The organism is Marcopretia estuarina LEGE 06307 (assembly GCF_056633115.1).
In genome coordinates this window covers 667740-723189 of sequence record NZ_JBSJOY010000001.1, presented here as the reverse complement: position 1 = coordinate 723189, position 55450 = coordinate 667740, and the positions used below count along the sequence as shown (strand labels likewise).

General features: G+C 63.7%; 58 protein-coding genes, 1 other RNA gene and 2 pseudogenes (2 of these 61 only partly in view). 30 read left to right on the top strand and 31 right to left on the bottom strand.

The features are described from left to right. The 4 genes from ACWJI3_RS03700 to ACWJI3_RS03685 all read left to right on the top strand — a co-directional run. Positions 1 to 559 carry the final stretch of an ABC transporter permease gene (locus ACWJI3_RS03700; protein ID WP_094510504.1) on the top strand. Its footprint begins 671 nt before the window's first position, so the window shows 559 of its 1230 coding nt (coding positions 672-1230); its start codon lies off the left edge, out of view; it ends in the stop codon at positions 557 to 559. A gap of 121 nt (positions 560 to 680) precedes the next feature. Continuing rightward, positions 681 to 971 (top strand): DUF1830 domain-containing protein, encoded by a 291-nt coding sequence (locus ACWJI3_RS03695; RefSeq protein WP_255100914.1) that lies wholly within the window; start codon positions 681 to 683, stop codon positions 969 to 971. 76 nt (positions 972 to 1047) lie between these two features. Further along, a complete protein-coding gene (gene ftsH, locus ACWJI3_RS03690) occupies positions 1048 to 2976 on the top strand; it encodes an ATP-dependent zinc metalloprotease FtsH (protein ID WP_255139700.1) in 1929 nt (642 codons plus the stop codon). Positions 2977 to 3093: 117 nt separating this feature from the next. Beyond that, complete coding sequence (locus ACWJI3_RS03685; RefSeq protein WP_480202915.1) at positions 3094 to 3330, top strand: DUF7219 family protein; 237 nt, start codon at positions 3094 to 3096, stop codon at positions 3328 to 3330. 635 nt (positions 3331 to 3965) lie between these two features. Here the strand turns inward: ACWJI3_RS03685 and clpP are convergent. Then, complete coding sequence (gene clpP / locus ACWJI3_RS03680) at positions 3966 to 4559, bottom strand: ATP-dependent Clp endopeptidase proteolytic subunit ClpP (protein WP_255139699.1); 594 nt, start codon at positions 4557 to 4559, stop codon at positions 3966 to 3968. Between the two features lie 176 nt (positions 4560 to 4735). Between clpP and psb29 the strand changes: the two genes are divergently transcribed. Then, a complete protein-coding gene (psb29, locus tag ACWJI3_RS03675) occupies positions 4736 to 5509 on the top strand; it encodes a photosystem II biogenesis protein Psp29 (RefSeq protein WP_255139698.1) in 774 nt (257 codons plus the stop codon). Between the two features lie 25 nt (positions 5510 to 5534). Here psb29 and ACWJI3_RS03670 read toward each other — a convergent pair whose 3' ends face one another. From ACWJI3_RS03670 to petN, 4 genes are read right to left on the bottom strand one after another with little or no spacing between them, the layout of a single operon-like run. Continuing rightward, positions 5535 to 7028 (bottom strand): hypothetical protein, encoded by a 1494-nt coding sequence (locus ACWJI3_RS03670; protein WP_480202914.1) that lies wholly within the window; start codon positions 7026 to 7028, stop codon positions 5535 to 5537. Further along, complete coding sequence (locus ACWJI3_RS03665; RefSeq protein WP_480202913.1) at positions 7025 to 8272, bottom strand: CofH family radical SAM protein; 1248 nt, start codon at positions 8270 to 8272, stop codon at positions 7025 to 7027. Before ACWJI3_RS03665 ends, ACWJI3_RS03670 begins: the two co-directional genes overlap by 4 nt. Further along, positions 8269 to 8418: a hypothetical protein gene (locus ACWJI3_RS03660; RefSeq protein WP_198948206.1), complete on the bottom strand. Its 150-nt coding sequence runs from the start codon at positions 8416 to 8418 to the stop codon at positions 8269 to 8271. Before ACWJI3_RS03660 ends, ACWJI3_RS03665 begins: the two co-directional genes overlap by 4 nt. Before the next feature lie 24 nt (positions 8419 to 8442). Then, entirely contained in the window at positions 8443 to 8544 is a 102-nt protein-coding gene (gene petN / locus ACWJI3_RS03655) for a cytochrome b6-f complex subunit PetN (protein ID WP_094510511.1), read from the bottom strand. A gap of 75 nt (positions 8545 to 8619) precedes the next feature. Between petN and clpS the strand changes: the two genes are divergently transcribed. Further along, a complete protein-coding gene (gene clpS, locus ACWJI3_RS03650; RefSeq protein ID WP_094510757.1) occupies positions 8620 to 8985 on the top strand; it encodes an ATP-dependent Clp protease adapter ClpS in 366 nt (121 codons plus the stop codon). Between the two features lie 5 nt (positions 8986 to 8990). Here the strand turns inward: clpS and ACWJI3_RS03645 are convergent, their stop codons facing one another. Next, positions 8991 to 9206 carry a hypothetical protein gene (locus tag ACWJI3_RS03645; protein WP_094510512.1) on the bottom strand — a complete coding sequence of 72 codons (216 nt, stop codon included), beginning with the start codon at positions 9204 to 9206 and terminating at the stop codon, positions 8991 to 8993. 68 nt (positions 9207 to 9274) lie between these two features. Between ACWJI3_RS03645 and ACWJI3_RS03640 the strand changes: the two genes are divergently transcribed. Continuing rightward, positions 9275 to 9553: a DUF2103 domain-containing protein gene (locus ACWJI3_RS03640; RefSeq protein ID WP_094510513.1), complete on the top strand. Its 279-nt coding sequence runs from the start codon at positions 9275 to 9277 to the stop codon at positions 9551 to 9553. A gap of 122 nt (positions 9554 to 9675) precedes the next feature. Here ACWJI3_RS03640 and ssrS read toward each other — a convergent pair. The 3 genes from ssrS to ACWJI3_RS03625 all read right to left on the bottom strand — a co-directional run bounded on the left by ssrS (position 9676) and on the right by ACWJI3_RS03625 (position 12127). Then, positions 9676 to 9858, bottom strand: a non-coding RNA gene (gene ssrS, locus ACWJI3_RS03635) — 6S RNA. Between the two features lie 6 nt (positions 9859 to 9864). Continuing rightward, on the bottom strand, positions 9865 to 11136 hold the full coding sequence (locus ACWJI3_RS03630; protein ID WP_480202912.1) for a 5-(carboxyamino)imidazole ribonucleotide synthase: 1272 nt from the start codon (positions 11134 to 11136) through the stop codon (positions 9865 to 9867). A 76-nt stretch (positions 11137 to 11212) separates the two neighbouring features. Then, the gene (locus ACWJI3_RS03625; RefSeq protein ID WP_480202911.1) at positions 11213 to 12127 is read right to left on the bottom strand and encodes a carbohydrate ABC transporter permease; all 915 of its coding nucleotides are present in this window, start codon (positions 12125 to 12127) and stop codon (positions 11213 to 11215) included. 111 nt (positions 12128 to 12238) lie between these two features. Between ACWJI3_RS03625 and recQ the strand changes: the two genes are divergently transcribed. Together recQ and aroB are read left to right on the top strand one after the other, a co-directional pair. Continuing rightward, on the top strand, positions 12239 to 14119 hold the full coding sequence (recQ, locus tag ACWJI3_RS03620) for a DNA helicase RecQ (protein WP_480202910.1): 1881 nt from the start codon (positions 12239 to 12241) through the stop codon (positions 14117 to 14119). Positions 14120 to 14242: 123 nt separating this feature from the next. Continuing rightward, entirely contained in the window at positions 14243 to 15355 is a 1113-nt protein-coding gene (aroB, locus tag ACWJI3_RS03615; RefSeq protein WP_480202996.1) for a 3-dehydroquinate synthase, read from the top strand. Between the two features lie 31 nt (positions 15356 to 15386). Here aroB and ACWJI3_RS03610 read toward each other — a convergent pair whose 3' ends face one another. The 3 genes from ACWJI3_RS03610 to ACWJI3_RS03600 all read right to left on the bottom strand — a co-directional run bounded on the left by ACWJI3_RS03610 (position 15387) and on the right by ACWJI3_RS03600 (position 18242). Next, complete coding sequence (locus ACWJI3_RS03610; RefSeq protein ID WP_480202909.1) at positions 15387 to 15734, bottom strand: hypothetical protein; 348 nt, start codon at positions 15732 to 15734, stop codon at positions 15387 to 15389. Between the two features lie 50 nt (positions 15735 to 15784). After that, positions 15785 to 17359 carry a serine hydrolase gene (locus ACWJI3_RS03605; RefSeq protein ID WP_480202908.1) on the bottom strand — a complete coding sequence of 525 codons (1575 nt, stop codon included), beginning with the start codon at positions 17357 to 17359 and terminating at the stop codon, positions 15785 to 15787. Positions 17360 to 17828: 469 nt separating this feature from the next. After that, the gene (locus ACWJI3_RS03600) at positions 17829 to 18242 is read right to left on the bottom strand and encodes a hypothetical protein (protein WP_480202907.1); all 414 of its coding nucleotides are present in this window, start codon (positions 18240 to 18242) and stop codon (positions 17829 to 17831) included. Between the two features lie 288 nt (positions 18243 to 18530). Here ACWJI3_RS03600 and ACWJI3_RS03595 point away from each other — a divergent pair. Next, positions 18531 to 19442: pseudogene (locus ACWJI3_RS03595) on the top strand (IS5 family transposase). Between the two features lie 1006 nt (positions 19443 to 20448). Beyond that, positions 20449 to 21744: a beta strand repeat-containing protein gene (locus ACWJI3_RS03590; protein WP_480202906.1), complete on the top strand. Its 1296-nt coding sequence runs from the start codon at positions 20449 to 20451 to the stop codon at positions 21742 to 21744. Between the two features lie 678 nt (positions 21745 to 22422). Here the strand turns inward: ACWJI3_RS03590 and ACWJI3_RS03585 are convergent. Beyond that, complete coding sequence (locus ACWJI3_RS03585; protein WP_480202995.1) at positions 22423 to 22554, bottom strand: IS3 family transposase; 132 nt, start codon at positions 22552 to 22554, stop codon at positions 22423 to 22425. On the opposite strand from ACWJI3_RS03585, the gene ACWJI3_RS03580 reads away from it, so the two are divergent. Together ACWJI3_RS03580 and ACWJI3_RS03575 are read left to right on the top strand one after the other, a co-directional pair. Beyond that, on the top strand, positions 22501 to 22836 hold the full coding sequence (locus tag ACWJI3_RS03580; protein WP_480203000.1) for a hypothetical protein: 336 nt from the start codon (positions 22501 to 22503) through the stop codon (positions 22834 to 22836). The genes ACWJI3_RS03585 and ACWJI3_RS03580 overlap by 54 nt on opposite strands. A 17-nt stretch (positions 22837 to 22853) precedes the next feature. Further along, the gene (locus tag ACWJI3_RS03575; protein WP_094510761.1) at positions 22854 to 23042 is read left to right on the top strand and encodes a hypothetical protein; all 189 of its coding nucleotides are present in this window, start codon (positions 22854 to 22856) and stop codon (positions 23040 to 23042) included. On the opposite strand, the gene ACWJI3_RS03570 is transcribed toward ACWJI3_RS03575, so the two are convergent. Further along, positions 23024 to 23398 (bottom strand): hypothetical protein, encoded by a 375-nt coding sequence (locus ACWJI3_RS03570; RefSeq protein ID WP_480202905.1) that lies wholly within the window; start codon positions 23396 to 23398, stop codon positions 23024 to 23026. The genes ACWJI3_RS03575 and ACWJI3_RS03570 overlap by 19 nt on opposite strands. Then, a complete protein-coding gene (locus ACWJI3_RS03565) occupies positions 23361 to 23522 on the bottom strand; it encodes a transposase (RefSeq protein WP_480202904.1) in 162 nt (53 codons plus the stop codon). The genes ACWJI3_RS03570 and ACWJI3_RS03565 overlap by 38 nt, the downstream gene beginning before the upstream one ends. 620 nt (positions 23523 to 24142) lie before the next feature. On the opposite strand from ACWJI3_RS03565, the gene ACWJI3_RS03560 reads away from it, so the two are divergent. The 6 genes from ACWJI3_RS03560 (at position 24143) to ACWJI3_RS03535 (ending at position 29184) form a co-directional block, all read left to right on the top strand. Beyond that, positions 24143 to 24307 (top strand): CsbD family protein, encoded by a 165-nt coding sequence (locus ACWJI3_RS03560; RefSeq protein WP_233132746.1) that lies wholly within the window; start codon positions 24143 to 24145, stop codon positions 24305 to 24307. Positions 24308 to 24350: 43 nt separating this feature from the next. Further along, positions 24351 to 24515 carry a DUF1328 domain-containing protein gene (locus tag ACWJI3_RS03555; protein WP_255141722.1) on the top strand — a complete coding sequence of 55 codons (165 nt, stop codon included), beginning with the start codon at positions 24351 to 24353 and terminating at the stop codon, positions 24513 to 24515. 158 nt (positions 24516 to 24673) lie between these two features. Continuing rightward, entirely contained in the window at positions 24674 to 25000 is a 327-nt protein-coding gene (locus ACWJI3_RS03550) for a CsbD family protein (RefSeq protein WP_094510521.1), read from the top strand. A gap of 616 nt (positions 25001 to 25616) precedes the next feature. Beyond that, positions 25617 to 26756 carry a site-specific integrase gene (locus ACWJI3_RS03545; protein WP_255100928.1) on the top strand — a complete coding sequence of 380 codons (1140 nt, stop codon included), beginning with the start codon at positions 25617 to 25619 and terminating at the stop codon, positions 26754 to 26756. Between the two features lie 756 nt (positions 26757 to 27512). Continuing rightward, on the top strand, positions 27513 to 27962 hold the full coding sequence (locus ACWJI3_RS03540; RefSeq protein ID WP_255100929.1) for a hypothetical protein: 450 nt from the start codon (positions 27513 to 27515) through the stop codon (positions 27960 to 27962). Between the two features lie 673 nt (positions 27963 to 28635). After that, a complete protein-coding gene (locus ACWJI3_RS03535) occupies positions 28636 to 29184 on the top strand; it encodes a hypothetical protein (protein WP_255100931.1) in 549 nt (182 codons plus the stop codon). Positions 29185 to 29636: 452 nt separating this feature from the next. Here ACWJI3_RS03535 and ACWJI3_RS03530 read toward each other — a convergent pair. Then, positions 29637 to 30889: pseudogene (locus tag ACWJI3_RS03530) on the bottom strand (IS256 family transposase). 388 nt (positions 30890 to 31277) lie between these two features. Here ACWJI3_RS03530 and ACWJI3_RS03525 point away from each other — a divergent pair. Both ACWJI3_RS03525 and ACWJI3_RS03520 read left to right on the top strand, forming a co-directional pair. Beyond that, the gene (locus ACWJI3_RS03525) at positions 31278 to 31577 is read left to right on the top strand and encodes a galactose oxidase (protein ID WP_255100932.1); all 300 of its coding nucleotides are present in this window, start codon (positions 31278 to 31280) and stop codon (positions 31575 to 31577) included. Beyond that, positions 31574 to 32086, top strand: coding sequence for an SLOG cluster 4 domain-containing protein (locus ACWJI3_RS03520; RefSeq protein WP_255100933.1), 513 nt, complete (start codon positions 31574 to 31576; stop codon positions 32084 to 32086). Before ACWJI3_RS03525 ends, ACWJI3_RS03520 begins: the two co-directional genes overlap by 4 nt. A gap of 171 nt (positions 32087 to 32257) precedes the next feature. On the opposite strand, the gene ACWJI3_RS03515 is transcribed toward ACWJI3_RS03520, so the two are convergent. From ACWJI3_RS03515 to ACWJI3_RS03495, 5 genes are all read right to left on the bottom strand, one after another. Next, positions 32258 to 33346 carry a DMT family transporter gene (locus tag ACWJI3_RS03515; protein WP_255100934.1) on the bottom strand — a complete coding sequence of 363 codons (1089 nt, stop codon included), beginning with the start codon at positions 33344 to 33346 and terminating at the stop codon, positions 32258 to 32260. Between the two features lie 29 nt (positions 33347 to 33375). Continuing rightward, a complete protein-coding gene (locus ACWJI3_RS03510) occupies positions 33376 to 33801 on the bottom strand; it encodes a class I SAM-dependent methyltransferase (RefSeq protein ID WP_480202994.1) in 426 nt (141 codons plus the stop codon). 12 nt (positions 33802 to 33813) lie between these two features. Beyond that, positions 33814 to 34005: a hypothetical protein gene (locus ACWJI3_RS03505; protein WP_480202903.1), complete on the bottom strand. Its 192-nt coding sequence runs from the start codon at positions 34003 to 34005 to the stop codon at positions 33814 to 33816. A 29-nt stretch (positions 34006 to 34034) separates the two neighbouring features. Beyond that, positions 34035 to 35345, bottom strand: coding sequence for an Nramp family divalent metal transporter (locus ACWJI3_RS03500; RefSeq protein WP_480202902.1), 1311 nt, complete (start codon positions 35343 to 35345; stop codon positions 34035 to 34037). An 89-nt stretch (positions 35346 to 35434) separates the two neighbouring features. After that, a complete protein-coding gene (locus tag ACWJI3_RS03495; protein WP_261352745.1) occupies positions 35435 to 36277 on the bottom strand; it encodes a vitamin K epoxide reductase family protein in 843 nt (280 codons plus the stop codon). Between the two features lie 199 nt (positions 36278 to 36476). On the opposite strand from ACWJI3_RS03495, the gene cadR reads away from it, so the two are divergent. Beyond that, positions 36477 to 36893 carry a Cd(II)/Pb(II)-responsive transcriptional regulator gene (gene cadR, locus ACWJI3_RS03490; protein WP_480202901.1) on the top strand — a complete coding sequence of 139 codons (417 nt, stop codon included), beginning with the start codon at positions 36477 to 36479 and terminating at the stop codon, positions 36891 to 36893. Between the two features lie 16 nt (positions 36894 to 36909). On the opposite strand, the gene ACWJI3_RS03485 is transcribed toward cadR, so the two are convergent. From ACWJI3_RS03485 to ACWJI3_RS03470, 4 genes are all read right to left on the bottom strand, one after another. Continuing rightward, a complete protein-coding gene (locus ACWJI3_RS03485; RefSeq protein ID WP_480202900.1) occupies positions 36910 to 39012 on the bottom strand; it encodes a heavy metal translocating P-type ATPase in 2103 nt (700 codons plus the stop codon). Between the two features lie 199 nt (positions 39013 to 39211). Continuing rightward, the gene (locus ACWJI3_RS03480) at positions 39212 to 39622 is read right to left on the bottom strand and encodes a hypothetical protein (RefSeq protein WP_480202899.1); all 411 of its coding nucleotides are present in this window, start codon (positions 39620 to 39622) and stop codon (positions 39212 to 39214) included. A gap of 73 nt (positions 39623 to 39695) precedes the next feature. Next, positions 39696 to 41183, bottom strand: coding sequence for a multicopper oxidase family protein (locus ACWJI3_RS03475; RefSeq protein WP_480202898.1), 1488 nt, complete (start codon positions 41181 to 41183; stop codon positions 39696 to 39698). A gap of 10 nt (positions 41184 to 41193) precedes the next feature. Then, complete coding sequence (locus ACWJI3_RS03470; RefSeq protein ID WP_094510554.1) at positions 41194 to 41568, bottom strand: DUF411 domain-containing protein; 375 nt, start codon at positions 41566 to 41568, stop codon at positions 41194 to 41196. A gap of 283 nt (positions 41569 to 41851) precedes the next feature. On the opposite strand from ACWJI3_RS03470, the gene ACWJI3_RS03465 reads away from it, so the two are divergent. Both ACWJI3_RS03465 and ACWJI3_RS03460 read left to right on the top strand, forming a co-directional pair. Continuing rightward, positions 41852 to 42589, top strand: a complete 738-nt coding sequence (locus ACWJI3_RS03465) for a DUF305 domain-containing protein (protein WP_094510553.1) — start codon at positions 41852 to 41854, stop codon at positions 42587 to 42589. Positions 42590 to 42873: 284 nt separating this feature from the next. Beyond that, a complete protein-coding gene (locus ACWJI3_RS03460) occupies positions 42874 to 44844 on the top strand; it encodes a copper-translocating P-type ATPase (RefSeq protein WP_480202897.1) in 1971 nt (656 codons plus the stop codon). Between the two features lie 31 nt (positions 44845 to 44875). Here the strand turns inward: ACWJI3_RS03460 and ACWJI3_RS03455 are convergent, their stop codons facing one another. From ACWJI3_RS03455 to ACWJI3_RS03445, 3 genes are read right to left on the bottom strand one after another with little or no spacing between them, the layout of a single operon-like run. Next, positions 44876 to 45961, bottom strand: a complete 1086-nt coding sequence (locus ACWJI3_RS03455; protein WP_480202896.1) for a DMT family transporter — start codon at positions 45959 to 45961, stop codon at positions 44876 to 44878. A 5-nt stretch (positions 45962 to 45966) separates the two neighbouring features. Continuing rightward, positions 45967 to 49107, bottom strand: a complete 3141-nt coding sequence (locus ACWJI3_RS03450; RefSeq protein ID WP_480202895.1) for an efflux RND transporter permease subunit — start codon at positions 49105 to 49107, stop codon at positions 45967 to 45969. 43 nt (positions 49108 to 49150) lie between these two features. Continuing rightward, positions 49151 to 49726, bottom strand: coding sequence for a hypothetical protein (locus tag ACWJI3_RS03445; protein ID WP_480202894.1), 576 nt, complete (start codon positions 49724 to 49726; stop codon positions 49151 to 49153). Between the two features lie 123 nt (positions 49727 to 49849). On the opposite strand from ACWJI3_RS03445, the gene rppA reads away from it, so the two are divergent. Both rppA and rppB read left to right on the top strand, forming a co-directional pair. Next, positions 49850 to 50560, top strand: coding sequence for a two-component system response regulator RppA (rppA, locus tag ACWJI3_RS03440; protein ID WP_480202893.1), 711 nt, complete (start codon positions 49850 to 49852; stop codon positions 50558 to 50560). 29 nt (positions 50561 to 50589) lie between these two features. After that, positions 50590 to 51963, top strand: a complete 1374-nt coding sequence (gene rppB / locus ACWJI3_RS03435; protein WP_255100948.1) for a two-component system sensor histidine kinase RppB — start codon at positions 50590 to 50592, stop codon at positions 51961 to 51963. A 12-nt stretch (positions 51964 to 51975) separates the two neighbouring features. Here rppB and ACWJI3_RS03430 read toward each other — a convergent pair whose 3' ends face one another. Genes ACWJI3_RS03430 through ACWJI3_RS03420 form a run of 3 tightly spaced genes read right to left on the bottom strand, consistent with a single transcriptional unit; the run spans position 51976 to position 52773 of the window. Continuing rightward, positions 51976 to 52242 (bottom strand): hypothetical protein, encoded by a 267-nt coding sequence (locus ACWJI3_RS03430; RefSeq protein ID WP_261346487.1) that lies wholly within the window; start codon positions 52240 to 52242, stop codon positions 51976 to 51978. A gap of 14 nt (positions 52243 to 52256) precedes the next feature. Next, positions 52257 to 52511 (bottom strand): DUF3721 domain-containing protein, encoded by a 255-nt coding sequence (locus ACWJI3_RS03425; RefSeq protein ID WP_255100950.1) that lies wholly within the window; start codon positions 52509 to 52511, stop codon positions 52257 to 52259. Positions 52512 to 52557: 46 nt separating this feature from the next. Then, positions 52558 to 52773: a DUF3721 domain-containing protein gene (locus ACWJI3_RS03420; protein ID WP_094510545.1), complete on the bottom strand. Its 216-nt coding sequence runs from the start codon at positions 52771 to 52773 to the stop codon at positions 52558 to 52560. A 63-nt stretch (positions 52774 to 52836) separates the two neighbouring features. Here ACWJI3_RS03420 and ACWJI3_RS03415 point away from each other — a divergent pair, with 63 nt between their 5' ends. The 4 genes from ACWJI3_RS03415 to ACWJI3_RS03400 all read left to right on the top strand — a co-directional run. Beyond that, a complete protein-coding gene (locus ACWJI3_RS03415; RefSeq protein ID WP_255100951.1) occupies positions 52837 to 53253 on the top strand; it encodes a heavy metal-responsive transcriptional regulator in 417 nt (138 codons plus the stop codon). 218 nt (positions 53254 to 53471) lie between these two features. Next, positions 53472 to 54008, top strand: coding sequence for a DUF305 domain-containing protein (locus ACWJI3_RS03410; RefSeq protein ID WP_480202892.1), 537 nt, complete (start codon positions 53472 to 53474; stop codon positions 54006 to 54008). Between the two features lie 54 nt (positions 54009 to 54062). After that, positions 54063 to 54455, top strand: a complete 393-nt coding sequence (locus ACWJI3_RS03405) for a DUF302 domain-containing protein (protein ID WP_255100953.1) — start codon at positions 54063 to 54065, stop codon at positions 54453 to 54455. A 349-nt stretch (positions 54456 to 54804) separates the two neighbouring features. Continuing rightward, a protein-coding gene (locus tag ACWJI3_RS03400) for an ArdC family protein (protein WP_480202891.1) crosses the window boundary here: on the top strand, positions 54805 to 55450 show its 5' portion. It continues 359 nt past the right edge of the window; 646 of the gene's 1005 nt are visible here — the first part of the coding sequence; it begins with the start codon at positions 54805 to 54807; the stop codon falls past the right edge of the window.

Sequence of the window (55450 nt, the reverse complement as noted above, 5' to 3'; positions counted from 1 at the left end):
CGGCGTGGTACTGACGTTCATCAGCGTGGAGGCGCGCGATGAGGCCAGCACCGGCGCCGCCAAGTTCCAGATCACCAACCTGCTGCGCCAGCGGCACCGCATCCTGCGCGAGGACGACTTCGCGGTGCGCTCCCAGCAGGATGCGCTTTCGATCGTGGGCACCATCACCGGCGGACTCACCTTGATGCTCGGCGCGATCGGCGGCGTGTCCCTGCTGGTGGGCGGCATCGGCATCATGAACATCATGTTGGTGTCGGTGAGCGAGCGCACTCAGGAGATCGGGCTACGCAAAGCGGTGGGCGCCCGCAGCGGCGATGTGCTGGCCCAGTTCCTGGTGGAGTCGCTGGTGCTGGCCAGCCTCGGTGGCTTGATCGGCAGCGCGGTGGGGCTGGCCACGGTGGCAGGGGTCGCCCGCTTCACGCCCCTGCCGGCATCGATCGATGCCGGCAGCGTGCTGTTCACGGTGGGGCTATCCGGCTCGATCGGATTGTTCTTCGGGGTGGTGCCGGCGCGGCGTGCGGCGCGGCTGGATCCGATCGTGGCTTTGCGGAGCCTCTGAACCGATCAGGCCCCGCCACACAATCCCGAGAAAAGATTAAGAAAGCCTATTGGTGGTCACTGTGACCAAACGGGAGGTGCCGATGGTGCGTTTATGAGGGTTCTGAGATGAGGCACCAACCGTGGCACTACTCCCCTGCGGGTATCGCAACGCCAGCGACCGCATGGTGATCCTTCGTTGCTGCGGCCCTGAAACCTTCTATCTGGAACGGGTGGCGTTTCCCTTCGAGTTCCTCAGCTTCGAGGCACCCCCCAGCAGTGAAGTGGAGATCTGGACCCACACCCTGGGCGGCCCCGACCTGATCGAAACGCTGTCGGTGAACGACCTGCTGATGGAAAGCGAGCCAGGAGTGGTGCTGGCCGAGGGGCTGCAGCCGGATTCTCAGGAAACCCGCCCCACCATGGCAGGCTGAGGGAAGCGCGGATCTGGAGGGAGCAGTCTCCATCTTGGATCCCGAGCTTTACAGTTGTTAAAACAACCTCTCAGCCATGAACCAGCGCTGGCGTCTGATCGCACTTTGGCTTCTCCCTGTGGGAGTGGCTGTGTTCCTTGGCTGGCAGGTGCTCGGCAGTGGCGGCCCCGCCCGCTTCGCTGAGAGCACCGGTGCAGGCATCTCCAGCGCACGTAACACGGCTGTGGCCCGCATGAGCTACGGCCGCTTTCTCGACTACGTGGAGGCGGGACGCGTCACCGCGGTGGACATCTACGACGGCGGTCGCAGTGCCGTGATCGAGGCGGTGGACCCTGACCTCGACAACCGCGTGCAGCGCCTGCGTGTGGATCTGCCCGGCGTGGCCCCTGAGCTGATCAACAATCTCAAGCAGAAGGGCATCAGCTTCGACATCCACCCGCCGCGCAATTCGCCGCCGGCCCTGGGCCTGCTCGGCAACCTGCTGTTCCCGCTGCTGCTGATCGGTTCCCTGATTTTCCTGGCACGCCGCTCCTCGGGCATGCCCGGCGGTCCTGGCCAGGCCATGCAGTTCGGCAAAACCAAAGCCCGCTTCGCCATGGAAGCGGAAACCGGCGTGAAGTTCGCCGATGTGGCCGGCGTGGAAGAAGCGAAGGAAGACCTGCAGGAGGTTGTCACCTTTCTCAAGCAGCCCGAACGCTTCACTTCCGTGGGCGCCAAGATTCCCCGTGGACTTCTGCTGGTGGGCCCCCCTGGCACCGGCAAGACCCTTCTGGCCAAGGCGATCGCCGGTGAGGCCGGTGTGCCTTTCTTCTCCCTCTCCGGCTCCGAGTTCGTGGAGATGTTCGTGGGCGTCGGCGCCAGCCGCGTGCGCGACCTGTTCAAGCGGGCCAAGGAAAACAGCCCCTGCCTCATCTTCATCGATGAAATTGACGCGGTGGGACGCCAGCGCGGCGCCGGCATCGGCGGCGGCAACGATGAGCGCGAGCAGACCCTCAACCAGCTCCTGACGGAGATGGATGGCTTTGAAGGCAACAGCGGCATCATCATCATCGCGGCCACCAACCGCCCCGATGTGCTCGATTCAGCGCTGATGCGTCCGGGCCGCTTCGACCGTCAGGTAAGCGTCGACGCGCCTGACATCAAGGGCCGCCTCTCGATTCTGGAAGTGCACTCCCGCAACAAGAAACTCGCCGAGGATGTGTCGCTTGAGGCGATTGCGCGTCGCACCCCAGGCTTCACAGGGGCCGATCTCGCCAACCTGCTCAACGAGGCGGCCATCCTCACCGCGCGGCGCCGCAAGGAGGCCACCAGCCTGGCTGAGATCGACGACGCTGTGGATCGGGTGATCGCCGGCATGGAAGGCAAGCCGCTCACCGATGGACGCAGCAAGCGCCTGATTGCTTATCACGAAGTGGGCCATGCGCTGGTGGGCACCCTGGTGAAAAACCACGACCCCGTGCAGAAGGTCACGCTGATTCCTCGCGGCCAGGCCCAGGGCCTCACCTGGTTTGCCCCCGATGAAGAGCAGATGCTTGTGAGCCGCTCCCAGTTGCAGGCACGGATCATGGGTGCCCTGGGCGGGCGTGCCGCTGAAGCCGTGGTGTTCGGCCACGCCGAAGTCACCACCGGTGCTGGCGGTGACATCCAGATGGTGGCGGGCCTTGCCCGCCAGATGGTCACCCGCTTCGGCATGAGCGACCTCGGCCCCGTTTCGTTGGAGGCAGGCAACCAGGAGGTGTTCCTTGGCCGCGACCTGATGACCCGCAGCGACGTGTCGGAATCGATCGCGCGCCGCATCGATGAGCAGGTGCGCCTGATCGTGGACCGTTGCTACCAGGACACCCTTGAGCTGGTTGGCAATCACCGCGAATGCATGGATCGCCTGGTGGAACTGTTGATCGAAAAGGAAAGCCTCAACGGCGACGAGTTCCGCAGCATCGTGGCTGAATTCAGTGTGATTCCAGAAAAGGAACGCTTCTCCCCCCTGCTGCCAGCCACCACCTGAGCCAGGCCAAGGGCTGATGACCTTGCGACATCAGCCCCTTCCTTTATCTGCTATTAACCCTGATCAGTTCTTGCATCGCGCTTTGTCCGATAAAATTGGCCTCATTGCATCAGAGCGTTGAGCGATATCAAATCCCCGATGGAGTCGTTCAGTCGTTACCACGGTGACGACTGGACTCCTGAGGGCGCAGCCTTTCACCAAAACCTTGAGCAGTTCGCCGACCGTGTGGGACTGATCGTGGGATTGCAGGCCAATGGCAAGATCACCCAAGCCGATGCCTACGACCAGATCCGCTCTCTTTGGAAAGAGCTGAAATTCAGCAAGAGCTACTTGCTTAAGTCGGATAAGCCGTAAGATTGAGCCTTGGTTTCGACTCCTCGCTTTCAGGAAGCCGGCCTGCGCCATTTCTTGGAGTTCAGCTTCCAAAGCAGCAATTCCAGAAGGTCTGTAAAGTCTGAAGGATTCAACTTCAATAGGCTTCATTGGCCCAATTCTCGGAAGACTGCTTACAGAACGTTAAGTTAATAGATGGTTGATCATCAAGTCATTGATTTCGCGATCATCCAAGTTCTGAGTTATCCATTCTCGGAGAACCACTCCTGAGAATGTTTATCAATGCACGGCAAGTTCTTGCTTGTTGGCGCGGATCGTCATCGATTGAGGGTTGGCTCTATCGTTTGCCTCCTTCCACCCTCTCTCTCGGGGCGCTTTTGAGTCAGTTGGCAGGGTTAGATTGTAGAGTCAGTTTTCGAGTTATCCTTCGGGCCTATTTGTTGCAAGTGAGAAGCCTTTGAAGTTTGCTGAATCTTGGGTAGGCGTAAAGTCGGCGATGCGCGTCGGGGCGATGAACTGAGTGCTGATGGCGCTGCCATAGCGCGTGCTGAGACATACGCCTGGAAGCAACAGAAGCTGGTGAGGACCACCGCGCTTTGGCCCTTGGCTCCAGGCGTGAAGAGTTGCGGATGTGCCGGTAACCAGGACCTGATGTCTCAATCCACAGGGCGGATCGGGCGGCGTTCGATCACTTTGTCGATCAGGCCGTAGCTCACCGCTTCTGCCGGTGACATAAAGAAGTCACGGTCGGTGTCGACCTGGATGCGCTCGAGGGGTTGGCCGGTGCGATCAGCCAGTTCGCGGTTGAGCTTGTCTTTGAGGAAGAGGATTTCGTTGGCCTGAATGCGGATATCGCTGGCCTGGCCGCGGGCGCCACCGAGCGGCTGATGGATCATGATGCGCGAGTGGTGCAGGCTGCTGCGCTTGCCCTTGGCGCCGGCCGTGAGCAGAAAGGCCCCCATGCTGGCGGCCAGGCCCACGCAGACGGTCTGGACGTCGGGCTTGATGTGCTGCATCGTGTCGAAGATGCCAAGGCCGTCGTAGACGGAGCCACCAGGAGAGTTGATGTAAAGGAAGATGTCCTTTTCAGGGTCTTCTGCTTCCAGAAACAGCAACTGAGCCACCACCCGGTTGGCAGATTCCGCCGTGACCGTTTCACCAAGAAAAATGATGCGCTCGCGCAGCAGCCGGGAATAAATATCGAACGCGCGCTCGCCCCGGCCCGAATCCTCAATCACGATCGGGATCATGGACGAAAAATCAGCAACTCCCCCATCTTACCGAGGCCAGTGCACCCACGGTTCCCCCTCGCTGGGCCTGTGCCAGCTCGCCGGAGCAGGTCCAGCTCAGTGAGCGCTAGCGGTGGCGCCGGCCCATCGGGCGGGAGGGGGGCAGCGCTAAGGTCCAGATAACCAGGAGAATCAGTGTGGGCGCCTGCCTCACCGTCGCTGACAGCAAGCGTTCGTTCCATCGTGCGTTTCCCCATGTGATCGCGCCCCTCTACCGGCGCATGGTGGACGAACTGCTCGTGGAGCTGCATCTGCTAAGCCGCCAGAAGGGTTTTCAGATTGATCCGCTGTTCGCGGTCGGCCTGACCCAGGTGTTCGACAGCTTCGCCCGTGGCTATCGGCCTGAAGCGCAGCGGGAACCGCTGTTCCAGGCCCTGTGCGCTGCCTGTGGCTACGAGGCCGATCATTTCCGCCGCCTCCGCAATGAGGCAGTGGCGGCCGTGGGCCAGCACAGCGTCGAAGACGTGCGCCGGTGGATCACCGAGCAGGGCACCGGCGCTCCTGAGCCGATCGCTGGAGTTCTCCAGGCGGTGAAGCGCCCGGACTTCCACTATTCGCGTCTGCTTGCCGTCGGGCTGCTCAGCCTGCTGCAACAGGCCAAAGGGGCTGACGCTGTGGAGCCCCAAGCCCTGCGCCAGGCCGCCCACGACACCGGCGAAGCGATGGGTCTGCTCAAGGATCGTGTCGACAAGGACCTCAGCCTGTATGTGTCCAACCTCGAGAAGATGGCCCAGGCCGTTGAGCTGATGGAGGAAACGGTGGCGGCTGAGCGGCGGCGGCGTGAGCGCCAGAGCCTTGGCGCTACCTCTGAAGCCCCTGCGGCGGAGCCCGGTGTGGCTGTGGCCTCCGGCTCCGCTGACATCGCCGCAGGTCCTGAAGCGGGCAGCGGCACCGCAGCTCCCAGCGCCTGAAGCTGGCTTGCCCTGGGGCTGACCCTCAGGGCCTTGGCGGTGACTCCACCGGTGCGGCGCCCGGTGCAGCGTCAAGCGTGAGAGAGCCTGCCAACAAGGCCTGGGCCTGACCACTACTGCTTCCTTTCGCGACAGCTGGCCAACGGGCTACGAGCTCTAACTGGTCAGATTGCTGCAGCACCGGAGGCAGAGCCGGGGGCAGCAGTCCCAACGCAGCCAGCGCCTGGGGTCTTGCACGCAGCCGCAGGGTCTGCGGAAGTGTGGCCACTGCAGGAGTGAGCTCGATCCTCGGCAGCGGCGGCGCCGGCACGGGTGGCGGCAACGAGCCCAGAAACAGGGACAGCAGCGGCGGGGCGCCGGCGGTCGGCCGGATCCAGCGCCATCCCCCCACCACGGTGCCGTCCTGGCGCAGCCACACGCCCGTGGGCAAGGGTGGGGCCGGGTCGGCAGCAGCTCCACCAGCACGCTCCGCTGCTGACGGCAGCTGCTCCACCAGCCCCTGTTCCTTGAGCACCTCACGCAACTGGGCCAGCCACTGGATCCACTCCTGCCGTTGCTTGCCCACCTGCAGTTGCAGGTCGAGGGACGCCTGGAAGGCCCCCGCCGGCTGGGGGCTCAGCCGCAACCGGAACGGGCTGCCGCCTAACCGCCGCAGCAGGGTTTCCTGAAGTCCATACCGATCCACCAGCGGCTGGCGGATCAACTGACGGCTGAGCAGGCCTTCGAACAGCAGATCCAGGCGATCCCCCTCCACGTCGAGCAGCAGGGTTGCGGGCAGGGGCTGACGCGACGGCACGGCCGGCAGCTCAGCCAGTTCTGCCGCAGCTGCGGCCTTGCCGGATCCTGTGGCTTCCCCCCGCCAGGTGAGGCCCGTGGCATCTCCCGCCAGCACCAGGCAACCCTGTTGAAAACGGCCCAGCAGCGGCGCCAGGGCTCCGGTCAGCTGGCTGACAGCCGTGCCCGTCCAGGCGACCGTCTGGGCGGAACGCAGCTGGTCCACGCAGCGCTTCTCCATTCCCTTGGGCGGGCGAGCCGTGCGGCTCAGCTGCTGCTGCAGCTGCTGCCGGGAGAGAGGATCCGCGGCAATCACCAGCAGATCGTCAAGGCGAAAGCTGTTGGCAGGCAGTGCGCGCTCGGGCAGTCCCTCGAAGCCCCTGCCACTGATCGCCAGCAGGGTGCCCCCATCACCGCTCTCTCCCCACAGCTGCCACCACTGCCCCTGCTGCCGTGCCCACAGCCGCGCGGCCAGTGGCTGCGACAGCCGCTCCTGCCAGAGGGCGGGCACGGGGCGAGCGGGCGCAGCGGCAAAGCTCTGAATCAGCGCAGCGACGGGGACCAGCCGCTCTAGGCCCGCGGCATTGGAGCGGGGGAACCGCTGCAGCTGAAGCGCCGGCAGCAGCAGGAGCACGATCACGCCGCTTGTGACCGGCAGCAGCGAGCGCCAACGAGGCAGCCTGGGAGTGGGCAGACCTGGCCGGGGGAGCGGAGGCAGCCGCCAGCGAGGGAAGGTGAGGCTCATGCGGGCAACGCCTCAGCCGCGACAGGCCCGTACAGGGTGGTGCGCTGCCGCACCGGGCGGCCCAGACCCAGGGCGGCGTTGCTCAGCTCCTGGGGGCTGCGGCTCGTGCCGCCAGTGGCACCGGCCATGGTGGTGATGTGTTCTTCCATCAAGGTGCCGCCGATGTCGTTGCAACCCCAGCGCAGGGCCTCGGTGGCCCCATCAAGGCCCAGCTTCACCCAGCTGGGCTGATGGTTCACCAACCAGCGCCCCAGCAGCAGGCGGGCCTGGGCGGTGAGTGTGAGCATGGCGGCGCGATCGGGCTGATCGCGGCCCACCCGGCGCCGCAGGGGCTCAGGCGCGGCGGCGCCGATGAACGGCAGCAGCACAAACTCGGAGAAGCCCGGCACCCCTGCCTGCCAGGCCCGCTGCTGCAGCGCCACCAACGTGAACCAGTGGGCCACACGATCGGCGGCCGCTTCGATGTGACCCGCCATCATCGTGGCGGTGCTGGCCAGACCGTGGCGCTGCACCTGCAGCACCACCGCGCACCAGGCGCGCGCCGACAGCTTTTCGGGACACAGCTGCCGACGCACCCGCTCACTCAGCACCTCGGCGGCGGTGCCGGGCACCGAGCCCAGACCGGCTTCCCGCAAGCGTTGAATCACGGTGTCGAGCGGGCAATCGTCCTGCTCGGCGATGAAGAGCAGCTCCTGGGGCGAGAAGGCATGCAGATGGATCCCCGGGGCGGCTTCCAGCAAGGCTCCAAGCAGCGCCTCGTAGTAGCGCAGGGCGCTGCCCGCCTCGCGGGCCATCGGGTTGAGGCCGCCCTGCAGACACAGCTCAGTGGCGCCCCACGCCTGAGCGGCGCGGGCTTTCTCCTGCAGCAATGCAAAGCCATGCCAGAACGCCCCCTCGGCACCGGCATCCCGGCGAAAGGCACAGAACCCACAGTGCTTCACGCAGTGGTTCGTGAAGTTGAGATTGCGGTTGATCACGTAGGTGACCGTTTCACCCGCCAGTTGCCTGCGCAGCGCGTCAGCGCCGTGCTGCAGGGCTGCCGCAGGATGGTCGCCGCCGCAGAGTGCCAGGGCAGCGCCAGGATCGGGGGGCTGCTCCTCGTCAGAGGCCAGGCTGGCGATCAGCTCGTCCGTGGGGACTGAGCTCCATCGATCGGCAGCAGAGGGTGGGGGAGGCGGCACCAGCGCGTCACCCGCTTCGCGCCAGGCCCACGGCGCGATGGGCCTGAGCGGGTCGAGGGTCATCGACGCGGGTTGGCGGCGCGCTGACGGCGGCGGCGATCCCGCCACTCGACGGTGGACAGGTAAACGACGCCTCCACTCACGAACACAAGCAGCACAGAGGCCACGACCGCCAGAGCGTTCGTGAGGGTGAAGGCTGTTTCAGGCATCAGTTGCGCCGAACGGGGCTCAGATCAGAAGTTGATGCTGCCGTCGCCGTTGCGGCCCCACACCACCATGGCGATCGAGAAGCTGAAGAGGGCGGCGAGCGAGGACCAACCCAGGGTGATCAGCATGGCGTGGACACGGCTTTGACTCGGCGCACTTTACCTAAGCTGCTGCCTTGCCGGTATTGGCCGGTCGCGATGGCCATGGTTCGTCTTTTCTTCGCCACGCCAGGGGCAGGGGTGTCTGCCAACCCATGGGCCGGGTCTGCCCCTTGGAACGTTGCTCCTGGCAAAGCCGCCACGGTGCTGGAGCCTGTGCGCCTGCAGCAGCCCTATCCCAACTTCAAGGTGGTGGTGCTCGACGACGACGTGAACACCTATCAGCACGTGGTGGCCTGCCTGCTGACCTACATCCCCGGCATGCAGCCGGACCACGCCTGGGCCCTGGCCAAGCGGATCGACACCGAAGGCTCGGCGGTGGTGTGGTGTGGTCCGCAGGAGCAGGCGGAGCTTTACCACCAGCAACTCGCCGCCGAAGGGCTCACCATGGCGCCCCTGGAGCGGGCATGACCGGCTCAGGCCAGATCACGCGTCAGCGAGGAGAGTTCCAGCAGATTGCGCGTGCGCACAGAGCCGGTGCAGGCATCGAGCACGAAGCTCATCACGCGCCCGGGGCATACGGCCAATCCACGGATTCTGTGCCCCTGGGCCACATCGGCCTTCACCACCTGAACGGCTTCACCCTGGTGCGAACTGAGCTGACGGGCGATGGCGGCGCGTGTCTGATGCACGGAATGCCCTCCGAACTGTCATCGTTTTAACAGTTCCTGCGACCGTTTCTCATGAAGGACACCGTTTGATGGGTCGCGTGGTGATCACCCACAGCACCTACATCGAGGGTCTGATTCCGGTGTTGCGGCGGCTGGCGGCCGGCGATGGCGTCGACACGGTGACCCCGGCGGTGATCACCCGCGTGAAAGGCCGCAGTCCAGTGCTGCGCTTGAAGGTGTCCGCACCGATCCGGGGTGGCTTCAAGCTGCTGGCGCGCAAGGGCACCACCGCCCAGGAGGTGTTCGTGGTGACCACCCTGGAGAAGGAGGCGCTGCAGTCGAGGCTGGATGGCCTCACTGAGGCTTGATGGACAGCAAGAGGTGCGGCGGGGTGTTGCGCCGGCTTGCTGGACGGATCCAGGCGGCGGCGAGGCAGTGATCCGGCCCGTATGAACGCCGCAGCAGCGGCCGGGGAGCTTGACAGAGAAAAGGGTGAACCGCCGTGCCGTCTTGCCCCAGATTTCGACCTGGAAGAACCAGAGGGGCAGGCAAAGCGGGGCTTCGTTTCCAGCAGCAAGGCCGGCATACGTCACCGTCGCGACAGACCACCCACGTCGAAGAAGGAGTCAGATCAGAAAACTGTGAAAGGCAGTCACCAACACAGCAGTTCGACCACACCCTAAGGCTTTTCCTCGGGAGGCAGCGGCCAGATCGCACGCACCTGAACGAGGCGATCCATGGCCTCCTGCAGCCGCTGTTCCGGTTGCTGCTCGCTCAGCAGCACGGTGACGTGGCCCAGCTTGCGGCTCGGACTCGACTCCCGTTTTCCGTACCAATGCACGCTGGTGCCGGGCAGGTCGGCCAGGGCGCGGCGCTTCTCCTCGTAGGACGACTCGGCAGTTTCAAAGCCCAGCAGGTTCACCATCAGGGCGCCCGGCACCTTCAGGGCCGTGTCGCCGAGGTCGAGGCCCTGCACGATGCGCACCTGCTGCTCGAACTGGCTGGTGACGGTGGCCTCGATCGTGTAGTGGCCGGAATTGTGGGTGCGGGGTGCCAGTTCGTTCACCTGGAGCCCGGCTGAACCGTAGAAGAACTCCACCGACAGAACCCCGGCGTAATCGAGCGCCGTGAGCAGGGAAGCCGCCACGTTCCGGGCGCGCGCCTGCACCGCATGGCTCACAGGGGCGGGGGCGAGCACCCAGTCACAGACGCGGTTGTGCTGGTGGGTCTGCACCAGCGGGAAGGTGCGTACATTGCCGTCGCGATCCCGGCAGGCCACCAGGGCGAGTTCCTGCTCGAATGTCACGAACTCCTCCAGCAACCACTGCTCAGGCGGCACACGCTCCAGCAGTGCGGCCAGTTCCTCGTCGTCGTGGATGCAGGCGGTGCCGCGGCCGTCGTAGCCGCCGGTGGCGGCCTTGGCCATCAGGGGAAAGCTGAAGCCCTCCGGCAGATGGGGGGCGGCAGGTTCGGGCGGGTTGGCAGGCTGAAGGATGACCGGCTGCCAGCCCCCGGCGGCGGGTCCGCCCTCTGGCTGTGGCAGCGGACCGGGAGCCAGCCCCGCAGGAGGCGCCAGCACCGCTTCGAGCGGAATCCAGCGGGGCGAGGCCAGCTGCAAGCGGCCGAGCAGTTCCCGCTGGCTGCGCTTGGACACCAGCGGCTGCAGCGCCTGCAGCCGCGGCAGGAACACCACACCCTCTGCTTCCAGCGCTGCCAGGGCGTCGAGGTTGAGCCATTCGTTCTCGAAGCTGATCGCCTGGCACAGGGCAGCCAGGGCCCGGGTGCCGGCCAGGTCATCGATGGGGGCGAGAACCACGCTGGTGGCCAGGGCTGCGGCCGGGTCGGTGGCCAGGGGCGTCTGGACGTGAAGCTCGACGCCCAGCCGCCGCGCCGCTTCCGCCAGCATCAGGGCCAGTTGGCCGCCCCCCACCACGCCGATGCTGCCGCTCATGGTTGCTGCCCCTGATGGTGGTCCGCCGGGGCGGCCGAGCAAGCGAGCAGCCTGACATCCACCGCGTCCATCGGGCTCAGGTGAGGCTGCGGTCGCCGGCCAGCAGGTAGCGCAGCAGCGAGAAGATCAGCACGATCAGGAACAGGGCCAGGCCCACGGTGCAGGCATAGCTGATCTCCAGTTCCGAGAAGGCCTGGTCGTAGACGTAATAGACGAGGGTGCGGGTGGAATCGGCCGGCCCCCCCTGGGTCATCAGGAACACCTCTTCGAACACCTTGGTGGCCGCGATCGCCGAGATCACCGCCACCAGGGTGATGTAAGGGCGCAGCAGGGGCAGGGTGATATCCAGATGGCTGCGCCAGCCTTCGCTGCCATCTAGTGCCGCCGCTTCATAGAGCTCCGGCGAGATGCCCTGCAGACCGGCCAGGAAGATCACCATGTAGTAACCCAGTCCCTTCCACAGGGTGACGAGCATCACTGCTGGCAAGGCCAGCAACGGGCTGGTGAGAAAACCGATCGGTTCGAACGTGCCGCCCAGCAGCGCTGCCAACCAGCCGTTGATCAGGCCGTTTTCGGCGTACAGCCAGCGAAAGGCGATCGCCGCCACCACGATCGACACCAGCACGGGGGTGTAGAAGGCGGCCCTGAACCAGTGGATGCCGGGCAGGCTGCGGTTCACGAGCACCGCCAGGGCCAGCGAGCCGAACACGATCGGCGGCACCACACCCACCAGATAGAGAAAGGTGGTGCCCAGCACCTGAAAGAACACCGGGTCGGTGAGCAGGCGGCGGATGTTGGCGAGGCCAACAAACCGCAGCGGTTCGCTCATGTCCAGGCCGGTGGCGGTGAAGCTGATCACCAGAGCCATCGCCGCCGGCACAAGCACGGACACCGCCAGCAGCAGCAGCGCCGGCGCCAGGAAGCCCCAGGGGGTGAGGCGACGACCAAGGAGCGAAGGCGTGGGCGAGGGCGTGACCGGGGCTGTGGACATAGCCGTTCCCGTGGGCGTGGCCAGAGCCGGGGCCGCAGCAGGGGACGGGCGCGGTACGGATGGGCCGTTCATGGCGCCATTGTGGGAGATCAGCGCGCAGGGGCCACCGCCTTGGGACACCCGCAGCCGAGCGTGTCGCCGCAGGGCCCCTTGCAGCCCGGAGCTTCAGCGCAGGCCGTGCTGCGCGAGGTGTTCGGCTACGAGGCCTTCCGCGGCCCGCAGCAGGCGATCGTGGAGCACGTGATCGACGGTGGCTCGGCGCTGGTGCTGATGCCCACCGGCGGCGGGAAATCGCTCTGCTATCAGATCCCGGCACTGTGCCGTCCTGGGTTGGCGGTGGTGATCTCGCCACTCATCGCCTTGATGCAGGACCAGGTGGAAGCCCTGCGGCAATCGGGCGTGCGGGCGGCGGCGCTGCATTCGGCGCTCGCGCCGGAGGAGAGCAGCGCCATCTGGCGCGCCTTCCAGGCCCAGGACCTGGATCTCTTGTATGTGTCGCCGGAGCGGCTGCTGGCCGGCGACCTGCTCGATCGGCTGGCGGAGCGCTCGCTGGCGCTGTTCGCCATTGATGAGGCCCATTGCGTGTCGCAGTGGGGGCACGATTTCCGGCCGGACTACCTGCAGCTGGTGGAGCTGGCGACCCGCTTTCCCCAGGTGCCACGGCTGGCGCTCACCGCCACCGCCGACCCGCGCACCCGCGACGAGATCGTGGCGCGGCTGGCGCTGGAACAGGGCCGTGTCTTCACGGCCAGCTTCGATCGCCCCAACATCCGCTACCTGCTGCGTGACAAGGACGAGGCCAAGGCCCAGCTACTGGCCTTTCTTGAGGCGCACCGCGGCGATGCCGGCATTGTCTATGCCCGCTCCCGCGCCCGGGTGGACCGCTTCGCCGCGGACCTGCGCGCCGCTGGCCATGACGCCATCGCCTATCACGCGGGAATGGAGGCGCCGCAGCGCAGCGCCGCACTCAGCCGCTTCCGCCGGGACAGCGGTGTGATCGTGGTGGCCACGATCGCCTTCGGCATGGGCATCGACAAGCCGGATGTGCGCTTTGTGGCCCATGTCGATCTGCCCAAGAGCCTGGAGGCCTACTACCAGGAAACCGGCCGGGCTGGCAGGGACGGGCTGCCGGCCACCGCCTGGATGGTGCACGGCGCCGGTGATGTGCCGCAGCTGCGGCGCTTCATCGACGACTCCGAGGCCGAGCCGGCCCAGAAACGGATCGAGCACGGAAAACTGGAGGCCCTGATCGGCTTCACCGAAGCGCCCGGCTGCCGCCGTCAGGTGCTGCTGGCCCACTTCGGCGAAACCCTGGAGCAGCCCTGCGGCAATTGCGACCGCTGCCTGGAGCCTCAGGAGCGGACCGATGTGACGATCCCGTCCCAGAAAGCCCTCTCGGCGGTGTACCGCACCGGCCAGCGTTTCGGCGCCGCCCATGTGGTGGATGTGCTGCTGGGGGCCGACACAGCGCGCCTACGGGCCCTTGGGCACCACGAACTGAGTGTGTACGGCATCGGCAAGGAACTGGACCGGGGCCAGTGGCGCACCCTGCTGCGGCAGCTCACCGCCGCCGGGCTGCTGGAGCCGGTGCCCGATGGACACGGGGGGCTGCGCTGGGGGGCCGAGGCGCAGGTGCGGCCGCTGCTGCGTGGCGAACAGCGGCTGGAGCTGCCGCTGCCACCACCGCGCCAGGAGCGGCGCTCGCGGTCACGCAGCGGCGCGCTGAGCGGGGCCGCAGGCGCAGCCGGGGCCGGGGCCGACGGGCAGGGCGCCGATCTCGAGCTGCTGCAACGGCTCAAGGACTGGCGGCGGGAACAGGCGCGTGAGCAGGCGGTGCCTCCCTATGTGGTGTTCCATGACCGGACGCTGGTGGAGCTGGCCGCGCGGCGGCCGCTCCAGATCGCGGAACTGGCGGCGATCAGCGGCATCGGCGCTGCCAAGCTGGAGCGCTATGGCAGCGCCTTGCTGAGCCTGCTCAACAGCGACAGCTGAGCCGGCCGCAGGGAGCCGCGCCTTACCTTCAGCACGATCAGACCCCCCTCCGTTCGAAGGGTCTCCGCAATGACCTCCAGCCAGCCCACCAGCTTCCGATCCGACCGCACGCCTGGCCCTGGAGTGGTGGCGGGGTCGCCGTTGCGCACGATCGAGGTGGCGCTGGCCAGCAATCCCTACACGGTGCGGATCGGTGAAGGGGCGCTGGAGGCGCTGGGCGGTCTGCTGGAGGAACGGGGCTTCGCGGCCGGCACCCAGGTGCTGCTGGTCACCAATCCTGAGGTGGATCACCACTACGGCGCCCGGGTGCTGGCCAGCCTGCAGCGGCACGGCTTCCACACCACCCGGCTGGTGATCGCCGCGGGGGAAGAGCAGAAGACCCCCGCCACCGTTGCCCAGATCCACGACGCGGCCTACGCGCAGCGACTGGAGCGGCGATCCCTGGTGGTGGCGCTGGGCGGCGGTGTGGTGGGCGACATGGCGGGTTTCGCCGCCGCCACCTGGCTGCGCGGCATCCCCGTGGTGCAGGTGCCCACCACCCTGCTGGCGATGGTGGATGCGGCGATCGGCGGCAAGACTGGCGTGAACCACCCCGGCGGCAAGAACCTGATCGGCGCCTTTCACCAGCCGGAGCTGGTGCTGGTGGATCCCACCACGCTCACCACGTTGCCGGAGCGGGAGTTCCGCGCCGGCATGGCGGAGGTGATCAAATACGGCGTGATCGGTGACCCGATCCTGTTCGCCGATCTGGAGTCGGCGGCGGATCTCTCCAGCCTCGAGGCGATCGGCCCGGCCCGCCTGCAGCGGCTGCTGCAGCGCTCGGCTGCCGCCAAGGCCCGGGTGGTGGCAGCTGATGAACGGGAGGGCGGCCTGCGGGCGATCCTTAACTACGGCCACACCCTCGGCCACGTGGTGGAAACGCTCTGCGGCTATGGCACCGTGATCCACGGCGAAGCGGTGGCGATGGGGATGGAGGCCGTCGGTCAGCTGGCTTTGGCGATGGGCCTGTGGAAAGCCGCCGACCAGGAACGCCAGCGGGCGGTGATCGCCAAGGCCGGCCTGCCGCTGGTTCTGCCGCCGCTGGACGTGGAGGCGGCGATGCAGACCCTGCAGAGCGACAAGAAGGTGAACCAGGGGCAGCTGCGCTTCGTGCTGCCCACCGGCATCGGCCATGTGGTGATCCGCAACGACGTGGATCCGGCCCTGATCCGCCAGCTGCTGGCCGGCTCGCTCTGAGCGGCGACCGCGACGTCGCAGCCGCCTGGGCTCAGGCGCTGGTTGGTGAGCTGTTCGGTTCGCCGGCCTGCGCCAGCAGCATCCGCACCATCAATGAGAGCGTCTGGCGGTTGCCGCCCGCGGAACGCCAGGCCTCCAGCCACACCTGCAGCGGTGCGGATTCGTTGCTGCTGCCCGTTCCGTTACCGCTGGTGCCGGCGCCATTCGCAGCGGCAGGTTCTGCCGACAGGCGCGCCAGGAAGGCGGCGGCATCGTCGAGGCAGGAGGTTCCCTTGCCGAAACCATCGAGCCGGGGATCAAGCGCCGCCAGCAGGGTTTCCAGCTGCTGGCGGTTCAGCGGCGGCAGCTGGGGCGCACCATCGTGGCCATCATTGAACAAGGGAATGCCGTGAAACGCTGACCAAGCATCGCGGTAAAGCTGTCAAAACGTCACGGTTTCTGGCGAATAAACAGCCCCAGACCGTTGCGATCGAGGTTTCCGACCCACACGGTCGTGGGCACTCCGCCGGCGACGGCCTGAAACGTGACCGCCGCAGGACCAAAGGCGTTCTCGCCGCGGGGTTGATAGGAGAAGGTGTTGCCGCTCACCGGCGTGAGCGGGAATCGCTGCGGCTCCGGGCCGATCAGCAGCTCAAGGCCGTCGGCCCCGCGGCGGATGTCGAGCAGCCCGAAGTAGTCATTCTTGTAGCGGCCCACGTAGCGCTCCAGGGGCAGCGGCGGCACGACGACAGCGGGGGCCACCACGGCGGGGTAGTCCTGCTGGCTCATGCTCTTGAAGATGCCCTGCAGCAACGGGAGGTAGTCACGGCTGACCTCCCCTTCCACCGCCAGATCCAGAAAGCTGAGCGCCACCGCTTCCGGCAGGCCCACCGGTTGGCCGTTGGTGAGCACCACGATGCCGAGCTTTTCGGCAGGCAGCAGATACACAGCCGTGGCGGCACCAAGGAAGAAGGCACCGGAGTGGGAGAGCTGCACCAGCCCTGCTCCGTGCTTGCCCACATTCCAGCCGAGCCCATAGAGCCCGGCCGCATCGGTGGCTGGATCCGCCGGTGGGGTGCTGATCACCTGCGGGCGATGGGTTTCGGCCAGAGCGGCGGCCTGCAGCACGGGCTTGCCGGCAAAGCGGCCGCCGTTGAGCTGCAAGCGCAACCAGCTGCCCATGTCCCGCGCTGACGCGCTCACCCCGCCAGCGGGAGATTCCGCATCGGCATCGCGATCGAAGCGCGCCACCCAGCCCTGTGCGGTGGGCACGTGCAGGCGGGCACGGTTGGCGTCGGCGATCAACGCGGCATGGCTGGAGGTGGTGCGCGTCATGCCCAGGGGCTTGTAGAGCCGCTCGCGCGAGATCGCCTCCCAGCTGCTGCCACCGGCACGGGCAGCCGCCTCTGCCGCGGCGGTGAAGCCGAAGTTGGTGTAGGCGTAGTCGGCCCGGAAACGGTTGTTGGTGGGCAGGAAACGCAGCCGGGACAGGATCGTGTTGCGATCGAAGCCGAGATCCTCCAGGTCGTCGCCGGCATGATCAGGCAGACCGCTGCGGTGCGAGAGCAGATCGCGCAGGGTCACATCGGGCGCGGTGCCGGCCGGACCGATGCGGGCCTCAGGCAGGGTGCGCAGCACCGGATCGTCCCAGCCCACCACCCCATCTCCCACCAGGGCCGCCACCACGGTGCTGGCCACCGGCTTGGAGAGGGAGGCCAGCTGGAACATCGTGTCGGGATCGACCGTTCCTGCCTGCCCCGCCTTGCGCACGCCGTAGCCACGCAGAAACACCAGTTGATCGTTGTGCACCACCGCGATCGCCATGCCCGGCACGCCGGTGCGGCGCTGCATGGAGGTGGCGAGGCCATCGAGGCGCGCCAGGGCGGCAGCGAGGGATTGTGGGGTGACCCGCTGGGCCGCTGCCGCCGCCCGTGCAGCGGGAGCCGCGGCGAAGCCGGTGGCGAGGCTGGCGGCCAGCAGGGCGGCACCCATCAGCAGGCGGGGGAGGCGGGACGTGACCGGCACCGGGGCTTTGGCAGTACGGCCGGAAGCTAAGGCCGCTGCACAGATTCGCCCGCCACTGAACGGGGATGGTCATGCCCTGCGCCGGCGCGATGCCAGCAAGCGGGCATACTTGTCGAGGACCAGCATTTCACGGTGGTGGTGCCTTCGGGCAGGGGTCTCGGGTGGTGGTTCACCTGAGACCTTTCCATTGGCAAGGTCTGCGGATGGCCTGTCCTGAGCTAGTGCGGCTGGCGCCGCTGGAGCTGCTGAAGCCGCGAGCGTTCTGCCGCGGTCCAGGGCTGGGTCTGGTCTGGATGGTTCACGCCGAAGCGTCGCAACGGAGGGCCTCCTGTGAATGGACCGAAGACCGGTGCCACAGCAGATCTGAACGATTCACGTCGGCAGACTGTCTGCAAATCGTCCAGATACCGCCGAACAGCCGCCCAGTGTTATCCACATCTACCGACGCGACCCTGGCCTTGAGCTCTGCTTAGAAGTCTGCAGAAGAACAGGATGACGGCGTCTTGCGACTAGTCTGAGCGGATAGCCAAGCGCTGGTCGCGGCAACGCCGATGCAGGGGAGCAGGAAAATGAACTCGCCAATGCCAATTTGATTCGAAGACAAGGTGACAACCATAAGGAAGCTGACACCAGCAAGCAGGCACAGGCAAAGTGAGCTTGCTCTTTGCAGGCTGGGTATAAAACCTGTGGCGACAAGGCAAACCCAAAGCGCAGGGGCTAAGTAGATACCCCAGGCGAACCAGTCAAGGCTATTCCAGGCGATCTCAATTAGGGCACCAAGGCCTCTTGCTCGTGCAACCTCACCGATGCAAAGGAAGAAGAGTGCCAGCACAACGTATGGAACGACAACGATGGCCCCAACGGCATGAAGGAGTCGATTCATTCCTTGGCCTCCAGAGAAGCGCACATCCTCTAGCCCATCACACAAGACTGAGGCAGTCGCCATAAGTGCGCACTGAGAAGATGATCATAGCTTATTGATAGCGACTGAGGCTAATACGATCCATTCACTCCACAGCTCCCGCTTGATCACCCAGTGTTCCGTCCTTAGCCCTAGGGAAACGCTGGAAAACCATGCGATTCAAGCGAGTAAGGAGCGGTCAATTTTGGTCAACACTGGGTCGATGGACGGCAACTAGCCGGATTCACTGAATGCAAGTTGACCACAGCCATGAAGCACATCAGGCTTGAGAACGTCCTCGCCGAGATGCAGAGGTGGGTGCCCTGGCAGAACCTGGTAGTGCTGATCAAACCTCACTACCCAAAAGTTGGCAAAATGGGAGGCAGGCCGCCTTTTCCTCTGGCCACTATGCTGCGAATCCGCCTGATGCAGCAATTCATTCGCTCAGTGACCCAACCATGGAGGAGACCCTCATCGAGATCCCCAACATGCGACGTTCCCTGGTATGGACCTGATCAGCGATCGGATCCCGGATGAGCCGACGATCCTGGTGTTCCGCCACTTACTCGAGAAGCACAATCTCGGCGATCAAATCTTTGAGACGTTCAAGGCCTACCTCGAGGACCGCGCTATGGCGATGAAGCAGGGCACCATCACAGATGCGACCTTGATCTCAGCTCCCAACTCCTCAAAGAACTACGCTAAGGAGCGTGATCCTGAAATGCATAGACCAGGAAAGGCATTCAGTGGCACTTTGGGATGAAAGTCCACAACGGGGTGGACAAGGACACCGCTCTGATCCACTCAGTGGAAACGACTGCCGTCAATGTGCATGACCTGACCCCAGTGGCAGAACTGCCGCATGGAGAGGAGGAGGTTGTCTAGGGGGATGCCGGATACCAGGGGATCGAGAAGCGCCCTGAGATGGAAGGCAATGCCAGGACGTTCCGAATGGCGATGCGACCCGGGAAACGAAAGCACCTGCCATAGACATCTGAAGGCTGGGTGGATGAATGGTGCGAATGAGCCAAGGCCAATATCCGGGCCAAGGTTGAGTATCCCTCCCGCGTGATCAAAAAGCAGTTTGGCTTTCTGAAGACCCGGCTACAGGGCATGGCGAACAACAGCAGTAAGGTGAAGGTTCTGGCCGCATTAGCACACCGGTTCTTTGCCCGACGGTAACTGCTCCTGAGCTGACTATGGGATTGTTGTGCCCGTTGGGCATCGACCGAGGATAGGACAGGTCAAGAACTGGACGAAGTCAAAGATATCTTGCGCATTTTCGACTTCAGAGACAGACATCTATTGAAGTCGAAGAGGTTGCCCTATTGGCGCTTGCGCGAACAGCGTTGTCTAGAGCTTCCGTAAGCCTTGAGGCCCATAGATGTGCTCATATCGGACATTTGCCACCGTTAGTCGCTGCACGGACGGCGTTGCCCAGGGTTTCCCTAGGACTAGATGCCACATTCACTTTGGCGATTTCAAAATGTTCTGCATGTATGCTCCAAGCCCAGTGCCATCATGTGGATTAAATGGCCCAAAACAGAGATGTGCCCCATTCTTGGCTTGCTCTCAAATCCATAACAGCTGATTCTGATCATGCTCAGGTTGGGTCTTCTTGTATTCAAAGTAGCTTGACTACGTTGTCGCAACAACAGCGGAAGGCCTCTTTGATTTCATGGTGACAGTGTCCATGGGGCTAGGCGATCTCGACTTGAAATCGCCATGCCAAGAGACCTCAGATGAATCAATTCATGATAGTTCAGAATAATCAGCCAATCGACTCTGAGGCTTTGGACTGAATTCTGAGCTGAGTCCAATCCACGATTGCCGCGACCATTGGCTACGCCTGACGCACCTTGGCGACCCCACTCCTCGGGTCAAGGGCTGAGATTTCCTCGGCATCGGCACGATCAACTCCACCGCCTGTCGGACCTCAGCCAGAACCTGGATCAGCGTCTCTGGGTTCTCCCTGAGCAGCTCGATGCAATGCCCCGCATACACGAAATGGTTCTCAGTCGCACGGCCGATCTCCAGGCGCATCCTCAGCGCGGAATGGATGAAGTGGCATCCAAGCGGCTGGATGGCCCTACGACACGGAAAGCGAGGTTGTTGCGATGCATCAACACGGCTGGTGACAGCCAGCGGGGTGTCTCATAGCATGATATGGGCACACAACGATATCGACATGGCAACCCTTACCCAAGATCTGTTCACGAATCGCTCCGATTTTGTCGAATCAGATGACGGCTGGTTCATTCCAGCAGGACGGACTGTTAATGCCCGGGCTGGTAACGACACCATTGCCGGCAACGACACCTTCCACATGGCAGGCACGCTCAACACCGGCATCGGCGACGACACAGTCACCGGTATCGGTGGTGGCTTTGGCAACATCGGCACACTCACTACCGGTGGTGGCGATGACACCGTCACCGGCACTATCAGCGGCATAGGCTCGGCCGGAATCTACAACAGCGGCACGATCAATACCGGCGACGACGACGATACCATCACCGGCAACAGCAACAGCAACAGCAACAGCGTCGCCATCGCCAACGAGCTCGGCACGATTATTACTGGAGACGGCGATGACACCATTACCGGCATCGGCATGAAAGACGGCTTCAGCGGTGCCGGCGGCATTGGCAACAGCGGCACAATCGATACAGGCGCCGGCAACGACAGCATTACGGGTATTGGCGATAATACGTATGGCATCGGCAACAAGGGCACAATTGATACAGGCGCCGGTAACGACAACATCAACGGCACCAGCGTCTCCCAGAACGGCTTAGCCAACGCACGCGGTAGCAGGATTGATACAGGTCTCGGCAAAGACACCATCACCGGCAGCAATGAAGGGCAGGGGGCAGGCATTTTCAACACGGTTGGAGCCACGATCGATACAAGCGACGGCGACGACACCATCACTGGCAGCACTGAAGGCGGCCAAGGCATCAGTAACTACCTAGGCATCATCAATACTGGTGCCGGCGATGACATCATCACCGGCACCTCCAGCTTCAACCCCAACTCCCCCTTCAGTGATGGCGCTGGGATCAGTAACGTTGGCACAATCAATACAGGCTCTGGCAATGACATACTCACCGGAAGCAGTCTAAACATCACCGGAGACACCAATGTCGGCATTTTCAATTTCAGCACAATCGATACAGGCGAAGGTGCCGACACCATTGATGCACTTGTTGGTGGTTTTCGTGGAGATGGAACGACTACCCTCGGCATCGGAACCGACACCCTCAAGGGCTTCGGAACTGGGAACTTTAAAGGTGGCGACGGGAGCGACCGGATCCTCTTCGGTGAAGGTGAGTACACCATCAGAGGAGGACGGATTACTTCGGATGGCTTGACCATGAATCTCATGGGCTTTGAATCCATCGGTGGTGCCAATGGTGGCCTTTTCGACTTCACCGATGGCACCTGCACGGTCGATGAATTCGGTGTTGCAACGTTCTTCTGAGTCTTATTCCCAGTGTTGTTCTAGGAGACTGCTGAAAACCCAGTCCATTCCGTAAGAATGACATAACTGCACTGAGCGGATGAGCGGCCGGCAGAAGAGAATCAGACCCCTGTTCTCCTACTTGGCCACCGAGGAGCGGATCCCTGGGACTGGGGTTACCCCGATTCGGTGGACAGTTATCAGGGCCTAGCGATGGTGAGTGTACGGGCAGCGATCTACTGCTGCTCGTGATCAATTGGGCTGTGCAAACCGCTCCTTCAGTGACGGCGCTCGCGGTTGTAGCAACTGTTGTTCCAGAATGCCAATTGCCTCTGCAGCTGTTGGGGTATTTACAGAACTGAAGCATCGTCATCGAGGTCCAGCTCGTGTTTGAGGGTGGAGAAGAAGATCTCCACCACGTTGTTATCCCCGCAGCAGCCATTGCCAGACATGCTGCAGCTGATCTTGCGGACCTCAAGCAGCTGCCGGTTGGCCGTCGCCCTGGATTAGCTGCCCTGATCGGTTTGGATCAGGAGTTGATCTGGTTCAATCTCCCGGTGCTCAAGTGCCCTGTTAAGTGGGCTTTCCCGCCAGGTTGTTCATGTCTGCAGCTGCTCGAGCCGCTGTTGGGGGGTGACTCCACCCACGGCCATGTGGCGCTTCCTGCCGTTATGGATCCGCAGATAGGCCGGCACCAGCTCATTGCCAGCTGCTGAGTTGCAAGAGCCGGGCAACTCGCTGCCGACCGATCTTGCGGCTGTCAGCACATAGCTCCTGGTGGATTCGCGGAGCGCTGTAGAAGCCACGGTGCTGCTCGACTATCGCCTTCATCGCGGCATCAAGGGCCCCATCAGTGGCCCCAAGCTTCAACAGGTGGACATCCTGCTCAGCCATCCCGACAGTCCCCCCTTGCGTAGCGCCCTCCCGGTCAACGGCACCAAGGGCGGCACATCCAGTGGACAGTTGGCAGCCAGCGGCAGGAGCGACGGCATGGCCTGCAGCAAGGCCAGCGGCCCTGAGCTGCAGCACCTGGAGCAACGCCTGGATCGGACGGAGCAGTTGGTTGCGCTGATCGCCTATCTGCTGGCGGGTTCTAGCCTCCCGCCAACCTGAAGCTCGAGCCCCTGCTCATGCCCTTAAACCTTGAGAAGCTGGGCCGCTTCCTACTGCGTGGCCTCCGTATTGGCGCCAGCACGATCTCGATCGTGGAGCTGCTGCGCAGTGACTGGACCGGCGGCATCGCTGCCGGCTTGGCCTGGCTGGTGTTTCTGCAGGTAGAGCGGCGGCTTCCGCCGGTACCTCAGGAGCCCAAGACCTGATCCGTAGCCAGCTTGTTCGCTCTGCTGGCACACCAGGCCACCAGCGCCAGGCGCAGGACATCAGGCAGATCACTGCCACGATTCCCCTTGCCGTAGCGACGATCCTCCTGGGCATCCAGGATTTGGGCCTTGCGCAACAAGGCGTTGATCTCCTGCTGGAGCTCCCTTTCCGCCCTGAGCATCCACTCATGGCTCACGGCCTTGTGTTTGGAGGCATTGGCCTGAACCTTGGTGCCATCCAGCGCCACATGGCTCATGCTCACCATCCAGACTGGTTGACAGAGCCGCAGGATCTGAATGAACAGACCCATGAGCGCGTCAAGTGAGCGCGTCAAGGTTGCGGCGCCGGAACTCACTGATGCGGCTGTGGTCTGGCTGCTGGTTGGCCGTCAGCACCCGGAAGGCCAGGTCCTCGTAGCAGGCGTGCTCGATCCTGCGGGAAGAGACGATGCCCACGCAGTACGCACCGAGCAGCAGCAACGTCAGCCGCTTCGCGGAAGCCTGCCGGCTACATCCTGGGGGTAAAGCCCTTCTCCCCGCGGGGATCCTTGGGTTGAGCAGGGATCAGGACCTGTGAGAGATCCAGTTCATCCACCAGATCCAGCATGAATACACCTGATGGTCTTCTAAGCGTCAGTCACTGGGTGATGGCGGCAGCAGGGTGGTCTGCTCAGGCTGCCAGGGGCGGAAGGTCTTGGGCATACCCCATTCTCTCGCCCAGATTGATTGCAGCAACATAGATCTGGGCGGTTTCAGGGGCTTCTGTGGAGAGGCTGGCCACGGTCTACGGGCCACAAACTCCTAGCTGAACCCAATCCTTCCTTCATGGGGAAGTGGAGGCGTAATGGCTGGTTTCGAGGAGTGCCCTGCACAGATCCACTGAAATGAAGCAGATGTGCTGACGATGCGCATCAATGTGCCCATATCAGAATATGGCTGAATAAACTTATCGATCCTGCAGACTTAATGCAGAAGAGCTTAAGAAAGACGAAAGACCATTGGCGAATCAATGCCCGTGTTCATGAGCAGACTTAGAGCACATCCATATCACATGGGTGTGAACATCCACAAAGGAGTCAGTCATGGGTATGGGAAAAGACATGAAAGCCACCGCTAAGAACATCGAAGGCAAAGTTCAGGAGGCCACTGGCAACATCACCGGTAACAAGAAGGATCAGCTAGCAGGCAAGGTCAAGCAAGCCCAAGCCAGCGGTGAACATGCCATGGAAGACCTGAAAGACACAGTGCGCGACGCCACCAACTAAATAGAGATTGCTCAGCTGATCAACACACTTTAGGAGCTTCGTCATGCTTAACTACGCCATTACTTTCTTTGTCATTGCGATCGTCGCTGCGGTCCTGGGCTTCAGCGGTATCGCCGGATCAGCTGCGAGCATCGCTCAGATCCTGTTCCTTGTGTTTCTCGTGCTTGCCGTGATCTCTTTCCTCACCGGCCGGCGCAGCGCAATGTGAATAGCAGCGTTAATCATAATGTTCTGCTCAGATCATTGTGATCGGAGTCCAGTAATCAGTGGTTACTGACTATTGAACAACTCTGGACATTCAGTATTGGTTGCCACAGCTTTTCTTTTCATTGCACTAAACCTCCTTCCACCCTCGCTATCGTCACCATGAAGCACCACTTTCGTTTTCTGCGCCAGTTGGCCGCCACTTGCCTTGGCCTTGTCTTCAGCCTGCTGGTGTTGATCGCCACGCCGGCTTTGAGCGCTCCCGCCCAGGCCTCAGGAGCCTTCACTCTCAGCGCCTCCCCCTTGCCCCTGGCCTCCACCGCCGGCCGCGTCAAGGCTGGCGCCAAGGACATCGAGGGCAAGACCCAGGAATCGATTGGCAAGGTCACTGGCAACAAGGGAGATCGCCTCGCCGGTAAGGCGAAGCAGGCTGAGGCTAAAGGCCGGAATGCTGTTGAAGACGTCAAGGGCAAGGCCGGAATGGGCTGAGCTGAGCCAGGATCAGCGGCACGGCCTGGTATCACGCCTGAAGACGCCAGGCCGGGCCGCTTACGTCTAGGAGCCTGTTGGTCTACACACAACAGGCTCCTAGCCCTGACGGAGTGATCTGAACTAGCACTGCCGCTCAAAACGGCCCAAGCCCGCCTTCTGGAACTGTTGCCACTGCTCCACAGCCTGCGTCGGCGAAGGGGGGTCCGGATCTCCGTCCAGGAGAGGGCGTTACCTCAAGCCCGATGGGCTTCCGTCCAACCCATGGCCAACCGGAGGTGGTCACCAATCCCTGAAAAGTCAATCGGGGCGACAGGATTCGAACCTGCGACCTAGTGCTCCCAAAGCCCTGGCAGCCTCCCGCTCTCACTAGGCTGATCAAGTCATAGCAGTACTTCTATGGGTGTGGCTGTTGTTCCGCGGTGCCCGTTGCAAGCCGCTGGTCGTAAATCCGTCGTACATTCTGCCTAGTGCTTGCCAGAATGATCGGATGGTGAACGCCGCTCGAAAGCAGCCTCCGAAGGCCAAGCCGGCCGTCTGGGCGAGAGCACTCAACGCAGCCGTCCGCCAGGCGGCAGGGGGTACGGGATGGCACGTTCGGGGCGATCGAAACGGCATGACCCGCCTTGAGATCAAGGTTCCTCATGCCAATCAGAAGGTTCAAAGCGTTCAGCTCCCCTACGCGTGGACCAGTGCAAGCCAAGGCCCGATCATCAATAGGGTCACGCAGCTGGCATCAGAACTGCAGAGGGAACCTTCTCTGAGCTTGCGGCAGGCCATGCCACTGGTGGAGGGCCGCTCCAGTCAGGCACGTCTGGACTGGCCAAAGGCTCTGGCGTCCTTCAACCGAGCTAAGACGACGCGGGGGACAGCCGTGAGCGAGACCACCTGGAACAGGAAATACCTGCCCGTGCTCCAGCGGGCACTCCAATTAATGGAGTCCGCCGACCCCCCGAAGGACGCCACTGGTCTTATTGAAGCCGCCACTAGCCACTGGCAGAGCGGCTGCCGGGCCAGGGAGATAGGAGTACGCGCCCTAGCGGCATTTCTCGATCATTCTGTCCATCGCTGCGACTTTCCGAAGGCATGGCTGCCGGCTGGCTCCATGCGTGAGTTGATCGGTGCAGCTCCGAGGGATGGACGCCGTGTTCAGAAGTCGGACCCCATTCCGGATGCAGACATCGTGGCAATGGTAGAAAGCCTTCCTGACGAGCCATGGTCTGATGCCTTACGTCTGATTGCGGAGCTGGGACTTCGACCTATTGAACTTCAGTATCTCAGCATTCGGGAAGATCCACGCAGTGGTAAGCGACGCTGGCATGTGGCCTACGAGAAGAAATCTGGACGTGGCAGCACGAAGCCACGCTGGGTAGAGTCATTGCCACTGATGGACCACAACGGAACCGTTCAGCAGTGGGAACTACATGAACGGTGGGAAGACAACGTCCTGAAACTGCCAACATTCTCAGCAACGAACGGCGTTGCTGATGCCATTCGGCTTTATCTAAGAAATAAGCCGTCATGGAAGACAATGGTTGCTGCTGCTGCTGCACGCAGTGAGCATGCGACGCTGTATGGACTTCGGCATGCCTACTCACTACGATGTCATCGACTGGGTATTGATGCCGCAGGTGCAGCGGATCTTATGGGTCACTCTCTTCAGATCCACATTGACTCCTATCCATGGAGCAGTGAGGACCACACCGCACGACAAGTGCAAAGGGCTCGAGAACGCCTGGCAGGGAAGGGTTGGTGAGTCTGAGAGGATCCGGCCTGCACTTATGGGGTTGCCAGGTTGTTAGATGGGGTGCTAGAACTGCTGCAGTGGGTGTGCACGCTCCATTCACTCCGCCCTCAAAATCGGCTCCGGATTGCCGATCTGAGGAGGTAAACAAATCGCACTGCTCTACCCACCGAGGTAGAGCCCGGCCCGGAGCCGGTCCGCAAATCGTTGCCGTAGCGAAACTCACTTCCACAAGCCCTTTGGGGTGTTGTGGGTTTCCTCCGACCCCCATGAAATCATCTACTGAACGGCATCCACGTCCCGACTCGACTACATCAACCCACTGGATCACTACAGATCAGCTAGCAGAACGACTCAGCTGTACACGGTGGTTTATTCGCAGCCTTCGTGAGTCACAAGTACTGCTCCCTGGTCGAGACTACATTCGGATCAGCCGGTTTATTCGCTGGGATCCCGACAGAGTCCAGTCGAGTCTGCTTGCCGCCTCAATCTCAACATCGAGGATTGATGAGTGCTATGAAGATACAAGCTGACTCTGGTAGCAAATGTCAACCACAGCTAGACGCGGCCGTTCCAGGCTATTTGATGCATGCCCCCCCCCCGAGAACACCATGCATAGCGGGTCGTTAGGCTCAAACAAGTGAGCCATGCTCTGAATGGACAGTGCTTCGTCTTCACATTAGAAGAGTTTACCTCCATGCACAGAGCAGAAATACCAGGACTACGGACTTCACGTCAACACTTACCAATCACTTGAGGGTTTTCACCATGAGCTTCATTCAGGACACCGATAACACCAATATCGGAAAAGCAAATGGTTCCGTTGAAGGTAGTTCACTGCCATCGTCGGTCCACAAAGAGGGATTATTTGCGCCCTGCAGCTTTGGTCGGGACATTGAGCTCCTTAATGCCAACTCCTGCGACGAAGAGGGCAATCCCCAAATAACTAACGAGACAACGTCACAGCTAGACGGTAATGACCTACATGCGTTTGCATTGGCAAATGAGTTCGAAAGCATCATGAACCGTGCATCAGAAATCTCGATTCTAATGGCACAGTACTATTCCAGTTGTGGCGAAGTAATGGGCATTGAGTTATTCAGCGGTATAGAAGAGATGCGGAAAACAGCGGTCACTACTGCCGAAGAGATCTCCCAGAGATTCCCTGAAGATTTCGAGGACGAGAAGAAATCCGATATTGATGCAACAAACATGTGAAGTCACTTCTATGACTTGGTGGAAGCAGACGCTTGGCTGCGGCGTCGATATCGTTCCTACTGGATCATCTTCGCGCCCTCCAGGAGCTGCTTCCTCCACAGCCTCCCCTGGATCGGGGGGCTCCGCGATTTCGCGGCGGCGATCTCCTGGTGCGTCTTGCGAAAACTGTTCGCCCCCATGGCGACCGAGGTCTTGAACTATAGTCAATGCATGGGGGAATCTCCTGGGTTGGAGATTCCGTTAAAGGTAGCAATCCTTCTCACATATCGTCAATGGTCCTTGTCCAGAAATCTAAACAACCACGAACACATAGGCTGAACCATGCTGGAAGTCGTTCGCCGAGATTGCAAGTTGCTGGGCTTTTGGCTAGGCTGACTTGCCACTTCATCCATTCGGTCGAGTGACGCTTGCAATCGCCGTGGTTGAAGAACTAAACAGCGGCAAGACCCAGATATACCTGGGTTCAGATTCTCAAATGAGCAGCAGTTCACACAGCAGCCATTATTGTGTAAAGGTATCGCCGGTTAGAGTCAAGGCTGTCGAGCCACTTGATGAAGGGCAAGCCTTTGACAGTGTCTATGGCATTGCATTCAGCGGGAACGTTGCTGGAATGCATGTCTTTTAATGCTATCTTGACTTAGCACTTGCAAACTTGCAATACATTCCAGAGAGCGTGACTCTCAGCCTTGAAGTAGTCTGCGAGCTTGTAAAGCGGATCTACGAAGAGCTATCCATTCATCTGTGCCAGGATCTTGACTATGACTATACCGTGGACTTCTTTCTCGCTGGACGTGATCCAAAAGACAGGACTTCCTTGAAGCTTGCTTGGTTCGAAGCGAAAGTGGACCTGTCTAGTGTTGGCACTCTGAACTGCCTCGTAAAGTATCAAGTTCTCTCCCAGCACGAAGAGGCTTATGCGATAGGTGATGGACAGTCCGACTTCAGATCAATGCTTGGGCAAGACTTTTCTTCAGTGTCTTGCGCGAAGAAAGCATTCGGGGTTCTTGATCGTATCTGCAAAGACGACTCTATAGGTTCAGTTGGTGGCATGCGCCAAGCAGGCTTCTTTGATGCTGCGGGAGACTTTTGTCTTTATGTTGTCAACGAGCAGAATCCATTAACCACTGAGTATGGAGACTTCTTGGCGAGACTTAACTTGAATAAGATTGATGATCCGCATGCCGGCGTAGTGGTAAGACGCAGAATGATTGCATTTGGTTAAAGCAGGCTATTTGGTAAGTCCTCAACAAGTCGCGGCAAGCCGGCGTAAGCACCACCGTGGCAGCCGAGAGTTGTTGTCACTGAGTCGAATGCCATTGAATGGATAGATTGGGAGCCTAGCATGGTTAACCAAGGGCGGCACAAAAAGAAACGATTCAACTAGGCCGCTTCCCTTCGCGTTGTGTAAAAGCTGAGGCCCGATTGCCCTGGTCCGAGTGTGAACAGGATAGAATGACGGGCTGTCATTCCCGAGGTGCAGATACGCCTCGTTTCTTCACCATGAACCCAGACGATTGACTTGTCAAGTTATTCGCCTGGAGCATAGCTGTGCTGTTGGCGTTCGCCGCTTTGCGGGGCGCTGTCCCGGCTGTGCCGGCCCCCGGGCGGTGATCGAGGCCGCTGCGCCCCCGGGGGCGCCACGACCACGATTTCCTGGGGCCTAGGTGTGGGCGCTTATTCCAGGCAGTCCTGCAGGGCCGGCAGATCCTTCAGCGACGGGATGGCGGCCTTGCTGTCTGCGGAGAATATCCGCCGGCCCTCAAGCTGCCAGTGCTCGTCCTGCTCCAGCAGCACCACCCCCACTAGGCGCGTGATCGAAGCGTCGTTCGGGAAGATGCCGACGACCCGGTTTCGGCGTTTGACCTGCTCATTGACGCACTCGAGAAGGTTGGTGCTCCAGACCTTTTTCCAGTGGGGCTGCGGGAAGGAGCGGAATGCCAGCACGTCCTCCTTGGCCTTCTCCATCAGCTCAGCTGCCTTGGGGAAACGCTCGGCCAGTGTGGCGGCCAGGCCACCCCAGCGCTCCACCAGGCCAACGGCGTCCTCCTTGCTGAACACCGAGCGCAGGGCCGCCGTGACCATCCCCTAGTGGGCTTTGGGAACCCGCTGAAGCAGGTTTCTGGCGAAATGGACCCTGCAGCGCTGCCAGCAGCAGGCCTGCAGCATCCGCCGGATCGCGTTGGTGAGGCCCACGTGGGCGTCGCTGATCACCAGCTTGACGCCAGTGAGGCCGCGATCCTTGAGCGAGCAAATGAACTCGCTCCAGAGGCTCTCGGTTTCGCTGTGACCTACCTGCAGGCCAAGCAGTTCACGGCGGCCGTAGGCATGACGCCCATGGCGATCAAAGCAGCCCTGGAGCAGACCTGCAGGGCCCGGCCCAGCCTGCCGTGAAGGTACGTCGCATCGAGATAGACGTAGGCGTAGCCAGAATCCTGGAGCCGCCGGTTCAGGAACGCCTGTACCTGCTGGTCGATGCCCTGGCAGATGCGGCTCACCTGGGTCTTGGGGATGCCGCTCTGGACGCCCAGGGCCGCCACCAGGGTGTCCACTTTGCGGGTGGAGATGCCGCCGATGTAGGCCTCCATCACCACGCCATAGAGGGCCTGATCGACGCGGCGGCGGGGCTCGAGGATCGAGGGAAGGAAGCCCCCGGTGCGCAGTTTGGGGATCAGCAGGTCGATGTCGCCGGCCTGGGTGGCCAGGGTGCGCGGCCGGTAGCCGTTGCGGTAGCCGAGCCGGTCATTGCTGCGCTCATGGCGCTCCGCACCGAGCACGGCAGTGACCTCCAGCTCGATCAGCTGCTGCAGGCCCTAGCGCACCAGCTCAGAGATCATTCCCCCGGCTGTGCTGTCATCCAGAAGTGGCACCAAGGCTGAGGCACCAGAATAACCAGTGGCCTTGGTTCTCCTGGTTGAGGTAGTTTTCAGAGCCAGCGTAACGGGCCTGCCCACCTCTTGCAACGACAATCGTCTGAGGCACGGCCTTCATCCGAGCTCGCTTCGCGTTCGAGCGGAATCCTGTGGAGAGCTCACCCCTGTGCGGCAAGGTCAAGAAACCGCACCAGGCCAGTTGAGCCTTTCTGTGCTTCTCACCGGGGTCAGGGCTGAACCCCCCTCAGCGGTGCTGACCTACGCCGCGTCGTCCATGGCAGTTCCTGGCGGGGGGCCTCAAGGAATCGGGTGCTGGTCTGGGCGCCGGATCCATCAGCCCGCTTACAGCGTCGTTGTCACCTGGGGATCCAGCTGAGGTCGCGCCCGAGCTGGCCAGAACTAGATGACCTCTGCTAGTACAGGTGTTCTCTGTGATGGTGTCGCCGTGGCTGCTTCCCCACCCCGCTCCCGCGGCACCCGGAGGGCGCCCAGCTCAGCGGCAGACGATGGCGGCTACGAGCATTGGCCCTACCTCGATGGGGTGGTGCTGGTGGCCAGCCGCAGCGGCAAGGTCTGCATGACATGCCACTGGTTTCGCCACCATGCCGGCGTGAACTGCATCCCCCTGCTCACCTGCCAGCTGCACCAGGGCCTGCTGACCCAAGGGGAGCACCTCACCCGCCGCTGCCAGGGTTGGACCGAGGACATGACGCGCCAGCGCGGCTGGTGCCCGGAGGTGGCATGAGCAACCGACGAACAGTTGTGGGTGTGATGGGTGCAGGAGAGGGCGCCTCGGCTGAGGCTGTGGCCCTGGCCGAGGAGCTGGGGGAGTGCATCAGCACCAGAGGATGGGTGCTGCTCACCGGTGGCCGACCTGCGGGGGTGATGGCGGCGGCCAGCCGCGGCGCAGTGCGGGTGGAGGGGCACCTGGTGGTGGGGGTGCTGCCCGATGAAGGGAAGGGTGACGACAGGCAAAGCACGGCGGAGTTGGATCTGGCCCTGTTCACCGGCATGGGCAAGGCCCGCAACGTGATCAACGTGCTCAGCGCCAATGTGGTGGTGATCTGCGGGCGCGGAGGCCCCGGCACAGCATCAGAAGCCGCCCATGCGCTTAATGCGGGTAGGCCGCTGATCCTGCTGGCGGTGCCGCCGCTGTGGCGTGAGTTCTTCTGCTCGCTCAGCAAGGGGGTAGAGAGCGCGAGTGATGTGCAGGAGTGCTGCCGGTTGATCGAGGCCCGACTCACAGAGGCATGAGTCGTCCATCACCTCGTGTCTCCCTGACCCCAATGGAGGGCTGGCTGATCCATGGCCGCCAGTTGCTGCGCTTTTGCCCGAACCGCTTGGAGCGCACTGACCAGCGGCTGGGGATCACCAGCGGGGAGCTGGCCATTGATCCGGATCTGAGGAGTAGGCAGAGCGGACGACTCAGTGCTGATGGCGGTGGTGCACGTCGCTGACGTGGGGGTGCTCGTGGGCCAGCGGGTCATGGCGGTGGCGATGGCTGTGCCAGAAGGGCTGGCCAGGCTCGAGGTCCGCGAGATCCTCCGAACGGTGGGAATGAAGGTGGTGCGCATCGCCGTCTACAGGGGCGTGGAAGTGACGGTGCTGGTGATCGAGTTCGGCATGGCGGTGCCAGTGGCCATGGCTGGATCGCAGCAGCAAGCCTGTGCTGAGCGCCATGGCGGCCGCCGCCAGCAGCAGCGATGGACTGAGCGGTGAACCCAGCAGACCCACCGCCACCAGAGCGCCAAGGAAGGGAGCGGTGGAGAAGACCACGGCTTCCCTGGCGGCGCCAAGGGAGGCCAGCGCCACCATGTCGAGCCAGATCGACACGCCATAGCCGAGGCTGCCGATGCCGAGCAGGGCGGCACTCATCCAGACGAACGGGACCGGGTGCCCCTGCAGCTGGGCCACGGCCAGCATCGGCAGGGCAGCCCCGAGGGCCTTGGCGGCGGAGATCTGCAGGGGGTTGCGCAGGCTGAGGCGCTGGGAGAGGTTGTTGTCGATGCCCCAGCACAGGCAGGCCAGGGCGATCCACAGCACGCCCTTCCATTGGCTGCCGCCTAGCGGACCCGCCGAGAGCACCAGGGCTCCGGTGAGCGTCAGGGCGGCCGCCGCCCAGCCGTCACGACCGAGGTGCTCCTTACCCACCCCCACGGCAATCAGCACCGTGAACACCGCCTCCAGGTTGAGCAGCAGCGCCGAGGCCCCCGGGGTGAGCAGCGCCAGGCCCTTGACCAGGGCGATCGGTCCGGCGATGCCGCCCAACAGGGTGATCAGCCCTAACAGGGGGAAATCCTGCCGCTGGATCGGAGCGTGGCGGCTGGTCGGGGCCTCGGCCACTGCCAGGGGCAACAGCACCAATGCCGCACCGGCGTACAGCAGACCCGCCACGAGCACGGGGGACGGCCCGTGGCTCAAGCTGCCGATCAGCGGAGCGCTGGAGCCGAACAGGGCGGCAGCAATCAGGCCCGCCAACCAGCCGCGGTGCTGTTCTCGCGTCTGGGAGGTCATCAGGATCACCACAGCAACCGGACAGGCTCCTATGCAAACGATGGGGAAGTCCGTTGGAACCGACAGGACAGAAAGTGTTGCTCCGCGCCGCCTGGTGTGCGATGGCGCAACCACCCATGATCGAGCAAACGGAATGCTGTCCCCAAAGTTTCCTGGAGCCTCTCAGGGCTGTAACGCACCACAGGCAAGCCACTGCAAGTGGTGGGGCCGTCTTCGGCAAAGGTTGCCAGGAGCAGAGTGCCACCAGGCTTGATCGCCTGCAGCACGGCCCGGACATAGGCCTGCTGATCGGCGGGGCTGGTGAGGAAATGAAACACCGCCCGGTCATGCCAGACGTCATAAGCATCGTCGGGCAGGGTGGTCGTGAGGATGTCGGCCTCCAGCCACTGCACCGCAGCGGCGCGTGCGCCAAGCCGCTCTCTGGTCACGGCCAGTGCCGCGCTGGAAAGGTCCAGAACCGTGATCCGTTAATAGCCAAGGTTCAGGAGGTCATCCACAAGCGTGGAGGCACCCCCGCCCACATCGATGATCGCCGCATCCAGTGGTAGGCCGGCAGCCTGAAGCAGCCGGAGTGAGGCATCGGCATGGGCTTGGTACCAACTCAACGACTCAGTGGCCTTAGTGGCGTAGATCGTCTCCCAGTGGTTTTTGCTCGTCATGGGCCGACGCAGAAGCTGCTGTCAACAGTTCAGCCGCCCCGCAGCACCGCGTTGAGCAAGGAGAGGTTGATCATCACAATCACACTGGCGCATAGCCAGCCCGCGGCCTGCAGAGCGAGCGGTGCTCTGAGCTCGCCCATCAGACCGCGCCGCCCGCAGAACCACACCAGCGGGATCACCGCGAAGGGCAACTGCAGCGACAGCACCACCTGGCTGAGCACCAGCAGATTCGTGGTGGCCCGCTCGCCGAACAGGATCACCGTGGCCATCGCCGGGATCAGGGCCAGGCCTCGGGTGAGCAGCCGCCGTTTCCAGTCCGGCAGCCGGATCTGCAGGAACCCCTCCATCACGATCTGGCCAGCCATGGTGGCGGTGAGGGTGGAGCTCTGGCCCGCCGCCAGCAGGGCCACGCCGAACAGCACGCTGGCGAGCGAGGTGCCCAGCATCGGCGTCAGCAGCCGGTAGGCCTCGCTGAGGTCCGTCACCGGCTGCGGCAGTCGTCCGTAGAAACTTCCGGCGGCCAGCACTAGGATCGAGACATTGATCAGAAAGGCCAGGCTGAGGGCGATCAGCGTGTCCCAGGTGCTGAAAGCCAGGGCCCTGCGCTGAGCCCTCACCCCGCCTATCCACCGCCGGGTTTGCACCAGCGAGGAGTGCAGATAGAGGTTGTGTGGCATCACCGTGGCCCCGAGAATCCCGGCCGCCAGAAACAGCTGCTGCCCGTCCCTGAGGCTGGCGGCCTGGGGAAGGAAGCCCTGGCCCACCTGGCCCCAGTCCGGCTGCAGCAAGAACATCTCCACCGCGAAGCAACCGCCCACCAGGGCCACCAGCGCGATCACCAGGGCCTCCAGCCGGCGGATCCCGAAGCGCTGCAGCGCAAGCAGCAACAGGGTGTCGGCGGCCGTGAGGCCCACCCCCCAGGGCAAGGGAAGACCGAAAAGCAGCTGCAGGGCAATGGCGCTGCCCACCAGCTCGGCCAGGTCACAGGCAATGATCGCCACCTCGGCCAACAGCCACAGGGGAATCCGGCAGAACCTGGGCAGCAGCCGGCTGCAGGCCTGGGCTAGATCCAGCCCCGTCGCGATGCCCAGGCGGCAGCAGAGCGACTGGAGCACCATCGCCATCAGGCTGGAGAGCCCGATCACCCAGAGCAGGCGATAGCCGAACTGGGATCCGGCCGCCAGATCTGTGGCCCAGTTGCCTGGATCCATGTAGCCCACGGCTACCAGGTAGCCGGGGCCGAGCACCCGCAGAAAGGTACGCAGCATGCCCAGGCCGGCAGGCACCTCCACGGCTTGCGTGTCGATGCGGGCGGCGGTGCCGAGCGGTGCATCAGGCATGAAGCGATGCCAGCGGAGCTGGAGGTTAGGGCGAGGGTGGCGTTGGTCCCTTATCGGGGAATGGCTGGCCTGGCAGGGTGATTGCCTGCTCAGAAGTCGCGAGGACCCGTGTAGCCACTGAGATCGGCGAGGGTGTTCAGCGGCTTGACGCCCGAATCCATAACGCCCTTGATCTGCCAGCTGGGATAGCCCTGAACCCCCTGCTGCTTGCACAGCTGCGCCTGGCTGTTGGCGCCGTCTTCGGCGCATTCGATCACCTGGAGCTTGGCGGCGGCCTCCTTGCCGAAGGCCTCCTTCTGGTCATGGCAGTGGGGGCACCAGTACGCCGTGAACACCCGGGCGCCGACGCTGCTCAGATGCTCCGCCAGGGCAATCTTGGCCGGCGAACTGGCGCTGATGACAGCTGGAGCCGCCCGTCCGCTTTGGGCGACAGGCTGGTCCGCCGATGCTGCCCAGCCCAGCCCCAGCAGACCAACAAGAAGGACTGTCATCACTCCGCGAAAGATCAGTTGGCTGCGGTCGATCCAGCCACCTCCAACAAGACTCAACAGGAACAGCGCGAGGCTGAGGGCGGCTGAGACCACACAGAAGGTGCAGAAGGCCTTGATCTCGAAGACCAGGAGCCCCATCAGCACCAAACTGAAGACGGCCATGCCGCAGCTGACGAGGAACAGAGCCCACCAGTTGCCCTCCGAGGCAGGGGCCCGCCGACCCCCTCGCAGCAACGGCATCAGGGCCAGCAGGAGCACCGTGCCGTAGGCCAGGAACCCAAAGAGAGAAAGTGGCTGGCCCAGCAGCGTGCCCCAGGCGCTGCCGAGTACCTTGTCGCAGCCATCGCTACCGCCCGGACAGGACAGGCTGCCGATCCAACCCCACCGCTTGGCGGTGATCGAGCCGGTGTCGATCATGCCGATCGTGGCGAGCACGGCCATGGTGAGGCGCCCCCAGGGCCGGCCTGGCTCCTGGGCGGCCCGACGACTGGACAGGAGCTTGGATGGTGTGGCGCTGCTCACAAGGGGGGGAAGGGTGGAGATGCTGCCATTGAAAAGCCTGAAGTGGCTTCAGGGTCAAGGACCTAGCGTTGCGCCTGGGGCTTGTCCGCCCGACTTGCCAACCCAAGGGGATGAATCCATGCAGATCGGCGAGTTGGCACGGTCCACCGGGGTCAAGATCGAAACCATCCGCTATTACGAACGCGAGCAGTTGTTACCGGTGCCGCAGCGCACGGATGGCAACTATCGCCTCTATTCGCCGCGGCATGTGGAGCAGTTGCGTTTCATCCGCTACTGCCGCAGCCTGGACATGAGCCTGGAGGAGGTCCGCATCCTGATCGGGGTGCTCGACACACCGTCCGGAAGCTGTCTGACGGTGAATGCCCTGCTGGACGAGAAGATCGCCGAGGTCGATGCCCGCGTGAATGAGTTGCACAAACTCCAGGATCAGCTACGGCAGCTCAGAGGGCTTTGTCAGCAACCGGATGAGGTGAAGACCTGCGGCATCCTCATGGAATTGAACCGTTCGGCACGAATCGACAAGGCTCAGATCTGATCATTTCCGACCAGGCTCAGCCCTTGATATTGCCAAGCGTGGGAGTGCGGAGCAGCCGCAGGCCATTGGCGATCACGATCAAGCTTGTGCCCATGTCCGCGAAGACCGCCATCCACATCGTGGCATTTCCGGCCACGGTGAGCACCAGAAACAGGGCCTTGATTCCCAGTGCCAGCGCGATGTTCTGGCGCAGGATGGTGAAGGTGCGGCGAGAGAGGGCGATCGTTTCCGGTACGCGCATCAGATCGTCGTTCATGATCACCACATCGGCGGCTTCGATGGCGATGTGGGTGCCTGCGGCCCCCATCGCAAAACCGATGTCCGCCTGGGCCAGGGCCGGGGCATCGTTGATGCCATCGCCAGCCATGGCCGCGAATCCATAGCGGGCCTGCAGATCGGCCACCGCCTCGAGCTTCTCCTGCGGCAGCAGGTTGCTCTTCACCTCATCGATGCCGGCCAGGGCCGCAATCGCACTGGCGGTAGCTGCGTTGTCACCCGTGAGCATCACCGGGGTGACTCCCAGGGCTCGCAGGGCTTCCATGGCCGCCGCCGAGCTGGGCCGAACGGTATCGGCGACGGCGATCAGGGCGAGCACGCCGCTGTCATCCGCGAGCAGGCTGAGGGAGCGGCCCTGCCGCTCATGGACCTGCATCGACGCCTCCAGTGTGCTGGAGCAGAGCCCCAGTTCCTCGATCCAGCGGTGGTTGGCCAGCATCAGCGGCCTCCCCGCGATCACGCCGCGCACCCCGCGCCCAGGCAGGGCCTCAAAGGCCTCCACGGCCAGCCGCTCGCCATCAAGGCCTGTGGCCACCGCCCGCGAGACCGGATGGTCGGAGCGCTCTGCCAAGCTGCTGGCCCACTGTTTGAGCGCGTCAGCGTCTGCTCCTTCTTGCTGTGGTGAGAACGCCACCAGCTTGGGCTTGCCCAGGGTGATCGTGCCGGTCTTGTCGAGGGCCAGCGCCTTGATCTTGCGGGCCTCTTCGATGTAGAGGCCGCCTTTGATGATGATGCCGCGGCGGGCGGCGGTGGCCAGGCCACTCACCACCGTGACCGGTGTGGCGATCACCAGCGCACAGGGACAGGCGATCACCAGCAGCACCAGGGCCTTGTAGATCGCCTGCATGGGGGTGAATCCCAGCAAGGGCGGCGCCAGCAGGGCAACGGCCAGGGCCACCACAAACACCGCCGGGGTGTAGCGGGCCGCGAAGCGATCCACGAAGCGCTGGATCGGGGCACGGGAGGCCTGGGCTTCCTCCACGGCCTGGATGATGCGCGCCAGGGTGCTCAGCGAGGCAGGTGCCGTCACCTGGATCTCCAGGGCGCCGCCCTGGTTGATCGTGCCCGCGAACACTTCATCACCAGGGCCTTTGTCAACCGGCAGGCTTTCGCCGGTGATCGGGGCCTGGTTGATCGCACTCTCGCCGCTGAGCACCGTGCCATCAAGCGGCAGCCGTTCACCTGGGCGGACACGCACTACATCTCCGATGGCCACAGCACTGGCGACCACGCGTTGCCAGCGGCCATCGCTCTGGCGGATCTCCGCCTCATCGGGGGCCAGGGCCATCAGGCTGGTGATCGCCTGACGGGCCCGCTCCACGGCCCGCGCTTCGATCGCCTCTGCCACGGCATAGAGCGCCATCACCATGGCGGCCTCCGGGAAGCGGCCGATCAGGAAGGCGCCCGTGACCGCCACGCTCATCAGCGCATTGATGTTGAGCCGGCCCTGGCGCAGGGCGGCCAGGCCCTTGCGAAACACGGAGAAGCCCGCCAGGGCGATCGCGGTGATGGCGATCCCGATCTCCACCAGCTCATCGCCCGGGTAGGCGGGAACGACCAGATGCAGCAGCTCCGCCGTGAGCGCCAGTGCCAGGGAGCCCGCCAGGCGGAGCCGTTCAAGGCGCCGTTCGGCGCGGGTCTGGGCGGCAGAAGGCCGGTGATCGGAGCTGATCGGCTCCGGGTTGAATCCCATCCGGCGGATGGCAGCAAGGGCGGAGTTGAGCGCGGCCGTTTCGGCATCGATCGCCAGAACGCGATCGGCCAGCACGAACCTCAGGCCGCGGATGCCGTCGAGCCCTGCGAGGGCATGGCGGATCTCGGTTTCTTCGGTGGCGCAATCCATCGCGCTGATCCGATACAGCACTTCTCTGGCGCTTGCCGGCTCCAGCTGCGACGCCGTGGTGCCTCCAGCCTTCTGCCCGCTGGTTCCGCTGCTGCAGCAATGTTCCGCCATGGTCCTGTCATCAAGCACCCCAGCAAACAGCCTGTAGTCACTTCAGGGTCAAGGGTCTGGGCGGCACCGGGTGCCCGCAGGCTGTTGATCAACGCAGATAGGGACACTCCCGATCCCGCAATTCCTGAGCAAGCCCATCGGCTTGCCGGGCCAGTTTGGCTCCTGCCGCCGTGTAGAACCTGAATTGCTGGCGGTTGACGTAGAGAACCCGCCGGCTGCGCAGCAGCTGTTCTTCCGCCTTGTGGCGGCACTCGATCAGGGCCTGGTAGTCGATGGTCAGCTCGTTGCGGTCGTTGGCATTGGCCCCATCGGCCTGCTGGCTGAGGACCGGGCAGATCCGTTCGCGGGTGGTGCGAACCAGGGCGATTTCGGCCTTCATGGCCTGCTCGGCCAGGGCATCGCGTTGCTCCAACAGGTTCCGGCACGCCTCCATATCCGCGGCCAGCGCCGGAGCGGCCAGCCAGCAGCAGGACAGCAACAGGGTCAGGACGTGGCGCATTCACGGATCAATTCGAGTCTTGTGTCTTTGGCGGCTATGGGCGTGATCATCTTGAGCTGAGTCAGACCATCCACTAGTCGATCTGCAGTACCCCCATCAGCCCCAGATCCTCGTGGTCGAGGTTGTGGCAGTGGTAGACGGTGCGCCCCGTGAAATCTTTGAACGTGACGCGGATCCGCACCTCCTCGCCCGCCTTTACCAGCACCGTGTCCTTCCAGCGGCGCTGGGCTTCGGGGCGGCCATCACGGCTGATCACCTGGAAGGGATTGATGTGCAAATGGAAGGGGTGATCCATCACGTCGTCATTGACGATCAACCAGTCTTCCGTGCTCCCGAGGGCAACACGGGTGTCGATGCGATCGGGATCGAAGGGCTGGCCATTGATCACGAAGCCCATGTCACCCCCACCCATTCCCCTGCCGCCCATGCCCCCCATGCCGTGTTGCATACCGCCCATTCCCATCCCCATGGCATGGGCCAGGGAGAAGCGGCGCGTGCGCTCCGGCTGCGGCAGGGCCGCCACGGGAATCAGGGTTTTTGGGAGTGGCAGCGGCGCCACTGATCCGGCGTAGTTGAGGGTGGCCAGGGTTTGAGGAGCGTCCGCCACCTGGCCCATCCCCATGTGGCCACTGCGCTGGTAGGGCAGGTTGAGCAGCCGGTAGCTGCCTGGAGTCTGGTTGCCCTGCACCAGCACATCGGCCCGCTCGCCAGGGGCCAGCAGCAGTTCGTCGAGGGCCTTAGGGGTCGCGATGGCGCCGCCATCGGTGGCGATCAGCACCATCCGGTGCCCTTCCAGGGCGAGGCGGTAGATGCGGGCATTGGAAGCATTGAGCAAACGGAGCCGCAGCAGACCGCCGCTGGGGATCGCCAGGCCGGGATTGAGCTCCCCGTTCACCGTCAGCAGTGGACCTTCCCGGCCGAGCATGCGCTCCATCCCCATCCCCATGCCGGCCTCAGCCGTACCGTCGGCGCTGGCGAAGTCCTTGAGCACCAGCACGCTTTCGCTGGCGGCCGCCACCTCTGGAATCCGATCCAGATCGCCGCGCACCACCAGGGCGCCCCCGAGACCACCGAACACCTGATCGGCCGAGTGGCCGTGGTGATGGGGGTGCACGTAGAAGAGGCCGGCCGGGTGGTCTTTGGCGAGCGTGAGCTCATAGGAAAAGGAGCCACCGGGCGGCACGGTCAGGAAGACGTTGTCGCCTGATCCGGTAGGCGGGATGTGCAGCCCGTGGAAATGCAGGTTGGTGGGCTCCTGGAGGTCGTTGCGCAGCAGGAGCCGCACCTGATCGCCGGCATTCACCTCCAGCAGCGGGCCGGGCGAGCGGCCGTTGTAGGTGAGCAACGTGGCGGGGCCACCGGGAAGCCTCCCCGGCGTGGCGCTGGCCACCAGCTCCAGATTGGCCACGCCGCCAACGGAGCCCAGCCGCGCCGCACCGGCGGGCTGCGCACGGGCGGCGGAGTGCTGCACCCGATCCCAGAGAAGTGGGCCGACCACGGCCGTGCCGAGGCCGGCGAGCCCAAGTCCGAGCACCTGGCGTCGCCGAAGGGGAGTGGTCATGGTTGGGTCCTCATTTGCCGTGCTGGGAGAAACTGCTGATGGCTCCGGTCCGCGTGAAGGCCATCACCGTGAACGCCTCCTTGCCGTAGGCCGATTCCATGCCTGGGGAGCCCAGGGGCATCCCCGGAAGGGCGAGACCCGCCACAGGTGGGCGTTTCTGCAGCAGCCGTTTCACATCGGCGGCAGGAACGTGACCCTCAAGGGCAAATCCAGCCACTTCGGCGGTGTGGCACGAGGCCAGGCGGGCGGGGACCCCCAGGCGTCGCTTGACGACGCCGACATCGGCCACCACGACATCGCGCACTGCGAAGCCATTGGCGCGCATGTGCTGCACCCAGCCCTTGCAGCACCCGCAGCTCGCGGATCGGTAGGAGGTGACCGGCATCAGGGCTGGAGCACTGGCGCGTGCCGGGAGCGACCCTCCCGCTGAGACAACGGCAGCAACAGCGCCGACCCCCAGCAGCAGCCCAAAGAACCGCGAATGACCGCGGAAAGATGTCGAGTCCATGGTCTGCGATGCGGGAATGTCTCAACCGTAGTGCCTCCACTCAGGTGGAGAGTCAAGCCCGTGATGACCGGCATCGACCGGCGCAGATTTGCTGCGCCCTTGGCCCTTGACTCTCCTGTCAAGGGGAGACCATACCGTTGGGAGGTCTCACCTTGCCGACATGTACCCATTCCGCTTCACCGCCACCCTGATCGGTCTGGCCTCTGCCCTCTCCGTTGCGGCTCCTGCCCTGGCCCAGATGCCCGGTGGCATGAATCACGAAGGGCACCAGGGCATGCCAGGGATGATGAACATGCCTGGGATGTCTGCTCCGGCCGGATCCGCCCCGGCCCATGCCGGCCACGCCCACGACGTGGGCCCGGCCGGTGCCACCTACGACCTGCGCTTCATTGACGGGATGGTGCAGCACCACACCGGCGCGCTGCGAATGAGCGAATTTGTGTTCGGCATCGGTTCCCCTGGTGTCGGTGCTCTGGGCAATACGATCTGGCGCGATCAGGCCAACGAAATCCGGGCGATGGGCCTGTGGCGCAAGGCCTGGTACCCCCAGGCACCCGTCTACCCGGTGGCACTGGCGAGCGGCGGTGATCCGAACAGCCTCTCCGGCCTCACGCGCATGAGCCAGGCCCAGATCGATGGCATGCGGATGATGGGCGAGCTCCCCACCAAGGAGAACAGGGTGGTGTGGTTCCTCGAGGGCATGCTTGAGCACCACGCCGGGGCACTGATGATGGCCCACGACGCCCTGGCCAAGAGCACAAACACCACAATCCGGCGCTTTGCTCGCGGCGTGATCGTGGCCCAGCGCGCCGAGATCATCGAACTGCGCAGGATGCTGGCGGTGGAGGGATTGCGCAAGCCGGAGTACTTCAAGTACGACGCGCTGTTCCGTCTTTGAGCGAAAACCTGTTTAAACCACCTTTAGCAAGCCCCATGGATCAGGAGCAGGAAGGATGAACGCTTCGACGAGCTGCAAGGAACACGACCATCACCACATGCCCCCCGGTAGCCACGGCCCGCCGCCCACCGGCGGCGGCAAAGGCATGGCCAAGGATCCGATCTGCGGCATGGTGGTTCCCAGGGCCACAGCCCTTCAGCACCCAGCGCGGCGGCCGCGACTACTACTTCTGCAGCCAGAGTTGCCTGCAGACCTTCCAGAATCCCGACCGCGAATTGCGCGTGATGCGCCGTCGCGTGGGCTTCGTGATCGGCGGGGTGCTGGCGCTGGCGCTGTTCCGGGCCGGGGCCTTCATCCTACTGGCCGCTGGGGTGAGTCTGGTGTCCTGGGCTCCTGTGTCCTTCCTGCCCTGGATGAGCTGGGGGAAGTGGCTGTTCTTGCTCGCCACCCCGGTGCAGTTCATCGGTGGTTGGTCGTTCTATACCGGCGCCTGGGCTGCTCTCAAACGCCGCGCCCTCAACATGGACGTGCTGATCGCCCTTGGCACCTCCGTCGCCTACTTCTACAGCGTGGTGGTGGTCTTTGCGCCCACCTGGCTGCCGGTTGGCGTCAGTGAACGGGACGTCTACTTCGAAGTCTCGGCGGTGGTGATTGCCTTCGTGCTGATGGGCAAATACATGGAGGAGATCATCAAGAAACGCTCCTCAGCCGCCGTGCGCAAGTTGCTCGATCTTCAGCCCGCCACGGCCACGGTGATCCGCGAAGGGGTGGAGATGACCGTGCCCGCCGATGCCATCGACACAGGCGAGACGGTGCTGGTGCGGCCGGGCGAGAAGATCCCCGCCGATGGTGTGGTGCTGGATGGCAGCTCCTCGGTGGACGAATCCTTGCTCACCGGTGAATCCCTGCCGGTGGCCAAACAGGCCGGCGCCGAACTGATCGGTGGCACGGTGAATGGATCAGGGCTGCTCCGTTTTCAGGCCAGCCGGGTGGGATCCGACACCTCGCTGGCCCAGATCGTGCGCATCGTGGAAGAGGCCCAGGCCAGCACCGCCAGCGTGCAACGCCTGGCCGATCAGGTCACCGGCTGGTTCGTGCCGGCCGTGGTGTTGATCGCCTTCGCGGCCTTCGCCCTCTGGACCCTGGCGGGCCAGTTCAGCAGTGGTCTGCTGGCCTTCATTGCCGTGCTGGTGATCTCCTGCCCCTGTGCCCTGGGCATCGCCACCCCCGCGGCCCTGATGGTGGGGGTGGGCAAGGGCGCTGAGCAGGGCATCCTGATCCGCAGCGGCGAGGTGCTGGAGCGGGCCGAGAAGCTAACCACCGTGGTCTTCGATAAGACCGGTACGCTCACCTTGGGCAAGCCGATGCTCACCGATCTGGAGCCCCTGGCAAGCCATTCAGAGCCGGAGGTGCTTCAGCTCGCAGGTTCCCTGGAGCATGGCTCCGAACACCCATTGGCGGCGGCGATTGCCGAGGCCGTTGCAGAGCGCCATCTGGAGCTGTTGCCGTTGGAGCAGTTTGCGGCCCAGGTGGGTGAGGGCATCACCGCCATAGAGGGCGGGGACGTCGTCTGGTTCGGCAACCGTTCCCTGGCGAGCCGCTTCCTGCCCCGGCTTCCCGAACCTGTAGAGGGCCAGCTCGCTGGGCTCGAGGCCCAGGGGAAAACGGCCATGCTGCTGGGGCGCGCCGATCAGATCCTTGGGGTGATCGCCGTGGCCGATACGGTCAGACCCGAGGCCGAGCAGGTCGTGGCCCTGCTGCTGCGCCGTGGCGTGCGGGTGATCATGCTCAGCGGCGACAACCGCACCACCGCAGAAGCGATTGCCGCCCAGGTGGGGATCACCGAGGTGATCGCAGAGGTGCGGCCTGCTGATAAGGCCGGAACGATCAAGTCCCTGCAGTTGGATGGGCAGAACGTGGCCATGGTGGGCGATGGCGTCAATGACGCCCCAGCCCTGGCCACCGCCAACATCGGCATCGCCATCGGCTCCGGTTCGGATGTGGCCAAGGAAGCCGGTGACATCATCTTGATGGGCAACGACGTGCGGCTGGTCGTGACCGCCATCGGCCTGTCGCGGGCCACCATGCGCAAGATCCGCCAGAACCTCTTCTGGGCCTTCATCTACAACGGGATCGGCATCCCGATTGCTGCCCTCGGATGGCTGAACCCGATGATCGCCGGTGCGGCAATGGCCCTGAGTTCGCTGTCGGTGATCGTCAACTCGTCGTTGTTGCGTCGCTACCGAGCGGCTTGATCAGGACGTAGCGCCTGCCTCCTCCCGCTGCCTACCCGTGGCGATGGCGGTGGTGGGCATCGCTCACGTGGGGATGGTCATGATCGATCGATTCATGCAGATGGTCGTGGGCATGCCAGTAGGCCCCCCGGGGCCCCTGCAGCGGTAGATCCTCCACACGGTGGTCATGGGCGTGATGGGGATCGCCGCCGGCCGGGTCGTGGTGATGCCGGTGCGCATGCAGTAGGGCTGTGTGGTGGTGCCGGTGGGTGTGATCGTCCCGGAGCAGCACGCCCACCCCAACCATCATCAGGAGCGAAGCGAGCGCCTGAGGGATGGTGAAGGCTTCGCGCAACACCAGCACTGAGAACACCACCCCCACGAACGGCGCGGTGGCGAACACCACCGCTTCTCGGGCGGCACCCAGCTCGCGGAGGGCCAGCAGATCGAGCCAGATCGAGAGCCCGTAGCCCACGGCCCCTATCGCCAGGGCGGCCAGCAGCACGGGCCCGGCGGGGAACCGCTGGCCGAGGCCCATGGCCAGCAGCAACATCGGCACCGAGGCTCCGAAGGCCTTGAGCAGGGAGATCTGGAGCGGATTGCGCAGGCTCAGCCGCTGGCTGAGGTTGTTGTCGATGCCCCAGGCCAGGCAGGCCGACCCGATCAACAGTCCCCCCTGGACCGTCGTCCCGCCCAGCGATCCCTCCGAAAGAAACACGGCACCTGCCACGATCAGGGCCGCGGCGATCAAACCGTTGCGGCTGAGGTGCTCCCGGCCGATCAGCACCGCGATCAGCATCGTGAACACCGCCTCCAGATTCAGCAGCAGCGAGGCCGACCCGGCGGACAGCAAGGTGAGCCCCTGCACCAGGCACAGGGGCCCGACGATGCCCCCCAGCACCGTGAGCCCCATCAGGGGGGCCAGATCGCGTCGCTGAACCGGCGACTCGGCCTGCTGGCGGCCCCCGGCGGCCCGCACCATCAGCAGTGCTAAGGCGGCCCCGCTGTAAAGCAGCGCCGCAATCATCAGCGGCGAACCAGCTCCGCTCACCACGCTGATCAAGGGAGCGCTGAGCCCGAAGAACACTGCGGCTAGCAGGCCAGCGATCAGCCCCTGCCGCTGTGGGTTACCCCTCACTCTCGTCACAGGATCGCCGCCAATGGCTTCAAGCCTCGCGCAGGCTTGCGGTGCCGGGGAAGTAACCAGCGTCCGAAACTGGCATAGAGGGCGGGGAGCACCAGCAGGGTGAGGCTGGTGGAGGTGAGCAAACCACCGAGCACCACAATCGCCAGGGGTTGGAGGATCTCGTTGCCGGCCCCGAAAGCCAGGGCCAGCGGCAGCATGCCTAGGGCCGAGGTGAGGGCGGTCATCAGGATCGCGTTGAGGCGCTGAAGGCTGCCGGCGCGGATCACTTCCTTATGCTCCATCCCTTCCGCATGGCGGCGGTTGTAGTTGTCCACCAACAGCAGGCCGTTGCGAACCGCCACCCCGAACAGGGTGATGAACCCGATCAGGGAGGCCACGGAAAGAACGCCGCCGGTGAGCAGGATGGCGACCAGGCCACCGACCAGGGCCAGGGGCAGGTTGATGAGGATGGCGATCGTGGCTGGCAGAGATTTGACGGACATGAACATCAACACGGCAATCACCACCGTGGCCAGCAAGCTGTAGAGCACCAGGTTGGCGGTGGCCCGCTCTTCCGATTCGAACTGACCGCCGTAGCGGATCAGGTAGCCGATGGGCAGTTTGATCTTGGAGTCGATCACCTTCTGGATGTCGCCGACGACCGTGCCCAGCGGCCGGCCGCTGACGTTGGAGGAAACCACAATCAAGCGGGAAACATCCTCCCGGTTGACCACGTTGGCGCCAAAGCCGTAGTCGATGCTTGCCAGGCTTCCCAGCGGCAGCATGGTGCCTGCGGGGGTGGCGATTGGAATGGACCGCAGGGCATCGAGGCTGTTGCGGGATTGCTCGGGCAGCATCACCACCACATCGGTGCGATCGGTGCCGACGCTCACCACCTGGCCCACCGTCTTGCCGTTCAGGGCGACCTCCACCGCATCGGCAAGCTGCTGCATCGACAGCCCGTTGCTGGTTGCGGCCTGGCGATCGAAGGCGATCTGCACCTGCTGGATGGGCAACTGGGGTTCAAGCTGCAGATCCATGACTCCCTCGATCGGCTCGATTGCGTCACGCACCTGCTCGCCGATCCTGCGCAGTTCGCCTAAATCAGGCCCGTAGATCTTGATGGCGATGGCACTACGCACCCCCGAGAGAACCTCATCCATACGGTGGGAGATGAAGCCGCCGATGTTCGGGGCCACCCCGGGCAGCTTCAGGAAGGCCTCTCGTAGCTGGGCAATGGCGGCAGGCCGATCCTTCATCGCCGCATCGCTCAACTCCACATCTACATGGGCCAGGTTGACGCCTGCCCCATCGGCATCTCCCGGTGCTCGTCCGGTCCGTACCTGCACCCACTCGAAGAGGGGGCTTGATTTAAGGGTGTTGGACAAGGCCAGGCCGGCGCGGTTGGTCATCTCCAGCGACACGCCGGGGTAAAGCACCATCGAGTTCACTAGCGATTTCTCGCGGAACTCCGGCAGGAACACCCGCCCGAGGCTCGGCAGGATCGCGCAGGCCAGCACCGTAATCGCCAGGGCAGCAGCCAGCACCCGTTTGGGGGAGATCAGCGCCATCTCCAGCATTGGCCGATAGGCCCGTTCGGCCCAGTTGGCGATCCAGGTGTTCTCGGCGGGGAGCCGCGTGTTAGCCAGGAGAATCCCGCAGAGCGCTGGCGAGAGGGTGAGCGCCACCAAGGTGGAGGCCGCGATCGAAAGCAGGTAGGCCAGCCCCATCGGCGCGAAGATCCGCCCCTCCACTCCGGTGAGGCTGAAGATCGGCGCGAACACCACCACAATGATGACGGTGGAGAGAATCACCGGTTGGCGCACCTCCACCGAGGTTTCGTACACCACCTGCAGGGGGTTTTTGGGCTGGGCGGCCACTTGGTTCTGGCGCAGCCCGCTGTAGCAGTTCTCCATGTCGACAATGGAATCGTCGACCACCGAGCCGATGGCTACCACCAGCCCCCCGAGGGTCATGGTGTTGATCTCCAGCCCAAAGGCGCGCATCAGCATCAGGCCGATCAGCAACGACAGGGGGATGGCACTGAGGGTGATCACGGCGGTGCGCCAGTTCATCAGGAACAGCAGCATCACCACCGAGACGATCACAATGCCTTCGATCAGAGAACCACTGACGTTCTTGATCGCCGTATCAATGAAACTGGCCTGCCGGAAGGTGCGCTGCACCTGAATATCGCTCGGAAGGGTCTTGCTCAGAGCGGCGATTCGCTCCTCCACCTCGCGGGTCACCCTTGGCGTATCGATATCTGGCTGCTTGTTGATCATCAGCACCACCGCCGGCTTGCCGTTGAAGCTGCCATCGCCGCGCTTGAGGGCACTGGCCAGCCGCACCTCGGCGACATCACCGAGCTGGAGCGTTTGCCCCTTGTTGTCTGTAACCACCGAATCGGCAAGATCCTCGCTGCTGCTGGCCTGGCCGCTGGCGCGGATCAGCTTCTCCTGCCCGCCCGCGATCAGAAAGCCGCCCGGCGCGTTGGCGCTGGCGGCAGCCGCCGCCTCGGCCACGGCCTGCAACGACACCTTGCGGGCCAGAAGCTGTTGAGGATTGATCAGGATCTGCTGCTGGGCCTCCTCACCGCCGTAGAGGGTCACCTGGGAGACACCGGGCACCGCCAGGATCTGGTTGTTGAAGGTGGTGGCGACGATCCGGCGCAGCTCCATCGCTGAGGTTGGTCCGCCGCCCTTTAGCGTGAAGGCGTACTGCAGGATCGTGCCGAGCGGCGACACCAACGGCGAGATCGCTGGGCCGCTGGCATTGACAGGCAACTCCGCCTCGATCTGCTGCAGGCGCTCCGCCACCGATTGACGGGCCCGGTTGATGTCGGCGTTCTGAGCAAAGACCACCTGCACCATCGAGAGCCCCACCTTCGAGGAGGAGCGCACCGTTTCCACTCCCGGCAGCCCGTTGACCGCCGATTCGATCGGCACGGTGATGCGTCGCTCCACCTCCTCCGGCGCCAGGCCGTCAGCGGTGGTCTGCACATCCACCTGGGGTGGGGCGAACTGGGGGAACACATCAAGGGGCATCCGGCTGAGGATGGACAGGCCCCAGAGGCTGATCAGGATGGCGGCAACAACAACCAGCCAGCGCTTGGCGATCGAGGTCCGCAGCGTCTGGTTAAGCAGGCGATTGAGCATGGGATTGGATGAGGTGGGCGGAGAGAACGACGGGCTCAGGGGATCAGTTCTTCTTGCCCAGGCGCGAGGCCACGACCACACCACCCACCACCAGCACGGCAGCGCCGGCGCCGATCACTAGGGGGTTGAGCCCTTCTGCGGCTGTGGATGTGGTGGCTGAGGCTGAGGCCGCTGGGGCTTTCGGGGTGGACCCTTCCCCGTTGGGTGCGGCGGCGCTCTGGCTCTTCTTGGACTCGGCGTAGAGCGAGAGGGCTCCCTGGGTCACCACGCTGTCCCCGGGCGAGATGCTGCCGTCGGTGATTTCGATCTGATCGCCCTGGCTGGCGCCGGTCTGGAGGAAGACCGGGTCGTAGGTGGTGCCGCTCTTTACGAACGCCAGGGGCTTGCCATCCGCATCCACCACCGCCGCCACCGGAATGGTGACCACACCACCGGCTTCAGCGGCGGGGGCGGTGGTGATGCCCAGCAGGGAATCGATCTCCGCGCTGGCCTTCACCTGGCGCACATTCCCTTTCTGCTGAAACTCATCGCCGTGCCCCACGTGGGCCATGGCGGGGCTGAGGCCACCGGGTACCACGGTTCCAAGGCTGAGGCTGGTGGCCAGAAGAAGGGCGCGCATGCTGCTGCTGCCGCGAGGGCAGGACAAGGACCCGCCGAGGATGCCGCAAGGGGGATGAAAAACAGGTGAAACCGGCTGCGCTACCTAGGATCAGCCGCAATCTCTGACTTCTGTTCCAGGCCCATGCCCCTGCGCATCCTGTTGGTGGAGGACGAAGCCGAGCTGGCCGGAGCGATTCAGGTGGTGCTCAGGGCCGAGCAGCATGTCGTCGATCACGTGGCGGAGGGCCTGGGGGCCTGGAGGCTGCTGCGCAGCGAGCTGGCCAGCTACAACCTGCTGATCGTTGATTGGATGTTGCCGGGTCTTTCAGGCCCGGAACTCTGCCGGCGGGTGCGCGGGGCTGGCCTCACCCTGCCGGTGCTGATGCTTACGGCGCTGGCCGACACCAGCCACCGGGTGCAAGGCCTTGATGCCGGCGCCGACGACTACCTGAGCAAGCCCTTCGCGATGGAGGAACTGCTGGCGAGGATCCGGGCGCTGCAGCGCCGCCAGCCCAACTATCGCGAGCCACTGCTCAATTCCGGGCCTTATGTGCTGGATCTGGCCGAGGGCTGCCTCACCGTTCAGCGGGGAAAGGAAACCACCAGGATCACCCTCTCCACCAAGGAACTGCAGCTGATGGCCTATTTCATGGAGCATCCGCGGGAGATCATTCCAGGAGCGCGGCTGCGGTCCCAGCTCTGGTCGCTGGATGAGGATCCGATCAGCAATGTGGTGGCGGCCCAGGTGCGTCTGCTGCGGCGCAAGATCGCCAGTTACGGGCTGGCCTGTCCGATTGCCACGGTCCCATCGAAGGGTTACCGCTTTGATCCTGAGCCGGAGGAAGAGCAATAGAACGGCTCGCCTTGGCCAGGCCTGGACCCATGTCCCGGAGCCGCCTACAACTGGCGGCTGTTTACCTGGCGGTGATTGGGGTGATTCTCTATGGCGCTGGCCTTGGCATGTTTGGCCTGTTGATGCGCTCCAACTGGTCGGCCCTTGAGCGCGAGGTGGAAACCGTGGCCGGCACCTTGCATGACAGCCTCAAGCCGTTGCTGCCCGCGGAAGCCAGGCCCTCGCCCCAGCTGGCCGCGGTGCTGCCTGGCCTTTGTCTGGTCGGATCCCCCTGTCAGCCGGCCCCCTCACTGATCCCTCGCCATGCTGTGAGCATCACGGACTCGGAGCGGTTCTACCTGCGCCTGCTGGATCCCCGTGGTGTGCTGATCGCCCACTCCCCGGGATCGCCAAGGGTCAAGCCTGAACGCCCCGGCCCCACCTGGATGGTGGTGGCAGGGCTGGGAGGCGATCGCTTTCTGCAGTATTCGATCCACCTGCACCGTTCCCACACGCCAGCGCACCCTGGCGCGAATGCGCAGGAACTGGATTGGGGGTATCTGCAAATCGGACGCAGTTTGAGCGGGCTCGACGCAGAGCGGGAGCGGCTCTGGTGGGCAATCCAGACGATTGTTGTGCTCGCCCTGCTGGTGGCAGGCCTGGCCAGTTGGTGGCTGTCCGGTCTGGCGATGCGACCGCTGCTGGCGGCGTACCGGCAGCAGGAGCAGTTCACCGCCGATGCGGCACACGAACTCCGCGCACCTCTGGCCAACCTGCTGGCTGTGGTGGAGGCCCACAAGACGCAACTGTCAGCTGAACCCCTCGCCGGAGAGCGCGCGCTGGCGGTGGTCTACGGGCAGGGTAAGCGGCTGAGCCGCTTGATCAGTGACCTGCTACTGCTGGCCCGACTCGATGGTCCCGAGGCCGGAGCGGGCCTGCAGCCCTGCTCCTTTACACAGATCGCGCGCGATCTGCTGGAGGAGACCAGCGAGGGGGCGTCGATTGCCGAGGTGCAGCTCCGCCTGCAGGGTGGTGATGACGATCTCAACGTGTTCGGGGTGGAATCGGAGCTCTATCGGCTCGTTTCCAACCTGCTCTTGAACGCGATTCACTACACGCCCCCAGGCGGAGAGGTGGTGCTGAGCCTGAGGCGCGAGGGAAGTCATGGGCTGCTGGAGGTGCAGGACAGCGGCATCGGCATCGCTCCATGCGATCAGCAACGCATCTTTGATCGCTTCTTCCGCAGTGATCCCGGGCGTTCCCGCCAGCAGGGCGGCACCGGCCTTGGCCTCTCGATCGTGGCGGCGATCGTGCGCCGCCACCGGGGGGCGATCACGGTGCGCTCGGATGGGCACTCCGGCAGCTGTTTCACGGTGACCCTGCCTCTGGCCGCGAACTCCCCCGGGTTGCCTGTCCCCCGCTGATCGCCGTCCTGCTCAGAACGGTGGGCTGGCGGGCGTCCCCCTGCGGCGATCCAGCAGCAGTCCCAGGCCGGAGCCGATGACGAACAGGGTAAGCAGCGCCAGGATCGAGGAGTACCAGGGCTGCAGATTGATAAGGCCGAAGTTGCCCGTGTGCAGCTTCATCAGCCAGAAGGCCTCGATCCCCTGGGCCGAGAGGGCGCCGTAGAGCGAGCCGGAGAGCGCAGTGAGCAGCAGTGGCAGGGCGGCCAGGGGCACGAGGCTGCGGTGCACCCGGCGCATGAGGTGATGGCGGCTCACTCGTTCTGAAGCGCCTTGTGCAGTTGCTGTTCATTGGCACAGGGCATCCACAAGGAGCCCATCGCAAAAGTGCCTTTGCACTTGAGCTCAGCAGCGCGCTGCTCCGCCTCCTGCTTTGTTTTGAACATGCCCTTCATGTGCGCGGCGGCGGGCGGAGTGATGAAGAGCGGGGAGAAGGTCGTCGCTGCAAGGGCAGCCAGCAGAGCCCACCGGCTTCCTTTCAAGAGGGGGATGGCGTGGTGCTGATTCATCGAGTGGTAACCGCGTTGGTAAAGGAAACAGAGCAGAAATGTGGAGTCACTTCTCCTTGGAAACGGCCTTTTGATAGACATCAAAGTTCTGACACGGCATCCAGTCCTTGCCCATCGCAAAGACACCGCTGCACTTCAGCTCCTTCGCACGTACTTCCGCAGCGGCCTTGCTCGGGAACATGTCGTAGGCCTGGGCGCGGGCGGCGCCAGGGGACAGGCAGCCAGCGGCCAGCAGGACAAAAGCCAGGGCGATACGGTTCACGGAATGCCAAGGAAAAGTCAGAGATCCATTTTAGAGTCTCCCCATAGATGGAGAGTCAAGCCCATGGTGGCCATCGGCGTCACGACTGGCATGAAGATCGGTGCCCTCGCTGGCCGCAGTGGCCTGCCGGTCAAGACCCTGCGCTACTACGAAGAGTTGGGGCTGCTCCCGGCGATCGGCCGCAGCGAAGGCGGCTTCCGCCTGTTCGCTGAAGAGAGCCTGCGGCGCCTGGAGTTCATCCGTCGGCTCAAGACCCTGGGGCTCAGCCTGGAGGAAATCCAGGGCTGCCTGGCGGTGCACGACGCCGGTGAGCTGCCCTGCGGCGACATCGAGATCCAGCTGGGGCGTCAGATCGAGCGGATCGATGGCCAGATCAAGGAGCTCAGGCAACTCAGAAAGGAACTGCAGGACTTGCTGGCTAGCTGGCAGAGCGATCCCGTCAAGGACGGCGATCTGATCTGCCCCAATCTTCAGGTGTGACAGCTGGCATGTGAAGCAATGACCCGCAGCTTCGTCCAGTTTGCTTCTGCGTCCCCATGTTGATGACAGGCAGAACCCAGGGAGGAGAACTGATGAACCATCACCGTCTCGCGACGACAACAGGATTGGGAGTGCTTGTCCTGTCCCTGGCGGCTCCAGCACTGTCACAGCCACCCGCCTCAGCGGTCCCACCAGTAGGCGGGATGGGATCGGGGATGATGGGTGGGGGGCTGATGGGCTCCCAGTCGATGGATCAGCACTTCATCGTGATGATGATCCCTCACCACGACGGGGCGATCGCCATGGCCGATCTTGCCCTCACCCGAGCTAAGCGGCCCGAGATCAAAGAGCTGGCCAGGAACATCAAGGCCAGCCAGACCAGTGAGAACGCTCAGATGCGCACCTGGTACCGGCAGTGGTACGGCGGCGACGTTCCCGCCATGACGCGTGGTGGAGCCATGGGCATCGGGGGAATGGGTGGTGGCATGGGCCCTGGTATGGGCATGAGCTGCTGCAGCGGAATGGAAATGATGGGCACGAGCCTGGCCGCCCTCAAGAACGCCGCCGACTTCGATCGGGCCTTCATTGAGCAGATGATTCCCCACCACCGCATGGGCGTGATGATGGCCTCGATGGCCCAGAACAGCAGCCAGCATCCGCAGCTGAAGGCGATGCAGCAGGCGATGGTCAAGGAGCAGAGCAGGGAGATCGAGCAGATGACTCAGTGGTATCGCAACTGGTACGGAACGACCTGACTCTTATCAAGGACGGCTCAGACGGACTCCGCATCTTCCAACCCAACACCAGCCATGGATCCGTTCTTCATAACCGACACACCGAAAACCTTCGAGGAGACCAGTGCCGCCCTCCAGGAGGCAGTGGTGGACCACGGCTTCGGCGTACTGGCAGTACATGATCTGGGCAACACCCTGCGCAGCAAAGGTCTGCCATTCCCAGAGCAGTGCCGCATCTTCGAGGTGTGCAACCCTCAGCAGGCCGCCGCAGTGCTTAGCACCTCAATGGCGCTCAACATGGCCTTGCCGTGCAGGATTTCGGTCTACACCGAAGCCGGCCAGACCCGCCTCGGCATGATTCGCCCCGAGGTGATGCTCGCGGGCCTCTCGGCTGATCCGTCCCTGCAGGAGGTGGCCCGAGCCGTGGAGGCCTCCACTACGGCGATCATTAAGGCCACTGCGGCCTAGTCGCATGGCAGATCCCGCTGAAGCCTCGATGCGGAGCAGCTCAGTAAGAAGGGACCGCCTGCTGATGAGCTCTGGCGGGGCGGGATCGGGGTTTCTGGCGACTATGGGCTAGCCAACAGATGTGTGGTTGGCGCTGGCATCTTTTCCCTCCAGATGAATGTCAAGGGGGACGTCTTCCTGGTTCATGTCATCAAGCGCAGGGTTCCTCAGCATGCGCGGCCGCACAAGGGCTGACGCAAGCTGGCCCGCCTTCCGCGCGAAGCGCCTGGGGCACTGGCTTGTGCCTTAGTGCCTGGGCCAGCCCTTGCTGCTGGCCGTGCTGGTGCTTCGGGTCCTGTGCTGTTGCCTGATGGCTGCTGTTTCTTCTTCCTCCCGCTCCCGGTCCAAGTCCCGCTCCAGAAGCAACCACCGGCAGGGAGAGGCTTCTTCTACAGAGAAGCTGGTGGAGGCGATCATCCAGCTGCTGGAGGCTGGCACTACGCCCTGGCGGAGGGAGTGGGACGCCTCTGGTGGTGGGCACCACGTCAACCTGCTCTCAGGGCATCGCTACCAGGGAGCGAACCCGATCCTGTTGACCTTCGGGATGCACCTGAGGGCTTCAGCGCTGCCCTACTGGTGCGGGTTTGCTGAGGCCAAGGCTTTGGGGATGTTCACCCGCAAGGGCTCTCAGGGGGTGCGGATCCTGAGGCCGCAGGTGAACCGGGTGGCAGGTGACACGGAGCGGTCGGGGAGCCTGGACGCATCGACAGCCACCCCAGGCATCAAGCCGGACGACGCGCCTACAGACCGGGTATGGATGAGCTTCCGGCCCGTGGTGGTGTTCAACGCGATCGACCTGGAAGGTGACGCCCTTGCTGGTTGGGTGGAGCAGAGGCAAGCAGAAGCAGCTGGGGCGGAGCGCAGTGAACCAGACCGCCTGGCTGCAGCAGAAGATCTGCTGGGGGCCTGGCCGGTACCGCTCAGCTTTGGTGGTGAACGCGCCTGCTACCTCCCCC

Coding starts and splice junctions, on each gene's coding strand:
- ftsH (WP_255139700.1), top strand. CDS start 1,048: ATGAACCAGCGCTGGCGTCTGATCGCACTTTGGCTTCTCCCTGTGGGA.
- clpP (WP_255139699.1), bottom strand. CDS start 4,559: ATGATCCCGATCGTGATTGAGGATTCGGGCCGGGGCGAGCGCGCGTTC.
- ACWJI3_RS03670 (WP_480202914.1), bottom strand. CDS start 7,028: ATGAGCCTCACCTTCCCTCGCTGGCGGCTGCCTCCGCTCCCCCGGCCA.
- ACWJI3_RS03665 (WP_480202913.1), bottom strand. CDS start 8,272: ATGACCCTCGACCCGCTCAGGCCCATCGCGCCGTGGGCCTGGCGCGAA.
- ACWJI3_RS03660 (WP_198948206.1), bottom strand. CDS start 8,418: ATGCCTGAAACAGCCTTCACCCTCACGAACGCTCTGGCGGTCGTGGCC.
- petN (WP_094510511.1), bottom strand. CDS start 8,544: ATGCTGATCACCCTGGGTTGGTCCTCGCTCGCCGCCCTCTTCAGCTTC.
- clpS (WP_094510757.1), top strand. CDS start 8,620: ATGGTTCGTCTTTTCTTCGCCACGCCAGGGGCAGGGGTGTCTGCCAAC.
- ACWJI3_RS03640 (WP_094510513.1), top strand. CDS start 9,275: ATGGGTCGCGTGGTGATCACCCACAGCACCTACATCGAGGGTCTGATT.
- ACWJI3_RS03630 (WP_480202912.1), bottom strand. CDS start 11,136: ATGAGCGGCAGCATCGGCGTGGTGGGGGGCGGCCAACTGGCCCTGATG.
- ACWJI3_RS03625 (WP_480202911.1), bottom strand. CDS start 12,127: ATGTCCACAGCCCCGGTCACGCCCTCGCCCACGCCTTCGCTCCTTGGT.
- ACWJI3_RS03600 (WP_480202907.1), bottom strand. CDS start 18,242: ATGAATCGACTCCTTCATGCCGTTGGGGCCATCGTTGTCGTTCCATAC.
- ACWJI3_RS03590 (WP_480202906.1), top strand. CDS start 20,449: ATGGCAACCCTTACCCAAGATCTGTTCACGAATCGCTCCGATTTTGTC.
- ACWJI3_RS03585 (WP_480202995.1), bottom strand. CDS start 22,554: ATGAAGGCGATAGTCGAGCAGCACCGTGGCTTCTACAGCGCTCCGCGA.
- ACWJI3_RS03575 (WP_094510761.1), top strand. CDS start 22,854: ATGCCCTTAAACCTTGAGAAGCTGGGCCGCTTCCTACTGCGTGGCCTC.
- ACWJI3_RS03560 (WP_233132746.1), top strand. CDS start 24,143: ATGAAAGCCACCGCTAAGAACATCGAAGGCAAAGTTCAGGAGGCCACT.
- ACWJI3_RS03555 (WP_255141722.1), top strand. CDS start 24,351: ATGCTTAACTACGCCATTACTTTCTTTGTCATTGCGATCGTCGCTGCG.
- ACWJI3_RS03550 (WP_094510521.1), top strand. CDS start 24,674: ATGAAGCACCACTTTCGTTTTCTGCGCCAGTTGGCCGCCACTTGCCTT.
- ACWJI3_RS03545 (WP_255100928.1), top strand. CDS start 25,617: ATGACCCGCCTTGAGATCAAGGTTCCTCATGCCAATCAGAAGGTTCAA.
- ACWJI3_RS03540 (WP_255100929.1), top strand. CDS start 27,513: ATGAGCTTCATTCAGGACACCGATAACACCAATATCGGAAAAGCAAAT.
- ACWJI3_RS03520 (WP_255100933.1), top strand. CDS start 31,574: ATGAGCAACCGACGAACAGTTGTGGGTGTGATGGGTGCAGGAGAGGGC.
- ACWJI3_RS03515 (WP_255100934.1), bottom strand. CDS start 33,346: ATGACCTCCCAGACGCGAGAACAGCACCGCGGCTGGTTGGCGGGCCTG.
- ACWJI3_RS03505 (WP_480202903.1), bottom strand. CDS start 34,005: ATGACGAGCAAAAACCACTGGGAGACGATCTACGCCACTAAGGCCACT.
- ACWJI3_RS03500 (WP_480202902.1), bottom strand. CDS start 35,345: ATGCCTGATGCACCGCTCGGCACCGCCGCCCGCATCGACACGCAAGCC.
- ACWJI3_RS03495 (WP_261352745.1), bottom strand. CDS start 36,277: ATGGCCGTGCTCGCCACGATCGGCATGATCGACACCGGCTCGATCACC.
- cadR (WP_480202901.1), top strand. CDS start 36,477: ATGCAGATCGGCGAGTTGGCACGGTCCACCGGGGTCAAGATCGAAACC.
- ACWJI3_RS03485 (WP_480202900.1), bottom strand. CDS start 39,012: ATGGATTGCGCCACCGAAGAAACCGAGATCCGCCATGCCCTCGCAGGG.
- ACWJI3_RS03480 (WP_480202899.1), bottom strand. CDS start 39,622: ATGCGCCACGTCCTGACCCTGTTGCTGTCCTGCTGCTGGCTGGCCGCT.
- ACWJI3_RS03475 (WP_480202898.1), bottom strand. CDS start 41,183: ATGACCACTCCCCTTCGGCGACGCCAGGTGCTCGGACTTGGGCTCGCC.
- ACWJI3_RS03470 (WP_094510554.1), bottom strand. CDS start 41,568: ATGCCGGTCACCTCCTACCGATCCGCGAGCTGCGGGTGCTGCAAGGGC.
- ACWJI3_RS03465 (WP_094510553.1), top strand. CDS start 41,852: ATGTACCCATTCCGCTTCACCGCCACCCTGATCGGTCTGGCCTCTGCC.
- ACWJI3_RS03460 (WP_480202897.1), top strand. CDS start 42,874: ATGCGCCGTCGCGTGGGCTTCGTGATCGGCGGGGTGCTGGCGCTGGCG.
- ACWJI3_RS03450 (WP_480202895.1), bottom strand. CDS start 49,107: ATGCTCAATCGCCTGCTTAACCAGACGCTGCGGACCTCGATCGCCAAG.
- ACWJI3_RS03445 (WP_480202894.1), bottom strand. CDS start 49,726: ATGCGCGCCCTTCTTCTGGCCACCAGCCTCAGCCTTGGAACCGTGGTA.
- rppA (WP_480202893.1), top strand. CDS start 49,850: ATGCCCCTGCGCATCCTGTTGGTGGAGGACGAAGCCGAGCTGGCCGGA.
- rppB (WP_255100948.1), top strand. CDS start 50,590: ATGTCCCGGAGCCGCCTACAACTGGCGGCTGTTTACCTGGCGGTGATT.
- ACWJI3_RS03430 (WP_261346487.1), bottom strand. CDS start 52,242: ATGCGCCGGGTGCACCGCAGCCTCGTGCCCCTGGCCGCCCTGCCACTG.
- ACWJI3_RS03425 (WP_255100950.1), bottom strand. CDS start 52,511: ATGAATCAGCACCACGCCATCCCCCTCTTGAAAGGAAGCCGGTGGGCT.
- ACWJI3_RS03415 (WP_255100951.1), top strand. CDS start 52,837: ATGGTGGCCATCGGCGTCACGACTGGCATGAAGATCGGTGCCCTCGCT.
- ACWJI3_RS03410 (WP_480202892.1), top strand. CDS start 53,472: ATGGGTGGGGGGCTGATGGGCTCCCAGTCGATGGATCAGCACTTCATC.
- ACWJI3_RS03405 (WP_255100953.1), top strand. CDS start 54,063: ATGGATCCGTTCTTCATAACCGACACACCGAAAACCTTCGAGGAGACC.